This is a genomic window from Bradyrhizobium sp. SZCCHNRI3052 (genome assembly GCF_032484895.1).
GTDB lineage: Bacteria > Pseudomonadota > Alphaproteobacteria > Rhizobiales > Xanthobacteraceae > Bradyrhizobium.
The window spans coordinates 459359-516023 of the sequence record NZ_JAUETW010000003.1 but is presented as its reverse complement, the minus strand read 5'-3'; the positions used below and the strand labels follow the sequence as shown (position 1 = coordinate 516023).

Sequence of the window (56665 nt, the reverse complement as noted above, 5' to 3'; positions counted from 1 at the left end):
CGCCCGGTTCGACCTCGGCTACTATGCGGGCCGCATCTATGGCTTGCTGGCAGCGAGCTTCGTCCTCGGCGTCCTGCTCGCCGACAATGTCAGGCTGCAGACGAGGCTCATGCGGCTGCTGCAGCAGCAGCGCCGGCAGAGCGAAAGCGAGCGGGCCCGTTTCATCGCGCGGGAGCGGCTGTTCAGCGCTGTGGTGGAATCCTCCAACGACGCCATCATCACGCTGACGCTGCAGGGCAAGATCACGTCCTGGAATCGCGCCGCCGAACACCTGTTCGGATACGGCGCAGACGAGGCGCTTGGCAACGACATCGGCCTGATCGTGCCCGCCGAACGGCGCAGCGAAGTCGATCGCATCCTGAGCCGGATCGGCGACGGCGAGAAGATCGAGCATCACGAGACGATCCGCCGCCACAAGGACGGCCGCGAGATCGAAGTATCGCTCGGCGTGTCGCCGATCCTCGACGCGCATGGTGTGATCATCGGCGCCTCGAAGGTGGCGCACGACATCACCGAGAGCAAGCGCACCCGAACCGCCCTGACCCGTGAGACCGAGGAGCGCCGCCGCATCTTCGAGACCTCGCAGGACCTGATCCTGGTTGCCAACTCCTACGGACAATTGATGCAGGTCAGCCCGAGCGCGCTGGACGTGCTCGGCTACCGGCCGGAGGAGATGGTCGGCCGCAATGCCAGCGACTTCGTCTATCCGCCCGAGCTCGAGGCGGTCCGTAGCCAGATGCGCGCCTGCCGCCGCGGCCGCGACGTCCGTAATTTCGAAGCGCAGCTCATGCACAAGGAAGGCCGCGGCGTCGTCCTGAACTGGATGGCGAGCTGGTCGGAGCCGGTGCAGCGCCACTTCTTCGTCGGCCGCGACCTCACCGAGAAGCGCGCGGCCGAGGCGCAGTTCCGCCAGGCGCAGAAGATGGAGGCGGTCGGTCAGCTCACCGGCGGCGTCGCCCACGACTTCAACAACATCCTCACCGTCATCACCGGCAGCATCGGCATTCTTGCCGACGCCGTGTCCGACCGGCCGGAGCTCGCCTCCGTCGCCAAGCTGATCGACGACTCCGCCGACCGCGGCGCGCAGCTCACGCGGCAGTTGCTGGCCTTCGCCCGCAAGCAGCCGCTGCAGCCGACGGATCTCGACGTCAACGCCCTGTTGAACGAGACCGCAGCCTTGCTGCAGCCGACGCTCGGCGCGCAGATCGAGATCGAGCGTATCCTTGACGCCGATCCCTGCACTGCGCTCGCCGATCCGAACCAGCTCGCCACCGCGGTCATCAATCTCGCGCTCAATGCGCGTGATGCGATGCCGCAGGGCGGCAAGCTCACGCTGGAGACAGCGAACGTCACGCTCGACCGGGACTATGCCGACGTCCATAGCGAGGTCATCGTCGGTGACTACGTGATGATCGCCGTGAGCGACACCGGCTGTGGCATTCCGCCGGCCTATCTCGAGAAGGTGTTCGATCCGTTCTTCTCGACCAAGGGCTCCGGCAAGGGCACGGGGCTCGGCCTCAGCATGGTGTTCGGTTTCGTCAAGCAGTCCGGCGGCCACATCAAGATCTACAGCGAGGTCGGCCACGGCACCTCGATCAAGCTGTATCTGCCGCGCTCGGCGTCCGCTCCGGCGGCCAGCGCGGGCTTGCAGGCGCCAGACGCGCGCGGCGGCAATGAGACGATCCTGATCGTGGAGGACGATCCGCTGGTACGCCAGCACGTGATCGCCCAGGTCGGCAGCCTCGGCTACACCACCCTGGCTGCAGCCAATGCCGCCGAGGCGCTCGACGTGCTCGATCGCCATCCGGAGATCGACCTGCTGTTCACCGACGTCATCATGCCCGGCGCCATGAACGGCCGCCAGCTCGCCGACGCCGCGCGGGTGCGGCGGCCGGCGCTGCGGACGCTGTTCACCTCGGGCTACACCGAGAACGCGATCGTGCACCACGGCCGCCTCGACGCCGGCGTGCTGCTGCTGCCCAAGCCTTACCGGAAGCCAGAGCTGGCCCGCATGATCCGTATCGCGCTGGAGCGCTGAAGCACGCGCCCGGATCGGCGTAAGCGACATCCGGGCCCACCGGCGCGGCACTTGAGACCCGGATGTCGCCTGCCCCTTCGCGCCCGCTGGACGCAAGCGGGGCGCTCATACCAGCGCCGAGGCGCGTGCCCTCCTGCATTGAGGCCTCGCGCCGGCCGCGCTATCCATCCGGCATCATCATCTGCAGCGAGGGACGATCGTGCAGAACCTCCTCACCGACATCCCCGGCGTACGCGTAGGCCATGCCCATGACGCCGCGCTCGCTTCCGGCGTGACCGCGATCCTGTTCGATCAGCCGGCGGTCGCCGCGATCGACATCCGTGGCGGCGGACCCGGGGTGCGCGAGGATGCGCTGCTCGATCCTGCGAATACGGTGGAACGGGTCGACGGCATTGCCCTGTCGGGAGGCTCGGCGTTCGGGCTCGAGGCCGCGAGCGGCATTCAGGCCTGGCTGGCGGAACAGGGGCGCGGCTTTGCCGTGCGCGACGCGCTGATCCCGATCGTCCCCGGCGCGATCGTGTTCGACCTCTTGAACGGCGGCAACAAGGCCTGGGGCCGCTACGCGCCGTATCGCGAGCTCGGCTACGCGGCGGCGGCGGCGGCCAGCACGACCTTCGCGCTCGGCAGCGTCGGTGCCGGGCTCGGCGCCACCACGGCCAACCTGCAGGGCGGGCTCGGCTCGGCGTCGGCGACGACGACAGGCGGCATCAAGGTTGCGGCCATTGTTGTGGTGAATGCGGTCGGCAGCGTCACTGTCGGCGACGGTCCCTGGTTCTGGGCGGCACCGTACGAGATCGACGGCGAGTTCGGCGGCCGCGGCCTGCCGGCCGCCTTCACGCCGGACATGCTGGCGATGCGCATCAAGGGCGGCCCGGCAGCATCGGCCTCCGAGAACACGACGATCAGCCTCGTCGTGACCGATGCCATCCTGACTAAGGCGCAGGCCAAGCGGCTCGCGATGATGGCGCAGACCGGCATGGCGCGCGCGATCTATCCGGTGCATCTGCCGCTCGACGGCGACATCGTGTTCGCGGCCGCGGCCTGCACCAGGCCGATCGAGCCGCTGGTCGAGCTGAGTGAGCTCGGCATGGTCGCGGCCAACGTCCTGGCGCGCGCGATCGCCCGCGGCGTCTATCACGCGAGCCCGCTGCCGTTCGCCGGCGCGCTGCCGTCCTGGCAAGGCCGCTTCGGCAGTTGAGCTTACGCGCTGACCGCGGTCGTTGAAGACGTCGAGGCCGACAGCATGTTGGACTGCCGCTGGATCAGCTTCTCGATCATGTTGTAGGACGAGGTCGCAGCGTTGGACGCGGTTGTGGCTGCCGGCGTCGTCAGCGTCACCTTGGAGCCGTCGGCATAGGTGATGGTGGTCGTGGTCGAGCCGTCGCTGTTGGTGGACGAGGAGCTCGACGCGCCCGACAGCGCCTGCATCAGCGCATCTGCGCCCGCGCTGGATGAGGTGCCCGAGCCGCCGCTCCCGCCCGCCACCTGGTGATGATGGTGGCCACGTCGCCCCTTGGCGCCCTGCAGCGCCGAGGACAGCTCGTCGAGGCTGACATTGCCGTCGCCGTTCGTATCCAGCTTGCCGAACACCTTGTCGGCATTGGCGACGTTGGTGCCGCCGGCGCCGAGCGCGCTCTCGAACTCCGATTTGCTGATCTGACCATCGCCATCGCCGTCGATCTGCGAGAACAGGTCCTGCAGCGGATTGGTCGATGAGCTTGCGCTCGACGACGCGCCCGACTGGCTCTGCGCTGCGAGCAGCGCGCTCATGGTCTCCGGCGCGATCTGCCCCGAGCTGCTGCTGCCGCCCGCGCTCGACCACGGGCTGAAATTGCCGGAGCCGCTCGCCCCCTTGGTGTCGAGGCTGAACGGACCGCCGCCCGACTTGCCGGAGCCCGACTTGGTCGAGCCGAGCGACTGCAGGCTGTCCAGGACCGACGAGGCAGCCCCCAGTGCAAACCACATGGCGAAACTCCCGCAAGGCCGCCCACGCGGCGGCAGAACATCTTCCCACCGCCGTCGCAATCCCCATGCCAGCGCCAAACCGCTGATATGTCCGGATATTTCGCGATGTTACGGTGGCCTGAACCCGGCAGATCGTGCCGTGCCCGGCAGATTTTTCCCGCTCGCGTTGCCGCAGCCGGCCCTGCATGATACGGCGACATCCCCGATCGTCCTGGAACAGCCGCCCATGACCCAGTCCTTCACGCCGCGTCCGCTCGTCATCGCGCCATCGATCCTGGCGTCGGATTTCTCCAAGCTCGGCGAAGAGGTGCGCGCCGTCGATGCCGCCGGGGCCGACTGGATCCATCTCGACGTCATGGACGGGCATTTCGTCCCGAACATTTCCTATGGCCCGGATGTCATCAAGGCGCTGCGCCCACACACCACCAAGATCTTCGACGCGCATCTGATGATCACGCCGTGCGATCCCTATCTCGAGGCCTTCGCCAAGGCCGGCTGCGACCACATCACGGTCCACGCCGAGGCCGGCCCGCATCTGCATCGCTCGCTGCAGGCAATCCGCGCGCTCGGCAAGAAGGCCGGCGTCTCGCTCAACCCGTCGACCCCGCTCAACGTCATCGAATATGTGCTCGACCTCGTCGACCTCGTGCTGATCATGTCGGTCAATCCCGGCTTCGGCGGCCAGGCCTTCATCCCCTCGGCGATTGGCAAGATCCAGGATCTGCGCGCGATGACCGCGGGCCGGCCGATCGATATCGAGGTCGATGGCGGCGTCGGCCGCGACAATGCCGGCGCACTCGCCGCCGCTGGCGCCAACGCCTTCGTCGCAGGCTCCGCCGTCTTCAAGGGCGGCACGATGGAAGCCTATCGCAGCAACATCGCCGCGATCCGCAGCGCCGCCGCGTTGGCGCGCGGCGAAGCGATCTGAGGCACGCGAGACGGGATGCACACGCTCACGCCGCAGCCGCTGACGAAAGCGGCCTTCGCTGCTTTCGGCGACGTCGTCGAGACCGATGGCGCCCAGCCCATCGACATCAACCAGGGCTTCGCCCGCCGCTGCAACGGCCTCGCTGCTGTCGACGTGACATCGGGCGGCGCGGCCGTGAACATCAGCCTGTTCGAGGCCAAGCCGCGGCCGTTGCCGATCGAGATCAAGCTGATGGAGCGGCACCCGCTCGGCAGCCAGCTGTTCATGCCGTTGCAGGACCGGCCGTGGCTGGTGCTGGTCTGCGCCGATCCGCGCGATCCCGCGAGCTACCACGCCTTCACGGCAACCGGCCGCCAGGGCGTCAACTACGCGCGCAACGTCTGGCATCATCCGCTCTTGGTGTTCGACGAGGCCTCGCGCTTCATGGTGGTCGACCGCATCAGCCCCGACAATCTCGAGGAGCTGTGGCTCGACGAGCCGCTCTACCTTGCCATTCCCTGATGACCGATGGCGCGCCGGTTGATCATCCGCGCCGTGGAGAGACGATGATGGACAAGCCGAACTACTTCGTGCCGCATGGCGGCCACCCGCCGCAGACCGACCTGCTGACCGGCCGCGCCGTGTTCACCGAGGCGTATGCCGTCATCCCGAAGGGCGTGATGCGCGACATCGTCACCTCGGCGCTGCCGTTCTGGGACAAGACGCGAACCTGGGTGATCGCGCGTCCCCTCTCCGGCTTCTCGGAAACGTTCTCGCAATACATCGTCGAGGTCTCGCCCGGCGGCGGCAGCGCCCAGCCCGAGCCGGATCCGGAGGCCGAGGGCGTGCTGTTCGTGGTGTCAGGCGAGATCATGCTCACCATCGCCGGCAAAGAGCATCGCCTGGGCCATGGCGGCTACGCCTTCCTGCCGCCGTCCTGCAAGTGGACGATGCGCAACGACAGCCAGGCGCCCGCGACCTTCCACTGGATCCGCAAGGCCTATGAGGCCGTTCCCGGCATCGCCGTGCCCGAGGCCTTCGTCACCAACGAGGCGACGATCGCCCCTGCCGCGATGCCGGAGACGCAGGGCCGCTGGGCCACCACGCGCTTCGTCGATCCGCTCGACGTTCGCCACGACATGCACGTCAACATCGTCACCTTCGAGCCCGGCGCCGTGATCCCGTTCCTGGAGACGCATGTGATGGAGCACGGGCTCTATGTGCTCGAGGGAAAGGCGGTCTACAAGCTCAACCGCGACTGGGTCGAGGTCGAGGCCGGCGACTTCATGTGGCTGCGCGCCTTCTGCCCGCAGGCCTGCTACGCCGGTGGCCCCGGCCGCTTCCGCTACCTGCTCTACAAGGACGCCAACCGGCACATGAAGCTGCGGCCGTTCAGGTGAAGGCCAGCAGCATCCGCTGAATGAGTCCTGGATACACGGCTGATGTCGACCGTTCCCGAACGCCTGGAGAGCTTGATCGAAGGGGAATTGGCTGAGCTGTCCGACAAGCGTGTGCTCTCGCATATCCGCGGCATGCTCGTCGCACCTCACATGGTGCTGCGCGATTGGGACTATGGCCAACCGGGGGAGCAATATCCCTGCTGGTTCGTGCTTCGCGATGCACAATCCGGTGCCGAGATCGCCTATTGTGAGCACGGCTTCGGACCGGGCTGCCCCTGGGGCCTGGTGAGTTCTGCGCACGAACCGGAGTTCCGCCATATGGGCATGGACTCCGGCTGGTTCACCTCGTTTCTGGATGCATTTTTCGATTCTTTCGCCTGCGTGGCGCTTCTAATCTGGAAGGTGATCAACATCGATGCTGACGGGACCCGGACCTGTCTGACCGCCGAAGGCGCGTGGGAGAGCACATGGCAGCGGGTCTACGAATTGCGCAATCATGATCCGAGCGGCCGCTATGAATGCGGCCACGACATCGGCTATCGCAAGACTGCCACCTGATGCGCTCGTCGAATCTTCGGCCGCAACCGCCGACGAAGAGCTTCTCCTCATCGGCCTCGAACACCGGGTCGATCGCGCGATCGACCAATCCACGCCGTACTCGCTCCCTCATTCTCCCCCTAGTGATCCTCCCTCACGCCCCCTGATACTCCACCTCTTCCGCCGTGCCGCGGTCGAGCACGGCCTTCGCCTTGGCATGGTCGAGGTCGTCCTCCCAGGCGGCGACGACGACGGTGGCGACGCAGTTGCCGATCAGGTTGCCGACGGCGCGCGCGATGCCGACGAACCAGTCGACCGACAACACGAGCACAAGTCCGATCGCGGGGATCGCCGGCACGGCGCCGAGCGTTGCGGCCAGGATGACGATCGCCGAGCCCGGTACGCCATGCGCGCCCTTCGACGTGACCAGCGACACGCCGAGCACCAGCAGCAGGTCGCTGACCGACAGCGGCGTGTTGGTGGCCTGGGCGATGAAGACGACGGCGAGCGTCAGGTAGATCGAGAACGCATCGAGGTTGAAGGAATAGCCGGTCGGGATGACCAGGCCGACGACCTCCTGCTTGACGCCCATCGCCTCGAGCTTGCGCATGATCTGCGGCAGCACGGAGTCGGACGACGCCGTCGCCAGCACGATCAGCAGCTCCTCCTTCAAATAGCGCAGGAACTTGAACAGGCTGAGGCCGGCCATGCGCATCACGAGGCCAAGCGCGGTCACGACGAACAGCGCCACCGAGACGTAGAACAGCACGACCAGCGCCAAGAGCTGCTTGAGCGAGCCGACGCCATATTTGCCGACGGTGAAGCCGATGGCGCCGAGCACGCCGAGCGGCGCGACGCGCACGATCAGCCCCATCGCCTTGAACAGCACCTTGGCGACGGACTCGATCAGGTCGACCACGGGCTTGCCGGGCTCGCCGACCAGCGCCAGGCTGACGCCGAAGATCACCGCGAAGAACAGCACCTGCAGCACGTCGTTGCGGGCAAAGGCGTCGAACGCCGTCGGCGGAATGATGTTGAGGATGAAGCCGCCGAAGCCGCCGCCCTGCAGCTTGTGGGCGTTGTCGGCGAAGCTCGCGAGCTGCTTGGCGTCGAGCTTGGAGACGTCGATGTTCATGCCGTGGCCGGGGCTGAAGACCAGCGCCAGCACGAGGCCGAAGGCGAGCGCGATCGTGGTCATGCCCTCGAAATAGACCAGCGACTTGACGCCGACGCGGCCGACCTTCCTGAGATCGCCGGCGCTCGCAATGCCGTGCACGACGACGCAAAACACGATCGGCGCGACCACCATGGCGATCAGACGCAGGAAAGCGTCGCTGAAGAATTTGAGCCCCTGGGCGGTCTCGGGCGCGAAGACGCCGATCAGGATGCCGAGCACGAGCGCAGCCACGACCTGAAAGAAGAGCGAGCCGAACAGGCCTCGCTTCGGCGCGGCTGTCCCCGCCATGCTCACATCCGTTGCCGCCATTGATCGTCCCCCCTCAGAAAAAAACCGACACGTTCCGCACGCGCCGGATCACTTTGGAGGGGGAACTTTCGAAACGCAACCGCAGCCGCGCCTCACTTTTCAGCCTGTGCATGCCGTTCTGACTGTCGTGCTTGGAGGCGCCGTGGATCTTCATCGCATGTCCATCATTCCCCCGACACGACCCTTGCCGGCGCATCATCATCGTCGCCCTCGGCTTCCCGTGCCGCGAGCCGTGTCCGCACCACGGTCACCGTACACCCCGCCTCCGCGGCGACCTTCGCCGAGACGCTGCCGAGCAGCGAGCGCAGCACGGAATCGCGGCGGGCGCCGATGATGATGTGGTCGACCTGGTTGGCCTCGGCGAATTCGATGATGGAGGCCGCCGGATCGACCGCCTCCAGCACGTGCACCGTCAGCCGGCTCGTGTCGAGCTTGAGCGGCGTCGCCCAGTGCTTCAGCGCGACCATGCGGTCGATGTGCTTGTTGTTGCCCTCCTCGTCCAGGGTGCGGTCGATGGTGAGACGCCCGAGCTTCAGCACGTTGACGCAGGCGAGCCGAGCCGCGGGCAAAGTGGCGAGGATGCGCTGCGCGGTCAGCCGCAGCGCGCCGTTGAGCTCCTCGCCGCCTTCCACGGTGTCGATCGCGACCGCCACGATCGGGCTGGAGGCGATCTGCACCGCGACGTCGGATGTTTTCTGTTCCGGCTGCACCAGGCCGCGGTTGAAGCGGCGGCGCCACACGGCCGTGATCGGGTCGCGCTTGACCTTCTCCGCACGCGCCGTCAGCTTGACCTGGTCGGGATGGCCGAGATCGAAGGCGAGCTGCGCCGCGGTCGGGTAGCGCCACACCGGCTCGATCTCCAGGCAGCGCAGCACGATCTCCTGCAGCCACGGCGGATAGTCCGGCTTCAGCTGTCGCGGTGGATAGGGATCGCGCCACAGCCGCCGGCGCATGCCGCGCAAGGTCTCGGTCTCGCCGAACGGCCGCACGCCGGTGGTGAAGAAGTAGAGCAGCACGCCGAGCGAAAAGATGTCGCTGCGCGGATCGCTACGCGTGCCCATCATGCGCTCCGGCGCCATGTAGGGCGCGGTGCCGTAAGGCAGGCGGAACTCCTCCTGCAAGAGATCCGGCAAGTGCTTGTGGCAGGACAGGCCGTAGTCGATCAGCACCGCCTCCCCCGTCGGCCGGAACATGATGCTGGAGGGCTTGATGTCGTGATGGATGACGTGCTGCCGGTGAATATCGGCGAGCGCGGTCGCGATCTTCGCAACCAGCACCCGCGCCTCCTCGTAAGCCAGCGGCAGCTCGGGCAGCCGCTTGTACAGCGTATCGCCTGGAATCTGCTCGATCACCACATAGGCCTGGGTGGCGAAATCGCCGGTGCCGAAACAGGCCGGCACGTGCGGTCCCGACAGTTTTGGCAGGATCATCTGCTCCATCTCGAAGCTGACGATCGCCGCAGGATCCTCGCCCTCGGAGACGCGCGGCACCTTCATCAGGATGGGCCGGTCGATGTCCGGATGGGTGACGCTCCACAACGTCGCCATGCCGCCGGAATGCACGCATTCACCCACCGTGAAACCGTCGATCACGACGCCCGGCTTGAGCCTTGATTTCGTCATGCTCTAGCGCCCCATCGAGAGCCGCTGCGCCAGCCAGGGCGGCAGGCCGTTGTCGCGAATGCGCTGCGCCGCCGCCTCGACGTCATAGGGCACGCGGCAATAGGTCAGCTCGCGGGTCCTGGTGTCGAAGGTCACGAACGACGCGGCGGGATCACCGTCGCGCGGCTGGCCGACCGAGCCGACCACGGCCAGCCATTGCCGGCCGCGCAACAGCTGAATGGGCATGTTGGCGGTCGGGGTGAAGCTCGTCATCTTGGCGGTGGCGGACATCGAGTACAGCGCCGGACGGTGGATGTGGCCGCAGAACGTCACTTGCGCCTCGGTCGCGATCATGCTGCGCGCGGCATCGGCCGACGACTGCACATAGCGCCAGCGCGGTGGGCTGGACGCCTCCGCGTGCACGAACAGGCGATCATCATCCCCAATGCTCATCGGCAGCTCGGCGAGGAAGCGGCGCTGCTCGGCGCTGAGCCGCCCGCGCGTCCACTCCATCGCCGCCTGCGCCTCGGCATTCATGCTCTCGCTCGCCGTCGAAACGGCATTGTCGTGATTGCCGCGCACCGCCAGCCCGCCCTCGGCGACGATCTCCATGACGGTGTCGACCGACCATTCCGGATCGGCGCCATAGCCGACGATGTCGCCGAGACAGATGAGACGATCCGCGCCACGCGCACGCGCCGCCTCCAGGCAGGCCGCGAAGGCCTGCCGATTGGCATGGATATCGGTGAAAATCGCCAGCAGCAACCCGTGTCCTCCGGTTCTCAAGGCTAGCGGCCGTGGCCACACGAGACTTGAGGAACATCAAACAAGATAGGCGGAGAGATGCGGAATGTCAGCGTTGCAGGTCCCCTGCAATGCGCCGGTGCGGCTCTCTTCCCTGGGTAAAGCCGAAGCCCAGGAACTTGCGGTGGTTCGGTCTGGCGACCGCGCTCTTGACCTTGTTGACCTTGAGCTCGAGGCGCCGTGCCAGGAACGTCCCGATGCTCGCCATCACCCGCGCGCGAGCTTCGCGCGGGAGGATACGGCCGCAGCCGCCTACTGCTCGTCCTTCGGCGGCATGCGCGGCGGCAGCAGTGGCGTGAACGAGACGCCGTCGCCGGCGTTCTTGGCGGCCTTGAACTCGCCGGTGGAGGGATCACCGCCGGCGGTCTCGATGATCGTCTTCGGCAGAATGTATTCGCGCGCGGCATCGATGACCCCGCCATCACCGGTGCCGAAATCGGCGGCGCGGCCGCCCTGCGGATGGCCCGCCGCGATCTGGTCGGCGGCGTGCTGCGCCTTGTCGGCAAGTGTGTCGCTGTAGGGAATACGATAGGCGCGCGGCACGCCGCTCGGACGGTTGTCGTCGTCCAGCGCCTCGACCCACAGATAGACCGCGCCGGGATCGCCCTCGACGGAGTGCGGATCGACGATCCGCACCTGCAGCACCTTGAAGCTCCTCGGCAGCCGGTCGACGCTGGCCCAGCCGAGCAGGCCGCGGGCGCCGGCGAAGCTGCCGACATAGAACGCACTGGTGATGACCACGGCGACCGCCTTGGCCTGCCAAGGCAGCCTTGCATAGACCAGCACCAGCAAGAGCAGCGCGCCGATCAGCGCGTAGCACGCGGACAGCGTGACGATGACGGTCTGCAGACTGCTCATCATCGCCTGATCACCCTGACGCCGGTCTTGGGATCGAGATCGGCGCCGTTGCGCCAATTGCTGCGGAACGTCTCCAAAAGCGATTTCGGTCGGCGCTGCACATCGATCACCTTGCCCTCGGCATTGAGCTTGAAGCGCAGCGCCGTCTTCTCGTCGCCGGAATGGTCGAGCACGACCTTGTCGTCGAAGATCACCTGCGCGGTCGGGTTGAGCTTCTGCACCTTCACGGTGGCCTCGACCGGCGCGCCGCTGACGTTCTGGAAATGCGAGATGTTGACGGTGTATTCGCCGGCGACGATGCCTCTGATGGTCACGATCTCCTCGCGGATCGGCGACGGGATCTTCAGACCGTTGACCAGGATGAAATCGTTGGCGCCGCCGCGGTCGTCGCGATCGAGGGTGAGGAAGCCGGCCTCGCGATGCCGGTACCAGGCGATGTTGCCGACAGGGTCCTGCACGAACAGGTCGAGATCGTCGGGATGGTTATCCGGCCAGTCCATCGTGATCAGGAACTCGGCCTTCGAGTCGACCTTGCCGTCCTTGGCGTCCGGCGAGATCGCGAGCACCGCGATGAAGAAGAAGAACGCGACGATCTGCAGCGCCTTGAATAGCATGACGCTGAACGGGTCGAACTGCTCCTCGCGCGGATAGAGCCCGAAATCGTCCATCATGCGCCCTGCTCCGGCGCGCGATCCATCGCGCGCTCGAGCCGCGGCGTCACCCGCGTCTCGGTGAGCATGACAGCGTCCGAAAACACGCGCCCGGTCGCCGCGTCCAGCATGTAGTACTGGATGCGCACCAGGATCGAGCCGACGAGGCCGGCGAGCGTCGTGTACATCGCCACCGCCATGCCGTCGCTCATCAGCCCCATCGAGGATTTCATCGCCAGCTTGTCGTTGACGTCGAGGCCGGCAATCGGCGCCAGCATGATGATGAAGCCGATGATGGTGCCGAGCAGGCCGAGCTTCATCAGCGTGTCCGATGCGAAGCCGCCGAAGCCGTTGGAGCCGCGCAGGCGGTCGGCGAGCGTCCGCAGCAGCAGCGTCTGGTCGAGCCGCCCTGCCCCTTGCGTCCGCGCCTTGGTGACGAGGCTGCGGATGTGGTTGGTGACCAGCCCTTTGGGAAGCAACTGCGCATCAGGTTCGAGCGCGCGCGCCGCATCGGGCCCGATCAGCACGGCGCGGCAGCGCCGCGCCGCATCCGCCTCGCGCGCGATCGCTCTGGTGCGCCAGAAGCAATGGCAGCACGTGGCGACGTAGAGCACGGCGATGACGCTGGAGATGTAGGTGCGGTCGGAGGCGACCATCAGATGGAAATAGCCGTAGCGGGCGAGCACCACGCCGGCGAATATCGTGAGGCCGGTGAAGATCATCCAGAGCAGCAGCGGCCCGCGCTCGGCTGCGTCGCGCGCAGGTTCCACTCGTTCGGCACTGCTGACCACGCTCATGCATGAACTCCCGATGCGCGCCGTTTCGTTCGGCGCTTCGCAGACGAGTTAAGCAGAGCAGCGGAACAGCGTCCAAAGACATCTGCCTCGAGGCTCTCGGGAAAATTTCCCAACCTGCCGCTTGCTGCAGTGCATTTGCTTGGCGGAGCACCAGCCCATTGTTACGCTGCGGCAAAAGCCGTGGAGAGGATCGCATGCGTCTCGTGCTCCAGCTCATTGCGCGCCTTGCGCTGATCGTGCTGCTGTGTCTGGCCGCCGCGGCCGTATGGGTCACCGTCGACGCCTATCGCAGCGTCGACCGCGCCACCGCGGCATCGGCCGACCGGGTCTCGCAGGCGCTGGAGGCGCTGTACTGGCGCGAGCTGCTGCTGCGCGGCAACCGATCGCGCGAGCGGCTGCTGCCGCTGCCCGACTGGCGCACGACCGAGACCATGAAGCTGATCGCGCCCGGCATCTGCGTACAGTTCAAGCCGGAGGCGGCGTTCGAGAAGCCGCTGTGCGGCCAGAGCAAGGGCCTCGGCGCCGCGCCGCCGCGCTGGTTCTCAAGCGCCGTGGAAGCCATCCTCGGCGATCACGCGGCGGTCGCGCAGCCGATCAGCGCGCGCGCCACCACGGCGGGAACCGTCTCGGCGATCGCCGATCCCGATGCGGCGATCCAGCTCGCCTGGCTGCGCATCCAGGACAGCTTTGGCGTGGCGCTGGCGATGGCGGTCGCGATCGGCGTACTGGCCTCGCTGGCGATCGCCCATGCGCTGGCGCCGGCGCGCAGCATCGTCTCGGCGCTGCAGCGGATGGCCGAGGGCGACCACCGCCCCTCACTGCCGCGCTTCCGCTCGATGGAGCTCGCGATGATCGGCCGCGCCGTCGGCGAGCTCGGCGACCGGCTGGCGCAGGCCAACGAGCAGCGCGCCGCGCTGACCGAGCGCCTGCTCGACATCCGCGACGAGGAGCGGCGGGCGCTCGCCCGCGAGCTGCACGACGAGTTCGGGCAGAACCTCACTGCGATCCTCGCTTTTGCCTCGACGATCGAGAGCGCCGGCAACGGCCGCAACGATCAGATCGCCCAGGACGCACGCATGATCACGCGATCCGTCAGCCATCTGATGGCGTGCCTGCGCGGCACCTTGAGCCGACTGCGCCGTCCGCTCACCGAGGAGCTCGGCCTCGCCGCAGGCCTGATCGCGCTGACCGAGAACTATCAGCACGCCGCGCGACCGGCGATCCGGCTCGACCTCCACGGTGATCTCGCCGACATCCAGGGCCCGGTCGCGGTCACCGCCTACCGGATGGCGCAGGAGTGCCTGACCAACGCCCTGCGCCACACCAGTGCGAGCGAGGTGTCGTTGCGGGTCGAGCGGCGCTCCGGGCCCGACAGTGCGCTGCTGATTTCAGTCGAGGACGACGGCGGCGGCGATGCGACACTGCTGGCGCAATCGAGCGGCTTCGGCCTGACCGGAATCCGCGAGCGCATCGCCGCGGTCGGCGGCTCGCTGTCGATCGGACCGGCCGCGCGCGGGCTCAGCGTCTCCGCGACAATTCCACTGGCCGCCTGAGACAACCGGGATGCCCGAGCGCACAGGCATTTCGATCCTGCTGGTCGACGACCACCCGGTGGTCCGGCAAGGCTATCGCCGCGTGCTGGAGAGCCAGGACGGGTTTCGAGTCATCGCCGAGGCCGACAGCGCCGCGGCGGCCTATGCCGCGTTCAAGGCGCATGCGCCCGACGTGGTCGTGCTCGACATCTCGATGAAGGGCGCCAGCGGGCTGGAGGCGATCCGCAACATCCGCGCTCGCGACAATCGCGCCTGCATCCTCGTGTTCTCGATGCATGGCGAGGCGCCGTTGGTGAAGGCGGCGTTCGCCGCCGGCGCGAGCGGCTTCGTCACCAAGAGCAGCGAGCCGTCGGCGCTGGTCCGTGCCATCCGCATGGTGATCAGCGGGGAGCGCGCGCTCAGCGACGACGTCGCCCATGTGCTGGCCGCCGACAGTCTCGATCCGCAGCAGACCGTGCTCGACCGGCTCGGCGAGCGTGAGATCGAAATCCTGCGCCAGTTCGCGTCGGGCCTGACCACCGAGCAGATCGCCACGAACCTGCACCTCAGCGTCAAGACGGTGCAGAACTATCATTATCTGGTGAAGGCCAAGACGGGACTGCAGACGGATGCGCAGCTGGTGCGGCTGGCGGTGACCAGCGGGCTGACGGATTTGTAGCCCGGATGAACGCGCGCCTAGCGCGCCTGAAGTCCACGGAGCAGCAGGGTCAGCACGGCATCGACGCGGGCCGAGCAGGTGCATTCGCCCCATTCGTCAGCGTGGGCGGGATGATGGAAGCTTCGGGTCGCGTCGAAGATCGCCGCGGCCGCGGTCTTGGGATCAGCGACATCGAACGTCCCCTGCGCGACCCCCTCAGCGATCATGCCCTCGACCTGGGCGATCAGGTTCTGCTTGTGCGCCTTGACCACCGAGCACGCCTCGCGCGCCAGGGTGAGATAGGTCGCGAACATCTCCGGATCTTCACAGACCCGTTTCTGCTTGGCGCCGAACAGCTCGCGCAGCCAGCGCTCCAGCTTCGCCGGCGCCGGTCCCGGCTCGGCCGCGATCTGCGCCAGCGGCGCGCTGACCCGCTCGAGCCAGCGCTTGGCAACCGCCTCGCGCAGCGACGCCTTGCTCGGAAAGTGACGGTAGACGGAGCCGTGGCTGACATCGAGCGCTCTCGCGACGTCGACGACCGTCGCTTTGGCGAGCCCATAACGGCGCAACACGTCCTCGGTAACTTCGAGGATGCGCTCGGATGTCAGAACCACGGCCTCATTCATGCGTGCACCATATCGGCGTCGGACGTATTCGCCTTGATCTGGATCGTCTCAGCCTGGTCGGCGGACGATGGCGCGCGAAACCTGGTGGCCTGGGCCTCCAGGTGACGCGCGACCTGGAGATTCAGCCAGTCCTGAAATTGTGAGTGCAACAATCGCTTTTCAATCTTCATCGAAGCGGTCCTTCGCAGTTGAAACCGCTGAACCCAAGGTCAGACAGTGGAAGTTGGTCTTAAGCAAGATGGCAGGGTCGACATACACCATCGCGCTGACAGATTTCAATATCTGTCAGCGCGATTTTTTGAAAATGGTATTATGATCCGGAAACGGCATGCCGAGCGGCCGGAAAGACCGCCGTTTGTGTCGATCCGGCCACTCTGGTAAAGCGCGGCGTAAAATGCCGGCGCGGACGCTTGGTCCCGCCCACCTTCCCTCCCGCCTCGGAGCGCCGTCGATGATCCCCCGCTATTCCCGTCCCGAAATGGCCTCGATCTGGGAGCCGCAGACCCGGTTCAAGATCTGGTTCGAGATCGAGGCGCATGCGGCGGACGCGCTGGCGGAGCTCGGCGTGATCCCCAAGGAGGCCGCCAAGACGATCTGGGCCAAGGCCAAGGACGCCACCTTCGACGTCGCCCGCATCGATGAGATCGAGCGCGAGACCAAGCACGACGTCATCGCCTTCCTGACCCATCTCGCCGAGATCGTCGGTCCCGAGGCGCGCTTCGTGCACCAGGGCATGACGTCATCGGACGTGCTCGACACCTGCCTCAACGTCCAGCTCACCCGCTCCGCCGACCTGCTGCTCGCCGATCTCGACCGCGTGCTTGCGGCGCTGAAGACACGCGCCTTCGAGCACAAGATGACGCCGACCATCGGCCGCTCGCACGGCATCCACGCCGAGCCGGTGACGTTCGGCCTCAAGCTCGCTTATGCCTATGCCGAATTCTCCCGCGCGCGCGCGCGCCTGGTCGCCGCGCGGAAGGAAGTCGCGACCTGCGCGATTTCCGGCGCCGTCGGCACCTTCGCCCAGATCGATCCGCGCGTGGAAGAGCACGTCGCCAAGGCGATGGGCCTGTCGCCCGAGCCGATCTCGACCCAGGTGATTCCGCGCGACCGCCACGCGATGTTCTTTGCGACCCTCGGCGTGATCGCCTCCTCGGTCGAACGCTTTGCGACCGAAGTCCGCCACCTGCAGCGCACCGAGGTGCTGGAAGCCGAGGAGTTCTTCTCCGAGGGGCAGAAGGGCTCGTCGGCGATGCCGCACAAGCGCAACCCGGTGCTGTCGGAGAACCTCACCGGCCTCGCCCGCATGGTGCGTGCCTATGTGACGCCCGCGATGGAGAACGTCGTGCTCTGGCATGAGCGCGACATCTCGCACTCCTCGGTCGAGCGCATGATCGGCCCCGACGCCACCGTGACGCTCGACTTCGCGCTGGTTCGCCTCGCCGGCCTGGTCGAGAAGCTGCTGGTCTATCCCGCCAACATGGAAAAGAACCTCGACCGCCTCGGCGGCCTCGTGCACTCGCAGCGCGTGCTGATCGCGCTGACCCAGAAGGGGGCGAGCCGCGAGGACTCCTACAAGCTGGTCCAGCGCAACGCGATGCCGGTGTGGCGCGGCGAAGGCGACTTCCGCACTTTGCTCAAGGCCGACGCCGACGTGAAGAAGTACCTGAGCGACGCCGAGATCGACGAGCAGTTCGACCTCGGCTATCACCTCAAGCACGTCGACACGATCTTCCGGCGCGTGTTCGGGGAGAGCTGAGCGGGCGGACGCCTCAGTCCGCCTCCTCGCACTTGTCCTGCTTGACCTTGAACATCTTCCGGAACTGGGTCTCGAGCGCGCTCCGCATCGCCTCCATCTTCTTCTCGCCGGTGTTGCGGAGGTTGTAGTTGATAGCGCAATTGCTCCAGCCGAAATTGACCAGATAGATCCGCATGCGCTCCTGGCCGTCCGGCTTCTGCGCTTCGGCGGCGTAGCGAGCGACGCAGGCCTTCGGACTGGCGTTGTCGGCACAGCCCTTGTCGACGGTCTGGCGAAACATCTGCTGCAGGTCGGTCTTGCCCTCGATCGCGTCGACGAACTTTGCACAGGCGGCGGCAGGCTGGTAGTCGCGCAGCGCCGCGGGCGTCTTGAATCCGCGGGTCTGCGCCAGGTCGAAATCGCAACTGTCCTTCAGCTCCGCCACCCTGGCGCGGCGGTAGTCGTCGACACCGGGCAGCGCGATGAACTCCAGCCGCGCGGCAGCGTCGAGCGTGGCCTTGCAGGCGCGGTCGATCTTGTCGGCGTCGAGCGCCGCGACCGCCTTCGGGTCGAATGCCGGCAACGTGCCCGGCGAGTCGAAATCGGACGGGCCAAACAGCAGACGGACGGTGTTGCGCAGCCGCGTCTCGTCGTGCTTGGCGGGATCGTACCGGACCGTGAAACGGCAGCCGCTGTCCCAGGACATCGTCCGCTCGGCGGCATGGGCGCTGGCACCGGCGAGCGTGACGGCGGCGAGCGCCAAGCGTGCGGTCCATCCTGTCCAGCTTCGTCGGGTCATGGTACTCTTCGCAGTCGATCAATGCCTGTATCCTACCCAGCCCCGACGCCAACACCAGCCCGTGCCGCGCAGCATCTGAAGCGTGACGACGTCACGCTCGACAAGTGCCAGACCTGGCAGCGCTTGCAGCTACAGCTTCTTCAACGAGACGACCGCGTTGCCCTTGTTGTTGAAGTAGAATCGATACAACAGCAGCCAAGGAAGCATGATGGACGTGTCGTTGACGTAGACGAACACCTCCCCATCGCTGCGGGCCGTGAACCTGGCTGTCCAGCGGCTGCTGCCGGGCGTTTCCTGCTGGAAAGCCGGGAGATGCTCCTCCAGCCCGGTGCTGCCCACCCGCACGATCGGTGCGAACCAGTTCGACCAGATCAGCCGCTTGAAGGGTATCCCAGGCAATTGGGTCCAGGTGCCGTAACCGAAGCCGGCCGGAGTCGCAGGGATGCCGCCGTCGCTCCATGCCTCCCCGACGTCGAGCACGATCTGATAGGTCTCGCCCTGCGCCACGGTCAGCGCTGTCGGATAGCAATGGTGACGCGTCTCGAATACTGGCCGGATGCTTCCACCAGGGTATGCGCCGATCTCTGTCTCCTCGACCTCGATCGGCCTCAGCGTCTCCTTGCAGAACAGCCCGGCCGTATTGGCCGCGCCGAACCCCAGCCACCAGAACAGCCAGAACATGATGGCGAACGGGAAGATCCACGTTTTCAGCAGATAGAAACCGGCAACATACCAGCCCTGGCGTCGCAGCGAATAAACCGTCGCGCGCCAGCCGGTCACCGGCTTGTGCCGGGATGGATCGTTCCAGGCGATGCGTGCGGCGTCGCGGATCGTTCGCTGCAGTGAGGTGCCCCACGCCGTCAAGCCGAGCGCAGCGGCCACACCAACCACCAGCAAACCCGGCGAATCCCGAAACGCGACGAACCATGGGTCGAGAAATTTGGGCAAGAAGGCTGCCGCTCCGTTGACCAGCGGATTTACCAGCCCATGCAAGGGCTCATAAAGCACGCGCGGCCAATAGATGACGAAATATGGGATCGCCGCGACGAACAGCAGCGCGAACATGGTGGCGAAATAGACCACGCGGCGCAGCCAGACCCAATTCCAGACATCGTCCTGCACCCGCGTCCGCGCGTGCCCGTGATCGAGCGGATGCAGCGCATCGACCGGCGTATCGGTCTCATCCGTGACGCGGTAAGCGGCGGGTACGACCACCGGTGCATAGTGATTGGGACCCGACCCAATGCGTTCGAACACGGTGCGGTGGATCGTCGGCTTCACCGGCGGCAGAGGTGGCTGCGGCAGGCTCGGATGCAGATCGTCAGCAAGAAGCCCGGTCTGGGCCTTGAACGGCGAATGAAGCAGCCACTTGATGCGACTGACATCGTACCGGAGCGATAGCTTGTAGGGCGGCGCGTCATAGATCTCGCGCAGATTGCGCGGCTTGTAGCGGTAGTAGGCCGCAAGCCCCTTGCGCGAGTCGTTCAGCGTGTCGAGCGGATCGATCTCGGGATCGTAGAGCAGCCTGCGCCGCCCGTCGAGATAGACGAGACCATAGGCCTGGGCGCGGTCGAGCATCCAATCGAGCGTCACATAGGAAAGGCCATCCTGCGGATAGCCGCCGCCGATGTCGGAATGCACGCCGGTAAACCACACCTGGCTGATGCGCTCGCGGTCACGTGGCGGCAGATCGGTGCGCAGATGCGGCGGCGGCTCGGCCAGTTTCGCAGCCGCGCTGCGCGGATCGTGGTCGATGCCGAACAGCCAGTCCTTCTTGTCACTGCGGCCTGAAACAGCCTCGTCCCGTCCCCACACATAGCGCTCATCCCAGATCACCGGGCGGAAGGCGTCACGCTCCTCTTCGATCGCGAGGGCGTGGCAAGCGCGATGGATCTTGGAATTCATGAACTGGTCCGGCATCGACAGCGGCCAGATCCAATAGTCAATGGCGCGCGTCATCTCCTCGATCGGCCCGCCGTAGGCGTCAACGGTGTCCCAAATGCCGACGAAATGCACGCTCTCGACCTCGACTGCTGGCGGAGCCTGCAGCGCCACGCCCTGCACTCTGCGCAGCGTTCTGATTCCCCAGTGGCGCACTCCGCGCAGGTCCAGGCCGATCTTGCCGAGATATCTGAGAATTCCGCTATTGTAGCGACGCCGATAGCGGCGATAGGCGTCTGCGGCGAACCGGGCGAGATCGGCTTCATTGTCGTCGTAGGCGACGAGCCCCTGCCCCGCGATCATTGCCGCCACGATACGGATGGTGAAGGCACCGCGGCTGAACCCGAAGCAGTAGATGCGGTCGCCCGGCTTGTAGTTGCGACAGCAGAAGCTGTAGATCGCAATCACATTCCGCTTCAGGCCGAAGCCGAAGATGCCGCCGAGGGCTGCGAACAGCTTGAAGGAGGACGTTCCGACGCCATCGTCATAAAAGGCGACTTGCCGGCGCGGATCGCGCAGGTCCAGCAGCTGGAACAGGCGCCAGACATTGGTCTTGAACACGGCCTTGGCGCTGTTGCCGGTCCCGTCCGACAACAGCACGATGTTCTTTGCAACAGGATTGGACACGAGGCCCCCCGACCAGAATGCCGGCAGGGAGATTGGTCCGCAATTGCAGGAAAATCAAGGCACAATCCCTGCGCGAGCCCGCAGGACCACCCGCTCAGTTCTCAGCACCGCCCGTCATCCGCAAGGCAACATCGTCGCTTGATCCAATGCGGTCATCGAACGGGGGACGGCTTATCGAGGCGCGACTGACAGAGCGGCACGCATGGAATCACTCAAAAATGATCAGCAGATGCCTTTGTGCGGTTGTCCGACATCTCGTCGTCGACCTCTGATCCTTCGACAGAGGTCAGATCCGCGACTAAGCAGGTCGCCGGAATTCACCACTGACGAGCCCGACATGCCCGAGACGATCGCGAGCTACGATCCCCTGCTGCGATGGATTCATTGGGCGACCGCCCTGCTGTTCATCGCAGCGATGCTGATCGGGCTGTATTGCGGCCTTCAGCCGGCCGGGACGTCGCCGCGGCGGGAGCTGCTGGAGGTTCACAAATCGCTCGGCGTCACGCTGTTTATGCTGGCCATTCTCCGCGTGATCGTGCGGGCTCGCACCACGGCGCCGGCCGCTCCGGCCACGTTCGGACCGATGGTCCGCGCGCTGTCGCAGCTCAATCATTGGGCGCTCTATGCGCTGCTGCTGATCATGCCCGTCACCGGCTACATGTTCTCGTCGGCCGGCGGCTATTCGCTGCGTTATTTCGGGACCTTCAGCTGGCCGCGCCTGTTCGCCGGCGACAGGACGATCGCCCATGCCGGCGAGATCACGCATGATACGCTGGCCTATCTGGTCTATCTCGTGGTCGGCCTGCACATTGCGGCCACGCTCTGGCACGCGTTTGTCAAGAAGGACGAGGCGCTGGCCCGGATGTGGCCGCGGCGGTGAGCGTGGCCGCCGTAGGGTGGGCAAAGCAGCCGCCGTCAGCCGGCAGCGTGCCCATCGTCGTGCGGCGAGCTCATTGCCAAGACGATGGGCACGGCGCTACACAATCCCTGGAGACCGCACGGCCGCGCCTTTGCTCCCCGACTCGACAACTATATCGGCTTCGCTGCCACAACGAGATCGCCGGCGCGCTGGTCCTGCTTCAGCAGGGCGGCGAGCTCGCTCTCGTCGAGCGTCTCCTTGACCAGCAGGCGGCGCGCCGCGCGCTCCAGCACGTCGCGCTTGTCCTGGAGCAGCTTGCGGGTGCGCTCCAGCGCGTTCGTCACGATCGCACGCACCTCGGCGTCGATCGCATCCCCTGCGGCCTCGCCATACTCGGCGCTGCGTGAGACGCCCGGCGCAAGAAACGACTGGTTGTCGCGCTCATAGGCGACCGAGCCCAACTGCTCCGACATGCCGTAGCGGGTCACCATCGAGCGCGCGATGTCGGTGACGCGGCGCAGATCGTCGGCGGCGCCCGTCGACAGATGGCCGTAGACCACGAGCTCCGCGGCGCGGCCGCCGAGCAGCACCGCCATCTTGTTCTCGAGCTCCTCGCGCGTCATCAGGAAGCGATCTTCCGTCGGGCGCTGGATGGTGTAGCCGAGCGCGCCGACGCCGCGCGGGATGATCGACACCTTGTGCACGGGATCGGTGCCCGGCAGGCTCATCGCGACGATCGCATGCCCCATCTCGTGATAGGCGACGATCTCGCGCTCCTTCGGATTGAGCAGCCGGTTGCGCTTCTCCAATCCGGCGACGATGCGCTCGATCGCATTGTTGAAATCATCGAGCGTGACCTCGTCGCCGCCGCGCCGCGTCGCCAGCAAGGTCGCCTCGTTGACGAGGTTGGCGAGATCGGCGCCGGTGAAGCCGGGCGTCAGCGCCGCGACCTTCTCCGGATCGACGTCGGCGGCGAGCTTGGCCTTCTTCAGATGCACCTGCAGGATCTGGATGCGACCCGGCTTGTCGGGCCGGTCGACCAGCACCTGGCGGTCGAAGCGGCCGGCCCGCAGCAGCGCCGGATCGAGAATCTCCGGCCGGTTGGTCGCTGCCAGCAGCACGAGGCCGGTCGAGGAATCGAAGCCATCGAGCTCGACCAGCAACTGGTTCAGAGTCTGCTCCTTCTCGTCATGGCCGCCGGCGAACGGGCCCATGCCGCGGGCGCGGCCGAGCGCATCGAGCTCGTCGATGAAGATGATCGCGGGCGCCTTGGCGCGGGCCTGCTCGAACAGGTCGCGCACGCGCGCGGCACCGACGCCGACGAACATCTCGACGAATTCCGAGCCCGAGATCGAGAAGAATGGCACGCCGGCCTCGCCCGCGACCGCCTTGGCGAGCAGCGTCTTGCCGGTGCCGGGCGGGCCGACCAGCAGCACGCCCTTGGGCATGCGGCCGCCGAGACGGCCATAGGATTTCGGATCCTTCAGGAACGAGACGATCTCGCGCAGTTCGTCCTTGGCCTCGTCGACACCGGCAACGTCGTCGAAGCGAACGCCCGTGTTGGATTCGACGTAGACCTTGGCCTTGCTCTTGCCGATCTGCATCAGGCCGCCGCCGAGCCCGCCGGCGCCGCCCATCATCCGGCGCGACAGCCAGTACCAGACGCCGAAGAACAGCGCGATCGGCATCACCAGCGAGAGGATGTCGCCGAGGATGTTGCTCTCGACGCGGCCGGTGAAGGTGACGTTGGCCTTGCTGAGCTCCTTGGCGAACTCCTGGTCGACGCGCGTCGTCGCGAAGCGCGACTGGCCGCTGGGCAGCGGCTCCTTCAGCGTGCCTTCCAGGTAGTTCTCGGAGACGCCGACCTCCTTCACCTTGCCGGCTGCGAGCAGGTCCTGGAATTGACTGTAGGGAATGACGGCGACCTGGCGATAGCTCGTCCACGCATTGTGGATCATCATCGCGACGAAGATCGCGACGATTGCGTACCAGAGATTGAAGCGGGTCTGCTTGGTCATGGGTCTCTCAATCGGGTGATCAGTCGAAATCGAGTGTCCGCGAACGGCGGATCAAGCGGCCGCGCGTCAGGTGCGGTCCTGCGCTGCGACCTCGGGCACGAACACCGTGACCGCACGCGGCAGCACGGAGAAGCGCGCCGGCGTGAAGGTGACGAGCTCGCCATCGGCATTGATCCGGCGCGGACGGCGCGTGCGGATCTCGAACGATGTATCACGCGAGGCCCGCACCTCCTGCCACAGGCCGTGGCGGCCTTTGCGGAAGTCATAGGCCATCGCCAGCAGCTTCCAGATGCGGCCGATCTCCAGCGAATACAGATCGAGATGGGAATCGTCGATCTCGGCGCGGTGATCGACCGCCATGCCGCCGCCGTAGTAGCGGCCATTGCCGACCGCGATCTGCAGTGTCTTCACCCGCACCGCGCCGTCGGACGATACGATCATCGCGCGGAACGGCCGTGCATTGGTCAGCACCTTCAGCGCCGTGAGCGCATAGCCGAGCCGGCCGAACCTCCGCTTGGTTTCCTTGGTCAGCTGCCGCGCGAGCTCGGCGCTCAAGCCGAGGCTGGCGACGTTGAAGAACGGGTGCCCGTTGACCTCGCCGAGATCGATCCGGCGGCGATGGCCGGCCGCAATCACATCGACCGCGGCCTCCATATCCGGCGGCAGGCCAAGCGTGCGGGCAAGGTCATTGGCGGTGCCGGCCGGAATGATGCCCAGCGGCAGGCCGGTCTTGAGCAGTGCGGGCGCAGCCGCGTTCAGGCTGCCGTCCCCCCCGGCGACGACGACCGCCTCCGCATCGTCGGCATGTGCTTCGATCCACGGCGCCACCTCGCGCGGACTATGCGGCGCCGAGATCACGAGATCATAGCCGGCTGCGCTCAGCCGCGACACGGCAACGCCGGCCGCTTCGCCGCCGGAGCGGCTGCCGCGATTGATGATCATCAAGAGGCGGCGCGTTGCCACGGCCGGGCGCGACGGCGGCGCCTTCGCGATCGATACCTGGTCACCCCCCGTGGTCACGATTGTCTCCCGTACACAAAATGCCAGCGCGCTCCAGCACGCAGGTTCCATACAAAGTGGCGAGCAGGCGCTCCGGTTCCATCACGATCACCGCCGCCCCTCCAAGCGATGCCGGGAGGTTTGAGCGGGGTAACGATTGTTGGGATGGTGATGTGGGGGCGAGAGCCGCAAGGCCCGATAGCAACAAGCGACGCGTGGGGCCGCATCTCGTCAAACTCCTCAATAGCGCCCGAAGTGCGCAATACCGCCAGCGGCAGCGGTCATGAAAGAGAGTCCGACATCATAGTCTCACGGACTATCAGAGGGGCCCGGATCTCCGGCCCTCTGGAATTAGTTCACCGCCGCACGGCCGCAAGACGGCCGCCGGGCAGCAGACACTCTGTCGCACCTCGCCGTTCATCTTGCTGAACGCAGATGCGAACGGCGGGCTCTTGAAAACCGCAGGCTCTTGAAAACCAATCGGCAGCCACATACGTCCGTCGCCTACCCCTGGTCCGGGCCCCTCTGGTGAAGCTGCCGGTGCGCTCACGATGTCGGACCTGACATCAATCTCACCGGCTTGAAAGAGGGACCCGTCGTGGAATTCCTGCTCATCGCGTTTGCCGGCAAGCCCGTCTGGATGTGGCTCGCCTTCCTCGCAATCGTGCTCGCCCTCCTCGTCTTCGATCTCGGCATCCTCCATCGCAAGACGCGCGAGATCTCGGTACGCGAGAGCCTCGTCATGAGCGGCATCTACATCATGCTCGCCCTCGCCTTCGGCGCCTGGGTATGGTGGCAAATCGGCGCCGAGGCCGGCACCGCCTATCTCACCGCGTTCACGATCGAGAAGGCGCTGGCGATGGACAACGTCTTCGTCATCGCCATGATCTTCAGCTACTTCTCGATCCCGCGCGCCTATCAGCACCGCGTGCTGTTCTGGGGCATCGTCGGCGTCATCGTGCTGCGCGCGATCATGATCGGCCTCGGCGCAGCGATCGTCGCCCAGGCGAGCTGGGTGCTCTATCTGTTCGCGCTGTTCCTGGTCGCGACCGGCATCAAGATGCTGGTGTTCAAGGACACGCCGCACGACATCGGCGCCAACCCGGCGCTGGCCTGGGTGCGCCGCCGCTTCGACGTCACCGACCGCCTGCACGAAGAGCGCTTCTTCGTGCGCCAGCCTGATGCGCGCGGCAAGCCGACCTGGTTCATGACGCCGCTGTTCCTGGCGCTGATCCTGATCGAGTTCGCCGACGTCATCTTCGCCGTCGACTCGGTGCCGGCGATCTTCGCGATCTCGACCGACCCGTTCGTGGTCTACACCTCGAACATCTTCGCGATCCTCGGCCTGCGCGCGCTTTATTTTGCGTTGGCCGCGATGGTCGATCGCTTCCAGTATCTCAAGCTGACGCTGGCGGCGGTGCTGATCTTCATCGGCTCGAAGATCTTCCTGGCCGACCTGCTCGGGCTGGAGAAGTTTCCGCCCGCGATTTCGCTCGGCATCACCTTCAGTCTGCTCGGCGCAGGTATCGCGTACTCGCTATGGAAGACGCGGCCTGCGGTCGAGCAGATGAAGTGAGGCCGATCAGAGGACATGAGGTTGCTGCGTGACAATGAATGATGTCACATCCGACGACGAGGACTCCTCGGCGCCGCGCCGTCACAACGGGCCGATCAGCCGCCGGCTGCTCGCGATCGCCCGGACGGTGCGGTCCGAGGAGCCGTCGATCGGCGAGTTGTTCGACCGGCTGGAATCGGAAGGTCTTGGCCTGACCCTGCTGCTGCTGACCCTGCCGGCGCTGATCCCGTTGCCGGGCCCATTCGGCATGGTGTTCGGCACCTTTGTCGCGCTGGTCGCGCTGCAGATCCTGTTCGGCGCCGAGCGGCTATGGCTGCCCGAACAGTTGCGCCGCCGGCCGGTGCCGCAGCGGCTGCTGCGCAAGATCATCCGCGCCGGTCTCGACTGGGCGGGCTATGCCGAACGCGGCCTGCGCGAGGACCGGCTGGTCTGGCTGACCGGCCGGCCGGCGCGGATGCTGCTCGCGCTGCCGCTGCTTCTGATGGCGGTCACCATCATCCTGCCGATCCCGATGGGCAACGTGATGCCGGCGCTGGCGCTGATCGCCGCCTCGATCGGCTTCATGGCAGGCGACGGCCTCGCCGTGCTCGTGTCGATCCTGATTGCGATGGCTGCGGTGGTCTGGACTGCCGTTCTGCTCTACACCGGCGCCGCAGCAGCCGACTATGCCGCAACTCTCCTGGCCCGCTTAGCTGTGCATCTGCGGGCGATGTTGGAAAGCGTCGGTGTCGATCTCGGCTTTGCCGCAGGCGTGACGACCGTATTTGCAGTGGTAACCGGCATCGCTGCGCTTGCCTTCTGGGTGCAGGCGGTACGCCACCGGCGCAGCCGGCGCGCATCCTTCGATCCGGCGCAGGATCCGCGCGAGCGCTCCCGCGCGCTGGCGCGTCGCGGCCGCGGCCTCGTGGCCGCCGCGAGCATTGCGACCACCGCAGCCGCCGTCTTCATCGCCACGCGTTTCATGCTCACCGGCTCGATCTGAAGTTCCGCCTGTGGCGGCGCGGCCGCACGACAGTGCATTGCGGCTGCGACGGACATATCTTCGTGAGCACCTGCCGGCCGGAAGCGCGAGCACTTGTCATTGAAGCAGCAACAAAAAATGCGACCGGTAAGCTCTGGCGCGTCGCGCATCGTCGACGGCCTGCGAGAAATGCCACTGTCCCTTTGTGCCGGCTGCAGCTATACGAGAGATGACTGTCATTAAACGGTTACAGAATCGACACATGCCCGATTCGAACGCACCGGCGTCGATCCACGGCAGTGGCCATGCGGTCGGCGTGCGGGAGAGTGGTGAGTCGGCGAGCTGCGATCCCGGTGGCGCCGCCGATCGCTTGACTGCGCAGCACCTAGCCGATCACGCGGCCACGCAGGAGGATGCCGCAGCGCTTGGCGTGGAGGTCGCGGCGCCGTCCTTGCCGGATCCGGCGGCCGGCAGCGGCCACGAGATCGAGCTGAAACTCCTCGTCGCGCCCGATCAACTCGCCGGCTTCAACAACGCACCGGTCGTCACCGCGCATGCGCGCAACAAGGGCTCGCGCAAGCATCTGACATCGGTCTACTACGACACGCCGAAGCGCACGCTGTGGAAGAACGGCTTCACCTTGCGGGTGCGCCAGAGCGGCTCGCGCTTCGTGCAGACCGTGAAAGAGCAGCACAGCGACGACCCGCTCAAGCGCGGAGAGTGGGAGGCCAGCGTCAGCTCGCTGGCGCCAGATCCGGTGCTGGCGGCCGCGCTGCTGCCGGAGGAGCTTCGCTCCGCGCTGGCCGAGGCAACGCTCGAGGCGGTGTTCACGGCCGACGTGCATCGTCACGCGCGCATGCTCGACGTGCCCGGCGCGACGATCGAGATCGCGTTCGACAGCGGTGTCATCAAGGCCGGCGAGCACCGTGAGATCGTGAGCGAGATCGAGCTGGAGCTCAAGAGCGGCAACCCCGCCGCCATCTACGAGATCGCACAGCGCATCGCCGATCACGGACCGATCAGACCTTCGATCCGCAGCAAATCCGCGCGCGGTTTCGACCTCGCAGCCGGAGCAGCGCCGGGGGCCGAAAAGCCGCCCAAGCTGCGTCTCGATCCGGCGGTGTCTCTCGACGAGAGCTTCGCCCTCGTCCTGCGCGGCAGCCTGCATCATCTGCTGCAGGCCATGCCTGCGGCAGAGGACGGACGCGATACGGAAGGCGTGCATCAGTTGCGGGTGGCGCTGCGCCGCCTGCGCGCCGCGTTGCACCTGATGCGGCCGCTCGGGACCTCGGCGACGCTCGACGGTCTCGAGGCGGATGCGCGCTGGCTGGCACAGAGCCTCTCGGCGGCGCGCGACCTCGACGTGTTCCTGACCGATACGCTGCCCGAGATCGCCGAGGCCTGCCCCACTGTTGCAGGCTTCGACTCGCTCCGGGCGCTCGCCGAGCGGCGGCGCGATCTCGCCTATCGCACGCTGCGCATCGCGCTTGCCGAGCGCCGCTGCGCCGCTTTCGTGCTCGGCCTCGGCGAATGGATCGAGACCCGCGGCTGGCGCAACGACGTCTCCCCCGACGATCTCCGACGCCTCGCGGCGCCCGCGATCGATTTTGCCGGGCCTGTCCTGTCGGAGCGCCACCAGAAGGTGCTCAAGCGCGGCCGCCGCTTCAAGAAGCTGTCGGCCGAGCGGCGCCACCGGCTGCGTCTCGCGCTGAAGAAGCTGCGCTACAGCATCGACTTCCTGCTGCCGCTCTACGGCGCGAGCAAATCGGCGAAGAAATATGCCAGGACGCTCGCCGGCTTCCAGGAACAGCTTGGCCACTACAACGACATGGCGGTCACCGCCGGCGTGATCGAGACCCTCGGCACCACCTCCACCGAGGCGGCGATCGCGGCCGCCGCGATCACCGGCTGGCAGTCGCATGCCATGGCCGGCGTGGAGGAGCCGTTGCGCGAGGCGTGGCGCGCCTTCACCAAGGCGCCGACGCCATGGCAGGCCGAGGAGGCGTGACGACCGGACGCGGTGACGTCGGTTCATGGACCGCATTGATCTGGTTCAAGGCGTCTGGTCGAGCTGTTTGGGAGCGTGATCTCATGAAGATATCCAGCGTGACGTGTCCCCATTGCCGTGCCGCCTACGAGATCGCGGAATCGACCTCCGCCATTGGCGCTGCCGGGCGGTTCGACTGCGGCGTCTGCGGCACGCCATTGGCGGCGTGGGACGAGCCGAAGCTGCGGGCCTTCCGCCTGGAGGTACCACCCGAGCGCAAATATCCCCGCGTGCCGGCCCCCGCCCCGCTCACCTGACTCCCGTTCCGCAATCCGGAACGCCCGGCGTGGTCCGTCGAGGTGACCGCGCATCCGCGCATGGCGCCATGGCCGGCGGCAACTTGCCTGGCTTTTTTGACCGGGTCATAGTCGGTCACCGCGCGGTGCTGCCGGCTGGCTTGGCCGCATCCACTGCAGCGTCCCGATCCACTTCAGCGAGTCATCCGGTCCTCATGCCCATCCTCAACAGCATCGCCGCGCTCTCCGACGAAATGGCCGCCTGGCGCCACGACTTCCACGAACATCCCGAGCTGCTGTACGAGGTGCATCGCACCGCCGGCATCGTCGCCGACAAGCTGCGCGCATTTGGCTGCGACGAGGTGGTGACGGGCATCGGCCGCACCGGCGTCGTCGGCGTGATCCGCGGCCGCAAGTCCGCCTCCGGCAGGACCATCGGGCTGCGCGCCGACATGGATGCGCTCCCGATCGAGGAAACCTCAGGCGTGCCCTACGCCTCGAAGACACCCGGCCTGATGCATGCCTGCGGCCATGACGGCCACACCGCGATGCTGCTGGGCGCTGCGAAATATCTCGCCGAGACCCGCAATTTCGACGGCACCGCCATCGTCATCTTCCAGCCGGCCGAGGAAGGCGGCGCCGGCGGCAAGGCGATGGTCGATGACGGGCTGATGACGCGCTGGGGCATCCAGGAGGTCTACGGCATGCACAACATGCCGGGCGTGCCCGAAGGCCATTTCGAAATCTCGCCCGGCGCGATGCTGGCCTCGGCTGATGCGATCCACATCAAGGTCACCGGCAAGGGCGGCCATGGCGGCGCCGGCCCGCACCGGGCGGTCGACAGCATCCTGATCGCCTCGCAGATCGTCAACGCGCTGCAGTCGATCGTCGCCCGCAACGTCGATCCGTTGAAGTCGGCGGTGATCTCGGTGTGCTCGATCCATGGCGGCACCACCTTCAACGTGATCCCCGAGACGGTCGAGATGCTGGGCACCGTGCGCACGCTCGATCCGGAGATCCGCGATCTCGTCGAGAGGCGCATCGTCGAGGTCGCCGAGGCCACCGCGCGCGCCTATGGCGGCTCGGCCGAGGCGATCTACGAGCGCAAATATCCGGTGACGATGAATCACCCTGCGCAGGCGGCTTTCGCCGCCGACGTCGCCCGCGACGTCGCCGGCGCTGAGCGTGTCAACGACCGCGCCATTCCGCTGATGGGCGGCGAGGATTTCGCGTTCATGCTGGAGGCGCGTCCGGGCGCCTTCGTGTTCCTCGGCATGGGCCCCGGCAACGAGTGCCACCACCCGGCCTACCGCTTCAACGACAACATCCTCAGCGCCGGCGCATCGTACTGGGTGAAGCTGGTCGAGAAGAGCATGCCGGCGAACTGATCGGAGCGACCGCGCAAGCTCGCAACGAGCGTCATTGCGAGGAGCCGTAGGCGACGAAGCAATCCAGGATCTTCATCGGATCGCCAGTCTGGATTGCTTCGCTCCGCGCTCCGCTCGCAATGACGGGTGTGGCTGACATCGCCGGCCCCACAGGCTCCGTCATCGCGAGCGCCAGCGAAGCGATCCAGGGACGCTATGCACCGATCGGAATGGCTTCGGCTTCCTTCCACGAACAGTTCGCCCCGTATCGAAACATCACGCGCCGCCGCCCGGCTAGGAGAAGCCATTCTCCCGCCCGCGAGGCACCATGCAGAGCCGCTCCGATCTCACGACAGAATTCGCCCTCCTGCTCGTTCTGTCCACCTTGTGGGGCGCCTCATACACCTTCATCAAGATCGGCGTCGAAACCATTCCGCCGCTGACCCTGATCGCCGCGCGCACGCTGATTGCGGGGCTGCTGCTGGCCGCGATCATCCGCAGCCGCGGCCTCGCTTGGCCGCGTGACCGGACGATTTGGCGTCGCTTCGTGATCCAGGCCGGTCTCAACAGCGTCGTGCCATTCACGCTGATCGCCTGGGCCGAGCGCACCGTCGAGGCGGGTCTTGCGACGATCCTCAACGCGACCTCGCCGATCTTCACCTTCCTGCTGACCGCGCTGGTGACGCACCACGAGCCTGTCACCCTGCGCAAGCTGGTCGGCGTCGCCGCCGGACTCGCCGGCACCTGCCTCATCGTCGGCACCGAGGCGCTGGGCGGGCTTGGCCGCGAGCTGTGGGCGCAGATTGCGATCGTCGCCGCCACCATCTGCTATGCCGGTGCGGCGATCATGGGAAAGAGCTTCAAGGGACTCGATCCGATGTTGCCGGCCGCGGGATCGCTGCTGTCCGGCGCCGCGGTGCTGATCCCGCTTGCGCTGGTCGTCGACCATCCGTGGACGCTGGCACCGTCACTGCGCTCGGTGCTGGCGCTGGCCGCGCTCGCGACCGTCTCGACTGCGGCCGCGATGGTGATCTATTTCCGCCTGGTGCAGACGCTCGGCTCGATCGGCGCCACCGCGCAATCCTATCTGCGGGTGCCGATCGGCGTTGCGATCGCCGCGGCCGGGCTCGGCGAGCACCTCGCGCCGACCGCCTGGATCGGCCTCGCCTGTGTCCTCATTGGTGTGATCGCGATGACGCTGCCCGCGCGCAAGGGGGCGACAGGCGATCCGATCCAAGGTTGACCGCACGCACCAGCGCTGCTTTGAACCCAAAGCGGCAACGCTGGATCAATAAAATGCAATGCATCTTCGTTTTGCTTCTTGTCGCGCTGGCAACCACGATTGGTCCGGCCGCGGCCTCGGCCGACATCCCCTACGCGATATCGGAGCATCCTTCACAAGACGGCCGCTGCAAAGGAGACACCGGCAAGGCCGACCTCGACCGCGACGAGCAGGCCTGCCTCGCTCAGTTGAACGATGTCGTCAGGCGCAACGGCAAGTCGCTGGAAATCACATTCAAGGATGGTTCCACCAGAAGCTACGTGACCCGACTTCCGGATGACCTACCCGGACATGAGGACGACTCGGTCGAGTACAAGCTCGTCGGCTACTTTCCGGAGCACGAACTCCTGCTGATCGAGATCGGCTATTGGGAAGGCGTGCAATGGATGCTGCTCTGGCTCAATCGCGGCATCGAGACCAAGATCCATTCGCCGCCGCACGCCTCGCCAAGCCGCCGCTGGCTGTTTTCTGTCTGCTCCAGCGAAGGTCCCTCCGGCTGCGGCAACGGGATGGAGATCGTTGCCGCGCCGTTCGACCTCAAGCTGGGGGGCTGGTCCTATCTCACCCCTGACGACGACTACACCTTCTACGAGTTCGACGGCTGGGACGGCGACGACCGCGTCAAGCTCATCGCCACCTTCAAGGTCGGCACCGAGATGAAGCCATTCCCGGCCTCTGTCGAACGCAGCAACGGCCGCTGGCAATTGAAGCTGCCAAAACAGCACCGCAAACCGCCACGTCATTAGCAGCCCGTTTCTCTCGCCGTCATTCCGGGGCGGCGCGCAGCGACGAGCCCGGAATCCATAACCACGACTGTGCATGTGGCGAAGACGAGCATACCGGCCAGCTCGCGTCGCACAGCATCCTGTGGCTATGGATTCCGGGCTCGCGCCGCTGCGCGACGCGCCCCGGAATGACGGCGGAGAGAGTGAGGCTAAGAGTGCTGCCCTGCTTCGATGACGCAGTCGCCGACAGCAGCGTGGTCACTCATCCCCCGATCGCGATCGTCACCTTGCCGAGATGCGCGCCGCTCGCCATGTAGTGGAACGCCTCGCGCGCCTCGCTGAACGGAAACACGCGGTCGACCACCGGCTTCACCTGATGCAGCGTCAGCGCGTTCGCCAGCGCCTGGAGATCGTCGACCGAGCCGACCGTGACGCCCTGCAGCCGCTGCTGCTGCATCACCATCAGCGGCAGCCGCAGCTCCGAGGCCGGCGCACCGGCGAGCACGCCGATGAAGGCGATGGTGCCGCCGATCCGGGTGGCGCGGATCGACTCGTTCAAGGTGCCGACGCCGCCGACCTCGACCACGAGATCGACGCCCTGCCCGGTGATCTCGCGCGCCTTCTTGCCCCAATCCGGCACCTGCTTGTAGTTCAGCGTGACATCGGCGCCGAGCGCCGTCAGCCGCGCGATCTTGGCTTCACTCGACGACGTCGCGATCACCCGCGCGCCGGCCATCTTCGCGATCAGCAGCGCAAAGATCGAGACGCCGCCGCTGCCTTGCGTCAGCACGGTGTGGCCGGGCCTGATGCCGCCGAGCTTGATCACCGCGCTCCAGGCGGTGACGCCGGCGCACGGCAATGTCGCGGCCTCGACGTCGGTGAGATGCGCCGGCGTCCGCACCAGCGCGTGCATGGGAAACACCCGATACTCCGTCAACGTGCCGTCGACGGCGCCGCCCAGCGCCGCACGCATCTTCGCTTCGCTCGGCTCGCCGCCGGTCCAGCTCTCGAAGAAGCTGCCGATGACTCGGTCGCCGGTCGCGAATGCTGTGACGCCCTCACCGACCGCCTCGACCACGCCTGCGCCGTCGGACAGCGGCACCAGCGGAAATTTCTGCCGCGAGCCGTAGCCGCCCCTCACCGTGATCAGGTCACGATAGTTGATGCTCGCCGCCGTCAGCCGCACCAGCACCTCGCCCCTCCCCGGCTGCGGCACGGGCTTGTCGACCAGCGCCAGCGCATCGATTCCGCCGGGCCCCTGCAGCTCGTAACATTGCATCCGATGTCTCCCGCCCAAGCGGCGTCGCCGCTTCGTTGTTCTGCCGGGAATGGTGAAGCGTTTCGTGCCGGCGATCAAGCCGAGCCTCGTTCCGCGCGGCGGACAGACAACGCGAACGCAACGCAAATCCGATGGTCGCGGCGCCGCCGGCTCTCAGTCATCGATCAGCGGGATCACGACATGGTTCAGCACATATTCCGTGCCAACCCAGGTAATGGTGAGTGCCAGCAGCAGCAATCCAGCCAGCAGCAGCATGTCGCGCCGTTCCATCGAACACATACGCAGCAACGCCGCTGCGCGTTTCGCATCGCAGCCATGCCACGCGCCGCGAGACATGCGACGCCTGCGAGGAACCGGGCCTTCACATCGCCGCGTCGAACCTGATCCGGCAGACCAGACCTTCGTCGCGATAATCCTGCTCGATGCTGCCGCCGATCGCCGCAAGGCTCGCACGGATCATGCGCGTGCCGAAGCCCTCTTTCCCGGGCGGCTCGATCGGGTGCGGACCGAGCTCGCGCCAGGCCACGCTGCCGCGGCCGCCCTCCTGCGCGATCTGGACCTCGAGTCGTCCACCCTGGCCGCGCAGCGCGCCGTATTTGACGGCGTTGGTCGCAAGTTCGTGGAACACCAGCGCGAGATTACGCACCGCTTCCGGTCCCAACGGCATGTCCGGGCCGTCCACCGTCACGGCGCCGGAGGCGCGATACGGCTGCAGCTCGACGTCGAGCAGCATGCGCAAGGTCATCAGGCGGTGGTCCGACCAGGCGAGACTGTTGGCGCGCGCGACGGCGTCGAGCCGCAGCGCGATCGCTTCCCCTTTGGCGCGATCCTCGCCCGACAGGCTCGATCTGACGATCGCCTGAAACAACGCGAGCTGATTGTTCACGCGATGTCTCAGCTCGCCGAGCAGCAACTCGCGCGCATGCTCGCTGCGCTTCAGCTCCATCAGCGCGCCGCGACAGAGATGCCCGAGCCAGATGATCAGCGCCGCGGTGCTCAGGAATCCGACGAGGTTGATCGCCTCGGCATGATCGGGACGATCGGTGAAGCCGACGAGCACCACGGTGGCAGACAGCCAGGCGGCAAAAATGGCCGCGGGAATGCCGCCGAGCAGCGCGGCGAACACCACCGCAGGGTAGAACGTCGCGTAGGGCAGCGTCGCGCCGGCATAGTCCAGCCCGATCCGGCCCGCGGTCGAAATCGCGACGGCGAGCATGGTGAGCAGAAACGTGGTCGCCGACCACTGTCTGCCCCGAACGATCCAATCTGAGAAACTCCGACCCGCGCGCACGATTGACCCCGAGCGCAAGGTCTATCGCCGGACGCCTGCAGGAACAAGCTGAAGCAACTGCCGCATGGGCGCAAAAATTTTAGGAACTTTTGCCGCGCCGTTGCGTTCGACGGCCCTGTTGCGCCAGACGGAACGCATCATGCCGCGTGGTGGGAGAAAGCGACCGCTGCGCCGCCACCGGCAAGCGTGACTACATGGCCCCTGCGCCCCCAGCGCCTCTGCTCGACACCATCAGTGCTACTCCGCGTCGCGTCGGCGCAGCACGAATGCTGGACGTTGCATGATGAGCTCGTCGCCGGCTGCGCCGATGAACTGAAAGACAACGGTATCGGAACGCTGCACGCGAGAGAGCTTGTATCCGGCGCCTCTTGCTGCGCTAACCCTAGCGGCTTGCCGCTGAGCGCCGCAGCGTCGATCATGGCGGTCATGACGACGAAATCGCGCGAGAGACTCTACGGTGCCGGCATCCGCATCGCGCAGGAGCAGGCCGCGCGCGCGCGCAAGGAAGCGGATCGTCTGGCCTGCGACGCCTGGAACAAGCGGATGCTCGGCTACAAGGGACCGGCGCAGCCGTCGCCGCTGCTCGGCGACGCGCTCAACGCGGGCTATTACTATCTCGAAGTGCGCTGCCTCGGCTGCGACACAAATCAGACCGTTGCGCTCGACATCATCAGGCGCGCCAAGACGACGCCAATCCATGAACTCGAGCGCTACATGCGCTGCCAGGACTGCTCGCGGCTGCGCGGTCGTCCCTACAAGCGCAGCGCGCTGGTGGCATTGCGCGAGACCAAGATCTCGGCCGCGCATCCGGCCTCGACATGGTGGCCCGGTGAACGATAGACAGTCGAATGCCGAGCGTCGCGTCATCTCGCATCCCCATAGAGGTACTCCGATCAGGCGCTGACGGCGCCGCTCGAAAAAATGCATGGACACCCGGAACAATCATGACGATCCGTTGTTTCGAAAACTTGCCGGCGCGGCAGGGAAGCGGAACATGTCAGAGTTGATGACCCAGCCGGACAAGCTGCGGGCCGACGCAGCGGAATGCGCCCTCATTCGTGATCTCGCCACCGACCGCGACAAGCGCGAGCTGTTCGCGCGCCTGGCCGAGCATCTGAGCATGCTCGCCGCCGAGGTCGAGCACGCGGCGCGCGCACGCGATGGGCACGCAGAGAATGCGAGCCTGCGCTGAACCGCGACGCTCGCCGGACGAACTGCGCCGATTGCGCTCCGCTGCTGTTGCGGTGCTCGCCACACAATCGCGCACCTCCCATTCGCTATAGATCGGGATGATCCGCGATCGATTCGCGCAGCGAGCGATCACGCCCCTCTCAGCGCCACAGGTGCCGATCTTGCGACGTCTCCTCCCCCGTCTCGCCTGCCTCGTTCTGCCGCTTCTCCTCGCTTTCCCCGCCACAGCCGCTGAGCTCGTCGGCCGCGTCAGCATCGTCGATGGCGACACGCTGGACATTCACGGCGAACGGATTCGCCTGTGGGGCATCGACGCGCCCGAAAGCGCGCAGCTCTGCCGCGGCCGCGACCGCAAGCCATATCGCTGCGGCGCGCTGGCCGCCAACACGCTGGACGCGTTCACGCGCAGCAAGGTTCTGCGCTGCCTGCCGGTCGATGGCGATCGCTACGGCCGCATCGTCGCGCGTTGCGCCGCCGGCGCGACGGATCTCGGCCAGTTCATGGTGTCGCGCGGGCTTGCGGTCGAGGAGCCGCAATATTCGCGCGGCGTTTACACCGCCGATCAGCGCGCCGCCCGCCGCGCCGGCCGCGGCATCTGGTCGGGCCGCTTCATCGCGCCGCCGCTCTATCGGAGCTGCATGCATGCCGGCGGTACGACGTCGGTGTGCTCGGACGGCGGGATCGGCTGGCGGTGAGCGCCGCCGCATGACGACGTCGCCTTCCACCACACCCGACACAACACCTCAATTGCCACGCGTTGGCCTCTGGCTGTACGGTCGCGCATCGCAGAGATCAGGGCTGGATGAGGACGATGACGGAGACAAAGACGCGCGTGGCGATCCTGTTCGGCGGGCGCTCGGCGGAGCACGACGTCTCGCGGGCCTCGGCGGCCAACATCGTCCGCTCGCTCGATGCCGGTCGCTACGCCGTCACGCTGATCGGCATCACCACCGACGGACGCTGGGTGCTCGCCGACGCTGCGAATGACGGCACGGGCGCGGCGCTGACCGTACCCGCTGACGGCCCGCAGATCGTGCTGCTGCCGGCCGGCCAGGGCCGCGCGCTGGTCATCGGCGACGGCGCCCCGCGCGAGCTCGCCTTCGACGTCGTGTTTCCGGTGCTGCACGGTCCGAACGGCGAGGACGGCACCGTGCAGGGCGCGCTGGAGCTCGCCGATGTCGCCTATGTCGGCGGCCGCGTGATGGGATCGGCGGCGGCGATGGACAAGGACGTCGCCAAGCGCCTGCTGCGCGATGCCGGCCTGCCGATCGTGCCGTTCGTCACCATGACGGAAGCGTCGCCTGTGACCTATGCGGCGGCGGTCGACGCCGTCGGGTCATCCGAGCTGTTCGTCAAGCCGGCCAATCTCGGCTCCTCCGTCGGCATCTCCAAGGCGCGCAACGCCGAGGAGTTCGAAGCCGCCTGCCGCCTGGCGCTGCGCTTCGACCTGAAGATCCTGATCGAGCGCTGCATCAGCCCGGTGCGCGAGATCGAATGCGCGGTGCTGGAGCATGCCGACGGCGAGGTCGCCGCCTCCGAGCTCGGCGAGATCGTGCCCGCCGACAGCCACGGCTTCTATTCCTATGAGGCCAAATACACCGATGCCAAGGGCGCCTCGCTGCACGTCCCGGCGCAGGTCGAACCCGCTCTCGCCGCGCGCATCCGCAAAATGGCCACCGAGGTGTTCGGCGTGCTCTGCTGCGAGAGTCTCGCGCGCGTCGACTTCTTCGTCCGCGGCGAGGAGGTCTACGTCAACGAGGTGAACACCCTGCCGGGCTTCACCAACATCAGCATGTACCCGAAGATGTGGGAGGCCACCGGCCTGCCCCAGCCGGCGCTGATGGACAGCCTGATCGCACACGCGCTGGCGCGCCATGCCCGGCTCAGGCAACTGGCGTCGCAGCGCTGAGGAACGCGTCTGCGGCCGCCGCAGGTCAGCGCGGCGCCACCTTGACGCCGGCGGCGACCCGGTCACTGGGATAGATGATCACGACATCGCCGCTGGCGACGCCGTCGGCCACGGCGGCGAACCGGCCCGAGCGCCGGATGAGCCGGACGGTGCGCAACTCGGCGCGCCCATCCTTCAGCGCGAACACCGACCAGTCGTCACCGCGCTTGAACAGCGCGCCGGTCGGAACGATGGTCGCATCCTCCTGCGTGAAGACGACGATCTGCGCATCGAGCTGATAGGCATCGCCGAGCCGCTGCCATTGCTCGGCCGGCGAGACGATGTCGATCAGCACGTTGACCCGCTGCTCCTCGACGCCGAGCGTGGAGATCTTCGTGAAAGCCGCCGGCTCGACCCGGCGAACCCGGCCCGACAGGCGGCCTGCCCCGCCCCAGCGATCGATCGTGACCTCGGCGCCGGGACGGATCTCGACCGCGTCGGTGCTCAGCACGTCGATGACCACTTCGAGATCACGGGGATCGCCGAGCTCGAGCAGCGCCGCGCCTGGCTGCACCGTCGTCTCGCTTTCCTGGATCACTTTCAGCACCAGCCCGCCGACCGGCGCGGTCACGCTCCAGCTATCCGCCGGCGCGTCGGCATCGGTCTTGCTCCCGTAGCGCGCCAGCATCGCCCTGAGCTGGCTGAGCTCGTGCTCGGCGGCATGGTCGGCATATTCGGCGGCGCGCAGGTCACGTTCGGCAATCCGCATCGCGAGCTCGGCGCGCTCCCGCGCCTGCGCCGTCGCGGCTCCGCTGGCGGCCAGGGCCGTGGTACGCGCCAGATCGGCGCTCGCCTGCGCGCTCTGCGCCTGCGCTCGGGCCACTACCTCCTTGGCGCGCTCGACATTGGCCTCTGCCGCACCGAGCAGCTCCTCGACCTCGCGGCGGGCCCGCGGATCGAGCAGCGGCGCCGGCGCCGGCATGATTGTGGCGACCACGTCGTCGGCCTTGACCTGGTCGCCGGCCTTGAAGCGGATGCGGCCGAGACGGCCGGCGAGCGGCGCGGCCACGACGTAGCGCTGGCGCACCCGCGTCTTGCCGTCGTCCTCGACGGTGGCAACGAACCGCCCTTTCGTCACCGCGGCCGTCTCCACCGGGACGGGGCCCGGCATCATCATCCAGGCGATGACGGCGGCCGCCGCCAGAACGCTCGATACGATGACGACGCGGCGCAAAACGGGTGGCATGCTCATTCCCTGGTCTTGAGGGCCGCGACCAGATCGAGCTGATCCACCCTCCTGCGGACGATGATGGCGCTGATCGCGGCGCTGGCCAAGACCACCGCTGTCGCGATCAGGTAGGTCTGCGGCGCGATCACGCCCGGGATCTGGAAGCTCTCGCTGGAATGCAGGCGCGCGATCAGCCCGATGATGGCGTGCGACAGCCACAGGCCGAGCGGAATCCCGACCGCGATGTCCAGCGCGAACTCGCCGAACAGGATGCCCGCGACCTCGCCGCGAGTGAAGCCCAGCACCCGCAGGCTCGCGAGCTCCCAGGCGCGCTCCTGCAGGCTGATGCGGGCGCTGTTGTAGACCACGCCCGCGGTGATGATCGCGGCGAAGCCGGCGAGGATGCCGGCGGTGACGAACACGAGGCCCGCGATCTTCTCGATGAAGGATGCGAGGGTGTAGGCCTTCATCGTCACGGATTCGATTTTCGGCATGCTCTTGAACCTCGCGCCGAGCGCAGCCAGCGCCGCCGGCTCGACCTGGAGGCTCGCCGCCGAGATCACCGCGCCTTCGCCGGTGAAGCGGTTGAGCGTGTCGATGTCCATGTAGGACGCCATGCCGATCGCCTCGTCGACGATGGCGCTCACCGGCAGGTCGCGCCGCCGGCGGTGGCCTTCCATCGCCTCCACCGTCACGACCTGCCCTGCGCTCAGCGCCAGGCGCTCGGCAAGGCGTCGGGTCAGCGTGATGCCATCGGGCGCCGCGACGATCGGACGACGCGCGGAATCGTGCGGTCGCCGCAGCTCGTCGGTGGCCGCCAGTCCGATCACCGAGGTGAGGTAGCTCTGGTGCCCGGCCCGCAGGCGCACCGGAACGATGCGCTGGCCTTCGATCGCGAGCACGCCGGGCTGGCGCGCCAGGTCACGCAGGATCGCGCGGTCCATCGGATGGATGAAAGTGATCGTGGCGTTGCCGCGCTCGACCAGGTTGAACTGCAGCTCGATCATCTCGCCGATGGCGTCGCGCCAGAAGATCCCGAGCACCATCATCGGCACCGCGAAGGCGATGCCGACGATGGTGAACAGCGAACGGAACGGCCGCCCCGCGACGTTGCGCAGCATCATCATCCGCCGCGCGCCGAACGCCGTGCCGGGCAGGATGCGCTCGATCCAGGAGCGGCGGAACCCCAGCGGCATCGCGGGCCGCATCGCCTCCGCCGGCGCAAGGCCGACGACCTCCTGAAGCGCCGTGACGACGCCGAGCGCGCCCGCCGCGACGCTGATCGCGACACCGGCCACCGCCGCCCATGGCGCCAGCCGAAACGGCAGCTCCGGAAGACGGAAGAACCCCTGATAGCTCGCGATCATGGCATGGCCGAAGCCGACGCCGCCGGCGATGCCGAGCACCGATCCGATCAGCACGATGACCAGCATCAGCTTGAGATAGTGGAAGGTGAGCCGCAGCGTCGGAAAGCCGAGCGCCTTCAGCGCCGCGATCTGCTCGCGCTGCGCGGCGACCAGCCGCCCGAGCGCGCCGTTGAGCAGGAACGTGGCGACACCGAAGAAGATGATGGGGATGGTGATCGACATCACCTTCTGCTGGTTCAGCTCGTCCTCGAGAAAGCGGTTCGACGGCTGATCCCGCCGCGCGATCGCGCCGATCGAGCCATAGGGCTCGAGCAGCCGGTCGAGCTCCTCGATCACGGGCTTGGGATCGACACCCGGAGCGAGCGCGACCACGGCATCGTTGAACGCCCCTTTCATGTCGAAGGCGGCCTCGGCCGCGCTCCGGTCGACCCACAGGATGGCGTAGAGGCGATCGTCGGGGATCGGCAATCCCGGCTTCACCGCGTAGACATATTCCGGCGACAACGCGATGCCGGAAACCCGGAAGCCCTGCACGCGGCCATTGAGCAGCACGCGGATGTCGTCACCCGGACTGACGCCATTGGCCTCGGCAAACGCCTCGTTGACCGCGGCGCTGCGGGCGGCACCCGGCTCGGGCGCTGCGCCGCGGCGCAGATGCAACCGCGCCAGGGGCTCATCGCCGGCGTGGGTCAGCGACACCAGGCGGGCCGAGACCGGTTGCGAGACGGCCGGCCAATCGACGATGACCTCGCGCACGATGCGCGGCTCGACCGCGACCACGCCAGGAATGGAATTGAGCCGCGGCACCAGCGCGAGCGGCGCCCGCTTCAGCGTGACGAAGATCTGCGGAAACCGGCCGTCGGCATAGAACTGCTCGCAGCCGCCGCGCAGGGACAAATAGGTCGAGACCGAGCCGACGAACACGGCGACACCGGCCGCCACCAGCAGCGCGATCGTGACCACCTGTCCGCGCATCGCGCCGACGTCGCGCCACAGCTTGCGGTCCAGCAGGCTCACCAGCGCACCTCATCGGCCGAGAGGCGCCGCGCATTGCGCGTCTCGCCGACGATGCGCCCGCCGCCGAGCCGGAGCACGCGATCGGCCATGCCGGCGATCGCCGCATTGTGCGTGATGATGATGGTGGTCGTCCCGAGCTGCGCGTTGGCGCGCGCGATCGCGGCGAGCACGACCTTCCCCGTCTCATAGTCCAGCGCACCGGTCGGCTCGTCGCACAACAGCACGTCGGGCGCCTTGACCATGGCGCGGGCCACCGCGACGCGCTGCTGCTCGCCGCCGGACAGCTGCGAGGGAAAGTGGTCGATCCGCCGCTCGAGGCCGACGAGCTTGAGCACCTCGAGCGGATCGAGCGGCTTGTCGGCGATCTCGGTGACCAGCGCGACGTTCTCGAGCACCGTCAGACTCGGGATCAGGTTGTAGAACTGAAACACGAAGCCGACATGCTCGCGCCGGTAGCGCGTCAGCTCGGCATCGCCGGCGCCGACCAGTTGATGATCGCGCCATTGCGCTTCGCCCGACGTCGGGCTGTCCAGTCCGCCGAGGATGTTGAGCAGGGTCGACTTGCCCGATCCCGACGGCCCGAGCAGCACCACGAGCTCCCCCTCGTAGATGTCGAGGTCGACATCGCGCAGCGCATGCACCTCGACCTCGCCCATCCGATAGGTCTTCGAGAGCTTGCGCGCGCGGAACACCGGGGCGGCGCCGGGCCGATCAGAAGGCGCGGCGGGGCCCCCGTCGTTGGTGACGGCCGAACTCATCGGGCTGCGGTTCCTGCACCAAAGGCCCGCATCGAACGTGCGAGACGTCTCACGCCTGAATCCTCGACATCGGATGACATCCCCGACCATCGGTCGGCAGCGATCGTCATCCGTTGATGCATGTCAAGCGGGCCACATCATCACGCGGCCAGCGCGCTGATGCCCATCAGACCGCGGTCGCGATCACATACACCAGCACGGCTGCGCCGAGGCAGCGGCGCCAGGGGTTGACGCCGCGCAGGAGTTCGTCGAACGCCCAGACGAAGAGACTGGCTTTGACCAGACAATCCAGATTGGCGCCTGTCTGACCCGGCGGATGCCAGACCCAGCCGACGAGGCTGCCCGCCAGCACGATCCAAAGAGCGGGGTTCGGCATCTGGGCGATCGTGATCTCGCCGGTCGCGCGATTGCGGAAGAACCAGTTCAGGAATCGCGACATCGGACCACCCGCGTTGGTCGTGACATGGTCATGCGCCCTCCCGAGGACGACACCCGCCAGGATATTCGTGCCCGCTTAACGGGGGAGATGCATCATGGTTGCCGGTAGCAGCGACGCGCAGATGTGCAGATGTATTGCCCCCGCACGATGGAATGCAGCGCCACCGGCATATTCACGGGCGCCACCGTTTTGCTAGTCCGCGCGTGACTGCGCGAGGAAGAACCGCAGCATCTCCCGCGTCGCATCCGGTCCTTTCGGATCGGTGTAGGATCCGGCCGGACTGCCGCCGGACCAGGCGTGAGCGGCACCGTGGATGGTCCAGTGCTCCGACGTCACCTTCCCGCTCGGCTCGGTCAGAATCGTCCGCGTATAGGCATGGCCACCAGGCACCCGCCCGTGCACGACCGACGATGTCCCGCGCATGGCGCCGGTCGCCTGCGCAACGACCCGGTCGCCGTTGGCGGGATGCACGGTCGTGTCGCGATCGCCATGGAAGACGATCGTCGGCACAGCCGATCTCCGATCCGCCGTGTGGCCGGCGCCTTGGCGCATCGCCATCAACGCCGAGGGAAGATCGCGCGCGGCCCCGCAGGCGAGACCGGAATGGACGCCCGCCGCGGCGTAGAGATCGGGATAGGTCGCGGCCATGATGGCGGCCGTGGCGCCTCCGGCCGACAGGCCGGCGACATAGACGCGCCTGGGATCTACAGCATGGTCGCGCATCACCTGGCGGGTGATGCCCGCGATCAGCGACGGCTCGCCGCCCTCGCGCTGCTGGTCGCCGGTGCGAAACCAGTTCCAGCATTTCGACTGATTGGCACCGCTCGGCTGCTCCGGATAGACGACGAGGCAGCTCTGCTCCTCGCCCAGGAAGTTCATCCGTGTGCCGGCCGCGAAATCGTCCGCCGACTGTGTGCAGCCATGCAGCATGACGACGAGCGGAAGCTGACGGCCCTCGGCCCTGCTGGGGATCAACAGCTTGTAGCTCCGGCGTCCCGCCGCATTGCCGAAGCTGGCCTGGACGAATCTTGCACCTTCGGGGGTGGTGTCGCGCGCCGAAGGCGCGCGCAGATGCGGACCTCGCAGGCCGAAGCCCGGCAGCTCGCCGAGATCTTCGCGCCGGACGGGTCGCTGGCGCGCCTGAGCGGGCTTGGCTTGCCATGGTTTGGCTTGCGATGGCTTGTGCGATGGCTTGGCCTGCATGGCGCGCGCTTGCGCCGGGGCAACCTTCGCGGACGGCCGGTCGCGCTCACTGACGCGCGTCGCCTGTCCCTCGATGGTCGGGGGCGCGAGCCGCGCCGGCGCTGATCGCACTGGATCCGCCGCTGCCGCCGGTGCGCTGTCGCCGCGCAGCATACGTTGCAGCAACGCCGTGGCCTCGCCCAACTGGCCGGCCCGCGTCAGGCGCGTCGCTTCGCGCATGATCTCTGGGTTCAGCATCGCGCTACCTCATTCTGTCGGCGAGAGCGGCCTTGACCGCGGGGGTGGCATGGAGTGCGCCCAGCACGGAGACCGAGGCGACGGTGGCGCGGGCCAGCTCGGGCGTCACATCGGCGGCGATGGTGGCAAGCCCAAGCACGTTGATTTGCAGCATCTGCCCTGCCCGCTGCGCCGCTTCGAGATCGGCGCGGCTGTAATGCCGCAAGCCGAGGTCCAGGCTGTTGCGCACCGTCGACTGCCTGACCACGTCGGCGTGCCGGTCGAGCTGGTTGCGGATCGCCGTGCGGATGAAATCGGTGCGGTTGGAATAGAACCCTTCCCGCACCATCAGATCGACCTGACCGAGATCGACGTAGCCGAGATTGACGGTGATCTTCTCGGTGTCCGGGACTTTCCCGCGGAGTGGGTGGACGTTGTCGGGCACAGCGGCATCCAATTCCACCATCCACCGGGATGGTGCATGGATGGCATATGGATGCCCACCGTTGACATTCAAGGCGCAAGCGCAATGTTCCGCCAGGGAACCGGTGATGCCGCGAGCTTCCTGTCGATCCTATCGCCTGCCAGCGCGGCCCGGCTCGATGCAGCAACCGAGGAAAGGGCCGGTCCAACATCGGAGGGGCAAGATAGAGCGTGCAGTCGCCACTGCCCCACCGCCGCGCACGCCGTCGTTAGTGTAGTGCACAGTAACCCCGGGGCCGTAACCCTGGTCATCGTCGAAGGCGGACGATCCAGTACGCCGAGGTTTTTCGGTTCGGTATCTTCTGCAGCAGAATACTGGATGCTCCGCTTTTGGCGGAGCATGACAGCATTGGAGACGGCGAGAGCTCATCCCACGGCCAATTGCCGATTCTCAGGAAATGCTCGTCTCGTTCGCCCCAAGCACCAAGACTCACCGGGGCGGCATCTTCTCGAATTTCGGCAGCGCCGGATCGAGGTGATCCCAGGCGTATCCGGCTGATGTCCACGACACCAGTTGCGGCTTGTAGCGGCCGGGGTCGTCGAGGCTGGCCGGCGGGACGATGAACACCTCGGGCATCGCGGGAAATGTCAGGTGAACGTGCGAGCCGCAGGTCGGACAGAACGCGCGCCGCTTGACGGTGCCGCCGTCGCCTGTGGTCTGCCAATGCGACACCTCGCCTTCGACCCTCACCTCCGCCGCGACGAAGGTCAGGTGCGATTGATGCCCGGTGCCGCTGTCGCGCTGGCATTGCCGACATTGGCAGTCCAGCATCACGGCCGGCTCGCCCGTGATCTCGTAACGCACCGCGCCGCAGGCGCAGCCGCCGGCATAGGACTTCGTCATGTCGCTCTCCTGCTTGTTTCAATGCGGCCGCTGCGATGACGCCTGTTCGGCGGCGATCTGATCGAGCTTCTTGACGACCGTCTTCCAGCCCTCGCCCATCTTGCGATAGGCGGTGTCATTGGTCGGCAGCACGAAGCCGGAATGCACCAGGCGAAGGCGCGTGCCCGTGTCCGCCTTGGAAAGACTGAAGGTGACCACCGTCTCCAGCTTCGCGCCGTAGCCGACATTGCTGTCGTGGCCGCCCTTCCACGCGTAGGACAGCCGCTCGTTCGGCACGACCTCCAGCACCTCGCAGTGAATGGTGCCATCCCATTGGCCGGCCGGCGTCGTTTGAAAGGTGAACCGATTGCCGATGATCGGCTCAAAGCCCTTGGGCGCCATCAGCCAGCGGCCGATCAGCTCGCCGTTGGTCAAGGCTTTCCAGATGATCTCCGGCGCATGCGGAAAGATGTTCTCGACGACAATGGCCCGCGTATCCGCGTTCACGGCTTGGTTCATGGATCGATGTCCTTCAGCAGGTTTCTCAGATTGGCAAAGCGGTCGCGCCAGAACGCGCCGTAATGGCTCATCCAGTCGGCCAGCGGCTCCAGGCCGCGTGGCTCCGCGCGGTAATAGACCTTGCGGCCCTCGGGGCGCTCGCAGACCAGGCCGGCCTGTTTCAAGGATTTCAGATGCTGGGAGATCGCGCCCTGCGTGACGGTGCTGCCGCGGGTGAGTTCGACGACGGTGATCTCGTCGGCCTCGACGATGCGCTCGAACACCGCACGCCGCGTCGGATCGGCCAGCGCGCGCATGACGGCAGTGATGGGTTCAGGCTGGATCATGGAAAAACAATAGCAATCACTAATCAATTAGTCAATGCTAATATTATTGGAAAGACCGCCTGGCATTTCGCCATGGCAAGGGGAGCCAACCTCACGGCTAAATCGCCCACTCGAAAATCCGAATTTTTGTTCTTCCGTTTTTCAGAATTTGATGCTATGGTGTCGCGTCCCGCCTCGATTGAGGGGCGTTTCGCGATCGTCACGAACGTTGGGTGCGGGATGCGGTGGGCGTGTCGGGTTGCAGCATGAGCAATCATGCCGACGAACGATCCGATGCGCACGGCGAAATCGTGTGGTCCTGGCATCCCGGTGCTGATGCCAAGCCGGCGCTGCAAGTACGACGAGCGCGCTGGCGACGGGGGCAAGAAAGCCGATCCCCGGGGAGATCACGTATAAGCCGTTCAAACCATTGCGCGGGGAAGGCCGGGATGATCCGGCCCGTACCTGTGGTTCCTGCCGCCTGCATTTTTTTCGCAGGCGGGCCATGGGTGCGACCGGCACCCGGCCTTTCCCGCGCCCTCATTCTGAAGAGGGCGATCAGACGAGCAACACTCGGACGCGGAAGCGGGCGCGAGGATGAGAGCACATGTTTCAGCGTCATTCATGTTTCAGCGTCATTGCGAGGAGCGCAGCGACGAAGCAATCCAGAGTCGTCGCGAGACTCTGGATTGCTTCGCTCGGCATGACGCCTCCATCTCCACTGTCGTCCCGGGCAAGCTGCGGCAACGCGTCAGCGTTGGCGCGGCGCCGCCCCCGGGACCATACTCCGCAGCGGTCGTGTGACGCACGCTGGAGCGTCCAGCTCGCACGCCCAACCCCGCCGGTGGTTATGGATCCCGGCGTTCGCCGGATGACACTGAGATTTTGACAGCCACCGTGGCCCCAATGCGCAGCTTTGAACCTTCGCCCCCGCTGCCCGAACACACCCAAGCGCCTCATTCCCGCCAAATCCCGCAGAAAAACCGACTGAATCCGCCTCCCCGATCCGGTAGACTCGCCGCGTGACCCATCGCCCTACGATTCTCGTCTTCGACTCAGGCCTCGGCGGCCTGTCCGTGCTGCGCGAGGTGGTGCGGGCGCGGCCCGATGCCCACTACGTCTATGTCGCCGACGACGCGTTCTTTCCGTACGGCCATCACAGCGAGGCGGCGCTGATCGCCCGCGTGGTGCCGCTGATGGGCGAGTTGATCGCCGCGCACGAGCCGGACCTCGTCGTGATCGCCTGCAACACCGCCTCGGTGCAGACGCTGGCGCCGCTGCGCGCGGCCTACGCGACGCCGTTCGTCGGCACCGTGCCGGCGATCAAGCCGGCCTGCGCGCAATCCCTGACGAAGCGCGTCTCCGTGCTCGGCACCAAGGCGACGGTGCAGCGCGAATACACCCACGCCCTCATCCGCGACTTCGCGCGGGGCTGCGCCGTCACGCTGGTCGGCTCGCCGGAACTCGCGTCACTGGCGGAGGCCGCGCTCAGCGGAACCCAGGTCAGCGACGCGGCCATTGCCGCCGAGATCGCGCCTTGCTTCGTGGGCGACGCCGCCGATCCCGCGGGCCGGACCGACACCGTCGTGCTCGCCTGCACGCATTATCCGCTGCTGCTCGACCGGCTCGAACGCCTGGCGCCCTGGCCGGTGACCTGGATAGATCCCGCGCCCGCCATCGCGCGCCGTGTCGTCGACCTGCTGGGCCCCTCGGCCGGCGGCCCCGACAATGGCGGCGCCACCATGATCTTCACCTCGAACAAGCCACATCAGCTCGGCCGCGCGCTCACGCCCTATTTCGGCGGCCGCGTCCCGGCCTGACGGAGACCGCCGATGGCCGCAGCGCCCAAACCGCTCAACCGCCTCAAGCAGGCCTGGCGCGACAAGCGGCCGACCTTCGGCGCCATCGCCACCATCCCGAGCATCCAGACCGTGCGCATCATGGCGCAGTCGCTCGACTGGATCATCGTCGACCTCGAGCACGGGCCGATCGATCTCTCCACCGCGCACGCGATGATCACGGCCACCGCAGGCACGCCCTGCGTGCCGCTGGTGCGCATCGCCGCCAACGAGCCGCATCTCGCCAAGGCGCCGATGGACCTCGGCGCCCTCGGCATCAACTTCCCGATGATTTCCAGCCGCACTGATGCCGAGAAGGCGGTCCGCAGCGTGCGCTACCCGCCCCAGGGCGACCGCCTGTGGGGTCCGTTCCACGCCCCCTTCCGCTGGAACGTGTCGATGGCCGACTACATGGCCACCGCCGACGACGACATGATCTGCATGGTGACGATCGAGCATGTCGAGGCGGTCGAGCGGATCGACGAGATCATGGCCACGCCCGGCATCGACATCGCGGTGATCGGCCCGGGCGATCTCGCCACCTCGATCAACAAGCGCGGCCAGCTCGATGATCCCGAAGTGAAATCCCTGATCGCCCGCGCCGAGGCCGGCATCCTCAGATCAGGCGTGCCGATCGGCGGCGCCGCGCGCTCGGCCGATCAGGCCAATGCGATGATCGCGCGCGGTTACGTGGCGCTGGCGCTCGGCTTCGACTGGTCCTTGTTCCAGCGCGGCATCGCCGCGAGCTTCGAGGGGATCAAGCGCTGATTCGCGCCGTTTCGAGCCGCGCTTCATGTTTCAAACGAAAAACAACTTTGGGGGAGAAGACCATGAGGAAGAAGACGATTTTCGGTCTGTCGCCGGCCGTCCTCGGGGTCTAAGGCCAAGCCGCTCGCCTCGCCGGCGCCCTCGAACGGCGCTTCCGTAACCCGGCCTGCGGTGTTAACAGCAGCCGCCGCCGGGGAGCCGGATCAGGCCAAGCAGAACGAACGGGAGCGACAGGTCCAGGATGCGCGGAACCACCAGGCCGATTTCGCTGCACCGCCGTCTGATCATCGATCTGATGCTCGCCTCCCGTGGTGTGCCGTTCGTCTCGCTGGCCCGCACGATCCAGATCGGCCCGATGCTCGAGGCCCGCGCCGCGGCCGTCCGCCCGCCCGGTTTCGCCGCGATCTTCGTCAAGGCGTTCGCCCTGGTTGCCCGCGACGAACCGGTGCTGCGCACGCTCTACACCGGGTGGCCGCGGCGCTGCCTCTACGAGCTGCCGCGCAGCGTCGCCACCGTCACCATTGCCCGGGTCGAGAATGGCGAGGATTGCGTGCTGCCGCAGCGCGTCTCCGGGCCGGAGGCCATGTCGCTGGCCGAGATCGACGCGGTGATCCGGCAGGGCAAGGAGGCGCCGGTCGGGGACGTCGCCATGTTCCGCAAGATCATGCGGGCGACCCGGCTGCCGTTGCCACTGCGCCGGTTCGCCTGGTGGGTCGGGCTGAATTTCGGCCGCCAGCGCGCCAACTGGTTCGGCAATTTCTCCGTCACCAGCGTCGCGGCCTGCGGCGGCGGCCAGCTCCTCGCCCTGAGCCCGGGACCGTTCATCATCAATTACGACGTCGTCGGGCCGGACCAGACGATTCCCATCCTGATCCGCTGGGATCACCGGGTTACCGACGGTGCCATGATCGCCAGGACGGCGATCCGGCTCGAGCAGATGCTGAATGGGGAGATCGCGGCCGAGCTGCGGGGCCGCCCGGTTCCCGGGCGCGGGCCGGCGGACGCTGACCTGGGATGCGAGGCGGCGCGGCAGAAAATGACCATCCTGAGGGGGCCGAAAGGGTGATTTGTCGGCAAAAGCGGCGGTTGCGGTTTGACAAACCGGCGCTTTCTCGCCTAAGACCCCCCTGCTCGCGGGCCGCTTTCGGCCCGCGTTGCGTTTCGCGACCCGTGGCCTTCTCCCTTCATGCTTTGGGGATGGGCCTGTCGGTGGGCCGGATTTCCGGACACACAGGAGGGCGCGTTTCCTCAAACCCTAACTTGATCGAAGAGGACGCGATGACTAAGCGCAGTGAGGCGAAGTACAAGATCGATCGCCGCATGGGCCAGAACATCTGGGGCCGCCCGAAGAGCCCCGTCAACCGCCGCGAATACGGCCCCGGCCAGCACGGCCAGCGCCGCAAGGGCAAGCTCTCGGACTTCGGCGTGCAGCTGCGCGCCAAGCAGAAGCTGAAGGGCTACTACGCCAACATCTCCGAGCGCCAGTTCCACGGCATCTATGTCGAGGCCGGCCGTCTCAAGGGCGACACCGGCGAGAACCTGATCGGCATTCTCGAGCGCCGTCTCGACACCGTCGTGTTCCGCGCCAAGTTCGTCTCGACCATGTTCGCGGCGCGCCAGTTCATCAACCACGGCCACATCAAGGTGAACGGCCGCAAGGTCAACATCGCGAGCTACCAAGTCAAGCCGGGCGACGTGATCGAGGTCAAGGAAGCCTCCAAGCAGCTCGCCGTGGTGCTGGAAGCGACCCAGCTCGCCGAGCGTGACGTGCCCGACTACATCGAGGCCGATCACTCCAAGATGACCGCGAAGTTCATCCGCATCCCCGCGCTGTCGGACGTGCCGTTCGCGGTGCAGATGGAGCCGCATCTGATCGTCGAGTTCTACTCGCGCTGAGCTTGACCGGACCGCGGTCCGGTCCCATCTGATAATCCGAAGGCCCTGGCATGCGCCGGGGCCTTTGCTTTTTGGGCTTCTTTTCGGATGGGGCGAACCGATTCCCGAATGCCACACCTGCCACGAATTCGCCCCAACCTGGGCTGACAGCTACTCCGTCCCGTGATTCACTGTCTGCAGTTGTAAAGTAGCGGGGCGTTCGCCATGGAGTTCAACAGGCGCAATATCATCTTCGGTGCGTTGCCGACCGGTGCGGTCGGTGCCCCGCCTCTGCCGCCGTTGCGGGTGCCGCCGCTCAGCGCTCCGCCGTTACGCGCACGGACCTCCGGCGTCCGCTACCGCTTCAACGACGGCCTCTATCCCTCGACGGTCTTCGACCTCCTGGAACGCTCCTGCTGGCACGTCCAGTCCGATGCGACAGCCCATGTGATCCGCCATGTCGGGACCGGGCTCACCTTTGCCGACGCGCAGCTTCGCCACGATCCCTACGCGCTCGAGCTCCTCCACTGTTTCGACGATTCGCGCGAGCTCGCCGACGAATGGCACACCATGCTGGTCGGCTGGGCCGCGGTGAACATGGGCTGGAACATCAAGCGGCAACAGCCTGGCGCAGCGCTGCTTCTTTCACCGTCGCGACAGAGCCCGATGGACTCCTGGGTGTTCGACTGCACCGAGGCGCCGCCGCTGGTCGCCGAGCCGATCGAGAGCAAGCCGTTGCGGCGGCCGGACATCTGGCTCAACCCGCCGCGCGCGGCGTAATCGAGGAGGCGTTTTGCGGGGGCGATGCGAGTTGGGTAAGGTCCGGGTCGTGATAAGCCGAACGAGGACCGCCGATGTATTACACCCCGCCCGCGCGTGATCCCAAGGCGCCGCCCGTGCGCGTCAATCTGTTGTCGGACACGCAGACCCGCCCGACAGCCGCGATGCGCGAGGCCATCGCGCGGGCCGAGGTCGGCGACGAGCAGATCGGCGACGATCCGACCGTGCATGAATTGTGCGGCCGCGTCGCCGCGCTGCTCGGCAAGGAGGCCGCGGTGCTGATGCCGTCGGGCACGATGTGCAATGTCGCGGCAACGCTGGTGCATTGCCGCCCAGGCGACGAGATCCTGGCACACGAGACCGCGCACATCATCTCGCGCGAGGGCGGCGCGCATGCGGCGCTCGGCGGTTTCCAGGTGACGCAGCTGAAGGGGCCCGACGGGCAGTTCACGCCGGAGACGTTCCGCGCCGCGCTGCATCCGCGCTCGCGCTACCAGCCGCCGCAGACCGTCGTCAGTGTCGAGCAGACCGCCAATATCGGCGGCGGCACGATCTGGAAGAAGGCTGCGCTCGACGAGATCGCCGAGATCGCCAAGGCGAACGGCATGGCGACGCATATGGACGGCGCAAGGCTGCTCAACGCGACGGTTGCCACCGGCATTCCCGCTGCCGAGATGACCGCGGGCTGGGATTCGGCCTGGATCGATTTCTCCAAGGGGCTGGGCGCGCCGATCGGCGGCGTGCTCGCCGGCAGTGCCGCCTTCATCGACGAGGTGTGGCGCTGGAAGCAGCGGCTCGGCGGCGCGATGCGCCAGGCCGGCGTGGTCGCCGCGGCCTGCATCCATGCGCTCGATCATCACGTCGACCGGCTCGCCGAGGATCACGCCAATGCGCGGGCGCTGGCACGCGGGCTGTCGCAGATCCAGGGTGTCGAGATCCAGGAGCCGGAGACCAATCTGGTGTTCTTCAAGCCGGACGGCGCCGGCGTGTCCGGCGAGACGATGGTGAGTGAATTGCGCAAGCGCGGCGTGCTGCTGGCGATGATGGACGGCCGCATCCGCGCCTGCACCCATCTCGACGTGACAGCCGCCATGATCGAAGAGACGATCGGCCACGTCAGGGAGATCGTACGCAGGGCATGAGGATCATCGCACGCGCGCCCGGCAGACCTAATGCCGCACAGGGCACGCCGCTGTCAGCGCGGCGATCCCTTGCGAGCGCGGCTCTCGACGGCCCGGCTCAACGCCTCATCGTGCAACTCGGCACTCGCATCGGAAAAGCAGCAGAACACGATCTGCGACAGCGACGTCTCCGCGCTGATGGTCTCGATCGAAGTGGCGACCGCTATCGATGCCGCACGATCCGCAGGGAAGCGGAAGATGCCCGTCGAGATCGCGGGGAACGCGACCGAGTCCAAACGATGCTTGTGACACAGCTCGATCGAGCGCCGGTAGCACGAGGCCAGCAGCTCCGGCTCGCCGCGGTCGCCGCCCTGCCAGACCGGGCCAACGGTGTGGATCACGTGGCGGGCCGGCAGCCGGTAGCCTTTGGTGATCTTGGCCTCGCCGGTCCTGCAGCCATGGAGCATGCGGCACTCCATGACGAGGTCCGGTCCCGCCGCACGGTGGATCGCACCGTCGACGCCTCCACCACCGAGCAGAGACGAGTTCGCGGCGTTGACGATGGCGTCAACGCCGAGCTTGGTGATGTCGGCGACGATGACCTCGAATCGGGTCGCGCCGACCTTTCGGACCGGATAGCTCAGCCGGATAGCTCAGACAGAGGCCGCCGTCCCGACCGGGATGCCCTTGTCGGTGAACAGCTGCTGCAGCTCGCCGCTCTGGAACATCTCGCGCACGATATCGCAGCCGCCGACGAACTCGCCCTTCACATAGAGCTGCGGAATCGTCGGCCAGTTCGAGAACGTCTTGATGCCGTTGCGCAGCTCGGCGGATTCGAGAACGTTGAGGCCCTTATAGCCGACGCCGACATGGTCCAGGATCTGCACGACCTGGCCGGAAAATCCGCACTGCGGAAACTGCGGCGTCCCCTTCATGAACAGGACGACGTCGTTCGACTTCACTTCATTGTCAATGAATTGCTCAATGCTCATCTTCGCTTCCTCTAGGGCGCCTCAAGGAACGCCTGGGGCTCGGTGCGCGCTGATCGCCACCGGACGGATTTCGTCCGCAGCCGACCGTCACTTCTCTATATGTAGCGCAAACCGTTGTTCAACCAAAGTAAAATGCCGAGGATCGGCCGGCGACCCAGGCCCCGGCCGGACCATAGGCTGACGGCAGCAATATTATAGCCGGCACGAGGGTTTCATCCCGTAACCAAGCCCCTATTTAGGACGAACTGTCGAAAGGAACTTGTTCCGTCGAACATCGTTTTCTGCTGGCAAACGGAGACCCTCGTGACCAGTTCTGCCTCCGCTACGGCCCCGATCCCCGTTACTGATGCGCTTCAGAGCAGGTCCGGCTCCCTCGCCGGGCGCCTGACCGAGGCGTACCTCGCCGTCCGGGGCGAGACCGAGCGGCGCGCGGCGCCGCTGAGCCCGGAGGATCAGGTCATCCAGTCGATGCCGGACGCCAGTCCTGCCAAGTGGCATCGCGCCCATACGACCTGGTTTTTCGAGCAGTTCGTGCTGGGCGAGTACTGCCCGGGATATACCCCTTTTCACGCCGATTACGCGTTCCTGTTCAATTCCTATTACGTCAGTGCCGGCCCGCGCCACACGCGGGGCGAGCGCGGCCTGATCACCCGCCCGGGCGTGGCCGACGTCACGGCATATCGGCGGCATGTCGATGCGGCGATGGTGGACTTCCTGGGCAGCGCCGATACCGCCACATTGGCCGCGGTGGCGCCGCTCGTGGAGGTCGGCCTCAACCATGAGCAGCAGCATCAGGAGCTGATGCTGACCGATATCCTGCATGCGTTCGCGCAGAACCCGACGGCCCCGGCCTACGATCCATCCTGGACCTTCCCTGCCCCCACGGAAACGGGCGAGGATTGGATTCACCTCCCCGAGGGCATCCATACCGTCGGGCACGCCGGCGATGGTTACCATTTCGACAATGAGGAGCCAGCCCATCGCGCGCTCGTCGGGCCGGTAGACATCGCGCGCAATCTCGTCACCAATGCCGAGTGGCTCGCCTTCATGGATGACGGCGGCTACCGGACCGCCACGCTCTGGCTCATGGACGGATTCGCCACCGCCAGCCGCGAGGGCTGGCAGGCTCCCGGGCATTGGTACAAGGTCGAGGGCGAATGGCGCATCATGACGCTCGGCGGACTGCGGCCGGTCGATCCCGCTGCTCCGGTGTGCCACGTCAGCTACTACGAAGCTGACGCCTTCGCGCGCTGGCGCGGCAAGCATCTGCCGACCGAGATGGAATGGGAGGTCGCCGCGCGCGGCAACCAGCTCAACGATGCCTTCGGCATTGTCTGGCAGTGGACCCGCAGCGCCTACAGTCCCTATCCCGGCTATCGTGCCATCGAGGGTGCGCTCGGCGAGTACAACGGCAAGTTCATGGTCAATCAACTGGTGCTGCGCGGCTCATCGCTCGCGACGCCGGTGGGCCACAGCCGCGTCACCTATCGCAACTTCTTCTATCCGCATCATCGCTGGCAATTCACCGGGCTCCGGCTCGCCGACTACACCTGAGCTATCAGCATTCGTTGCCCGACAGTCGCGCGTGTGTGCGCGTCCAGGAGAGTATCATGAACGTGCACGTCAACGCGCTGCTCGACGCCCATCTCCCCGACGACAAGACGTCGGCCTTTGCGACGGACGCAGTCGCAGGCCTCGCCCAGCAGCCCAAGCAGCTATCGCCGAAATATTTCTACGATGCCGCCGGATCCGATCTGTTCGAGCAGATCACGCGCCTGCCGGAGTACTATCCGACGCGGACCGAGCTCGGCATCTTGAGGGATCGCGGCGCCGAGATCGCGGCAGTCATTCCCGACGATGCCGCCCTGGTCGAGTTCGGCGCCGGCGCCACCACCAAGGTGCGGCTGCTGCTGGAAAGCTGCCGCTTCGCGGCCTACGTGCCGGTCGATATTTCCGGCGAGTTCCTGACCGCACAGGCCGACAGCCTGCGCCGCGACTTCCCGCAGCTCGCCGTGCACCCGGTCGTCGCCGACTTCACGACGGCGTTCAAACTACCTGGCGCCATCGAAGGCAAGCCGAAGGTCGGCTTCTTTCCGGGATCGACGATCGGCAATTTCGAGCCGCATGAGGCGTGCCGCTTCCTGCGCTCGGCACGCGAGATCTTGGGGACCGGCGCGCGGATGATCGTCGGCGTCGACCTGGAGAAGGACGAACGTGTGCTGCACGCCGCCTACAACGACGCGGCCGGCG

57 protein-coding genes (2 of these 57 cut by a window edge) are annotated in these 56665 nt (G+C 66.7%); 29 read left to right on the top strand and 28 right to left on the bottom strand.

Annotated elements, in window-relative coordinates; genetic code table 11:
* Both QW887_RS12770 and QW887_RS12765 read left to right on the top strand, forming a co-directional pair.
* A protein-coding gene (locus QW887_RS12770; protein WP_315714778.1) for a PAS domain S-box protein crosses the window boundary here: on the top strand, positions 1-2038 show its 3' portion. Its footprint begins 737 nt before the window's first position; 2038 of the gene's 2775 nt are visible here — the last part of the coding sequence; its start codon lies off the left edge, out of view; the stop codon is at positions 2036-2038.
* Positions 2039-2237: 199 nt separating this feature from the next.
* Positions 2238-3236: a P1 family peptidase gene (locus QW887_RS12765; protein ID WP_315714779.1), complete on the top strand. Its 999-nt coding sequence runs from the start codon at positions 2238-2240 to the stop codon at positions 3234-3236.
* A gap of 2 nt (positions 3237-3238) precedes the next feature.
* Here QW887_RS12765 and QW887_RS12760 read toward each other — a convergent pair whose 3' ends face one another.
* Positions 3239-4003, bottom strand: coding sequence for an EF-hand domain-containing protein (locus QW887_RS12760; protein WP_315714780.1), 765 nt, complete (start codon positions 4001-4003; stop codon positions 3239-3241).
* Between the two features lie 226 nt (positions 4004-4229).
* Here QW887_RS12760 and rpe point away from each other — a divergent pair, with 226 nt between their 5' ends.
* Genes rpe through QW887_RS12740 form a run of 4 tightly spaced genes read left to right on the top strand, consistent with a single transcriptional unit; the run spans position 4230 to position 6868 of the window.
* On the top strand, positions 4230-4931 hold the full coding sequence (gene rpe / locus QW887_RS12755) for a ribulose-phosphate 3-epimerase (protein WP_315714981.1): 702 nt from the start codon (positions 4230-4232) through the stop codon (positions 4929-4931).
* A gap of 15 nt (positions 4932-4946) precedes the next feature.
* Positions 4947-5432, top strand: coding sequence for an ureidoglycolate lyase (locus QW887_RS12750; protein WP_315714781.1), 486 nt, complete (start codon positions 4947-4949; stop codon positions 5430-5432).
* 47 nt (positions 5433-5479) lie between these two features.
* Entirely contained in the window at positions 5480-6310 is an 831-nt protein-coding gene (locus tag QW887_RS12745) for a bifunctional allantoicase/(S)-ureidoglycine aminohydrolase (protein WP_315714982.1), read from the top strand.
* 42 nt (positions 6311-6352) lie between these two features.
* Positions 6353-6868 carry a hypothetical protein gene (locus QW887_RS12740; protein WP_315714782.1) on the top strand — a complete coding sequence of 172 codons (516 nt, stop codon included), beginning with the start codon at positions 6353-6355 and terminating at the stop codon, positions 6866-6868.
* A 133-nt stretch (positions 6869-7001) separates the two neighbouring features.
* Here the strand turns inward: QW887_RS12740 and QW887_RS12735 are convergent, their stop codons facing one another.
* The 7 genes from QW887_RS12735 to QW887_RS12705 all read right to left on the bottom strand — a co-directional run bounded on the left by QW887_RS12735 (position 7002) and on the right by QW887_RS12705 (position 13043).
* Positions 7002-8333 (bottom strand): dicarboxylate/amino acid:cation symporter, encoded by a 1332-nt coding sequence (locus QW887_RS12735; protein WP_315714783.1) that lies wholly within the window; start codon positions 8331-8333, stop codon positions 7002-7004.
* A gap of 164 nt (positions 8334-8497) precedes the next feature.
* Positions 8498-9955: a bifunctional serine/threonine-protein kinase/universal stress protein gene (locus QW887_RS12730; RefSeq protein WP_315714784.1), complete on the bottom strand. Its 1458-nt coding sequence runs from the start codon at positions 9953-9955 to the stop codon at positions 8498-8500.
* A gap of 3 nt (positions 9956-9958) precedes the next feature.
* Positions 9959-10699, bottom strand: a complete 741-nt coding sequence (locus QW887_RS12725) for a metallophosphoesterase family protein (RefSeq protein ID WP_315714785.1) — start codon at positions 10697-10699, stop codon at positions 9959-9961.
* 88 nt (positions 10700-10787) lie between these two features.
* A complete protein-coding gene (locus QW887_RS12720; protein WP_316194589.1) occupies positions 10788-10946 on the bottom strand; it encodes a hypothetical protein in 159 nt (52 codons plus the stop codon).
* Between the two features lie 44 nt (positions 10947-10990).
* Positions 10991-11599, bottom strand: a complete 609-nt coding sequence (locus QW887_RS12715) for a hypothetical protein (protein ID WP_315714787.1) — start codon at positions 11597-11599, stop codon at positions 10991-10993.
* On the bottom strand, positions 11596-12267 hold the full coding sequence (locus QW887_RS12710) for a hypothetical protein (RefSeq protein WP_315714788.1): 672 nt from the start codon (positions 12265-12267) through the stop codon (positions 11596-11598). Before QW887_RS12710 ends, QW887_RS12715 begins: the two co-directional genes overlap by 4 nt.
* Complete coding sequence (locus QW887_RS12705) at positions 12264-13043, bottom strand: MotA/TolQ/ExbB proton channel family protein (RefSeq protein ID WP_315749348.1); 780 nt, start codon at positions 13041-13043, stop codon at positions 12264-12266. The genes QW887_RS12710 and QW887_RS12705 overlap by 4 nt, the downstream gene beginning before the upstream one ends.
* 194 nt (positions 13044-13237) lie before the next feature.
* On the opposite strand from QW887_RS12705, the gene QW887_RS12700 reads away from it, so the two are divergent.
* Together QW887_RS12700 and QW887_RS12695 are read left to right on the top strand one after the other, a co-directional pair.
* Positions 13238-14596: a histidine kinase gene (locus QW887_RS12700; RefSeq protein ID WP_315714790.1), complete on the top strand. Its 1359-nt coding sequence runs from the start codon at positions 13238-13240 to the stop codon at positions 14594-14596.
* A 10-nt stretch (positions 14597-14606) separates the two neighbouring features.
* Complete coding sequence (locus QW887_RS12695) at positions 14607-15254, top strand: response regulator transcription factor (protein WP_315714791.1); 648 nt, start codon at positions 14607-14609, stop codon at positions 15252-15254.
* Positions 15255-15271: 17 nt separating this feature from the next.
* Here QW887_RS12695 and QW887_RS12690 read toward each other — a convergent pair whose 3' ends face one another.
* Both QW887_RS12690 and QW887_RS12685 read right to left on the bottom strand, forming a co-directional pair.
* Complete coding sequence (locus QW887_RS12690; RefSeq protein ID WP_315714792.1) at positions 15272-15859, bottom strand: TetR family transcriptional regulator; 588 nt, start codon at positions 15857-15859, stop codon at positions 15272-15274.
* The gene (locus tag QW887_RS12685; protein ID WP_315714793.1) at positions 15856-16029 is read right to left on the bottom strand and encodes a hypothetical protein; all 174 of its coding nucleotides are present in this window, start codon (positions 16027-16029) and stop codon (positions 15856-15858) included. The genes QW887_RS12690 and QW887_RS12685 overlap by 4 nt, the downstream gene beginning before the upstream one ends.
* A gap of 281 nt (positions 16030-16310) precedes the next feature.
* Here QW887_RS12685 and purB point away from each other — a divergent pair, with 281 nt between their 5' ends.
* The gene (gene purB / locus QW887_RS12680; RefSeq protein WP_315714794.1) at positions 16311-17618 is read left to right on the top strand and encodes an adenylosuccinate lyase; all 1308 of its coding nucleotides are present in this window, start codon (positions 16311-16313) and stop codon (positions 17616-17618) included.
* A gap of 13 nt (positions 17619-17631) precedes the next feature.
* On the opposite strand, the gene QW887_RS12675 is transcribed toward purB, so the two are convergent.
* The gene (locus QW887_RS12675) at positions 17632-18396 is read right to left on the bottom strand and encodes a hypothetical protein (protein WP_315714795.1); all 765 of its coding nucleotides are present in this window, start codon (positions 18394-18396) and stop codon (positions 17632-17634) included.
* A gap of 129 nt (positions 18397-18525) precedes the next feature.
* Positions 18526-20964: a DUF2235 domain-containing protein gene (locus QW887_RS12670; protein WP_316194588.1), complete on the bottom strand. Its 2439-nt coding sequence runs from the start codon at positions 20962-20964 to the stop codon at positions 18526-18528.
* 337 nt (positions 20965-21301) lie between these two features.
* Between QW887_RS12670 and QW887_RS12665 the strand changes: the two genes are divergently transcribed.
* Positions 21302-21844, top strand: coding sequence for a cytochrome b (locus tag QW887_RS12665; RefSeq protein ID WP_316194587.1), 543 nt, complete (start codon positions 21302-21304; stop codon positions 21842-21844).
* Positions 21845-21993: 149 nt separating this feature from the next.
* Here the strand turns inward: QW887_RS12665 and ftsH are convergent, their stop codons facing one another.
* Together ftsH and QW887_RS12655 are read right to left on the bottom strand one after the other, a co-directional pair.
* Positions 21994-23841 carry an ATP-dependent zinc metalloprotease FtsH gene (ftsH, locus tag QW887_RS12660; RefSeq protein WP_315714798.1) on the bottom strand — a complete coding sequence of 616 codons (1848 nt, stop codon included), beginning with the start codon at positions 23839-23841 and terminating at the stop codon, positions 21994-21996.
* A 66-nt stretch (positions 23842-23907) separates the two neighbouring features.
* Complete coding sequence (locus QW887_RS12655; protein WP_316175529.1) at positions 23908-24861, bottom strand: lipid kinase; 954 nt, start codon at positions 24859-24861, stop codon at positions 23908-23910.
* 577 nt (positions 24862-25438) lie between these two features.
* Here QW887_RS12655 and QW887_RS12650 point away from each other — a divergent pair.
* From QW887_RS12650 to QW887_RS12620, 7 genes are all read left to right on the top strand, one after another.
* Positions 25439-26416, top strand: coding sequence for a TerC family protein (locus QW887_RS12650; protein ID WP_316194586.1), 978 nt, complete (start codon positions 25439-25441; stop codon positions 26414-26416).
* 28 nt (positions 26417-26444) lie between these two features.
* Positions 26445-27398, top strand: coding sequence for an exopolysaccharide biosynthesis protein (locus QW887_RS12645; protein ID WP_410051845.1), 954 nt, complete (start codon positions 26445-26447; stop codon positions 27396-27398).
* Between the two features lie 241 nt (positions 27399-27639).
* Positions 27640-29385 carry a CHAD domain-containing protein gene (locus tag QW887_RS12640; protein ID WP_316194585.1) on the top strand — a complete coding sequence of 582 codons (1746 nt, stop codon included), beginning with the start codon at positions 27640-27642 and terminating at the stop codon, positions 29383-29385.
* Between the two features lie 83 nt (positions 29386-29468).
* A complete protein-coding gene (locus tag QW887_RS12635; RefSeq protein WP_315749332.1) occupies positions 29469-29681 on the top strand; it encodes an MJ0042-type zinc finger domain-containing protein in 213 nt (70 codons plus the stop codon).
* 194 nt (positions 29682-29875) lie between these two features.
* Complete coding sequence (locus tag QW887_RS12630; RefSeq protein ID WP_315714803.1) at positions 29876-31048, top strand: M20 aminoacylase family protein; 1173 nt, start codon at positions 29876-29878, stop codon at positions 31046-31048.
* Positions 31049-31355: 307 nt separating this feature from the next.
* Positions 31356-32270, top strand: a complete 915-nt coding sequence (locus tag QW887_RS12625; protein ID WP_316175522.1) for a DMT family transporter — start codon at positions 31356-31358, stop codon at positions 32268-32270.
* The gene (locus QW887_RS12620; RefSeq protein WP_316194584.1) at positions 32267-33055 is read left to right on the top strand and encodes a hypothetical protein; all 789 of its coding nucleotides are present in this window, start codon (positions 32267-32269) and stop codon (positions 33053-33055) included. The genes QW887_RS12625 and QW887_RS12620 overlap by 4 nt, the downstream gene beginning before the upstream one ends.
* Before the next feature lie 241 nt (positions 33056-33296).
* Here the strand turns inward: QW887_RS12620 and QW887_RS12615 are convergent, their stop codons facing one another.
* From QW887_RS12615 to QW887_RS12605, 3 genes are all read right to left on the bottom strand, one after another.
* Positions 33297-34313, bottom strand: a complete 1017-nt coding sequence (locus QW887_RS12615; RefSeq protein WP_315749326.1) for an NAD(P)-dependent alcohol dehydrogenase — start codon at positions 34311-34313, stop codon at positions 33297-33299.
* A gap of 153 nt (positions 34314-34466) precedes the next feature.
* On the bottom strand, positions 34467-34649 hold the full coding sequence (locus tag QW887_RS12610; protein WP_315749324.1) for a hypothetical protein: 183 nt from the start codon (positions 34647-34649) through the stop codon (positions 34467-34469).
* A gap of 25 nt (positions 34650-34674) precedes the next feature.
* Positions 34675-35529 (bottom strand): HWE histidine kinase domain-containing protein, encoded by an 855-nt coding sequence (locus tag QW887_RS12605; protein ID WP_315714808.1) that lies wholly within the window; start codon positions 35527-35529, stop codon positions 34675-34677.
* A 501-nt stretch (positions 35530-36030) separates the two neighbouring features.
* Here QW887_RS12605 and QW887_RS12600 point away from each other — a divergent pair.
* From QW887_RS12600 to QW887_RS12585, 4 genes are all read left to right on the top strand, one after another.
* Positions 36031-36444: a hypothetical protein gene (locus QW887_RS12600; protein ID WP_315714984.1), complete on the top strand. Its 414-nt coding sequence runs from the start codon at positions 36031-36033 to the stop codon at positions 36442-36444.
* Positions 36445-36610: 166 nt separating this feature from the next.
* Positions 36611-36796 carry a hypothetical protein gene (locus QW887_RS12595; protein WP_315714985.1) on the top strand — a complete coding sequence of 62 codons (186 nt, stop codon included), beginning with the start codon at positions 36611-36613 and terminating at the stop codon, positions 36794-36796.
* 157 nt (positions 36797-36953) lie between these two features.
* Positions 36954-37490, top strand: coding sequence for a thermonuclease family protein (locus tag QW887_RS12590; RefSeq protein ID WP_315714986.1), 537 nt, complete (start codon positions 36954-36956; stop codon positions 37488-37490).
* A gap of 116 nt (positions 37491-37606) precedes the next feature.
* On the top strand, positions 37607-38704 hold the full coding sequence (locus QW887_RS12585) for a D-alanine--D-alanine ligase family protein (RefSeq protein ID WP_315714810.1): 1098 nt from the start codon (positions 37607-37609) through the stop codon (positions 38702-38704).
* 25 nt (positions 38705-38729) lie between these two features.
* On the opposite strand, the gene QW887_RS12580 is transcribed toward QW887_RS12585, so the two are convergent.
* From QW887_RS12580 to QW887_RS12540, 9 genes are all read right to left on the bottom strand, one after another.
* Positions 38730-39929, bottom strand: a complete 1200-nt coding sequence (locus QW887_RS12580) for an efflux RND transporter periplasmic adaptor subunit (RefSeq protein WP_315714811.1) — start codon at positions 39927-39929, stop codon at positions 38730-38732.
* A 2-nt stretch (positions 39930-39931) separates the two neighbouring features.
* Positions 39932-42298, bottom strand: coding sequence for an ABC transporter permease (locus QW887_RS12575; RefSeq protein WP_316194620.1), 2367 nt, complete (start codon positions 42296-42298; stop codon positions 39932-39934).
* Entirely contained in the window at positions 42292-43053 is a 762-nt protein-coding gene (locus tag QW887_RS12570; protein ID WP_315714812.1) for an ABC transporter ATP-binding protein, read from the bottom strand. The genes QW887_RS12575 and QW887_RS12570 overlap by 7 nt, the downstream gene beginning before the upstream one ends.
* A 166-nt stretch (positions 43054-43219) precedes the next feature.
* Entirely contained in the window at positions 43220-43492 is a 273-nt protein-coding gene (locus tag QW887_RS12565; protein ID WP_315714813.1) for a hypothetical protein, read from the bottom strand.
* A 192-nt stretch (positions 43493-43684) separates the two neighbouring features.
* A complete protein-coding gene (locus QW887_RS12560; protein WP_315826296.1) occupies positions 43685-44932 on the bottom strand; it encodes a PHB depolymerase family esterase in 1248 nt (415 codons plus the stop codon).
* Between the two features lie 4 nt (positions 44933-44936).
* The gene (locus QW887_RS12555) at positions 44937-45377 is read right to left on the bottom strand and encodes a CopG family transcriptional regulator (RefSeq protein ID WP_315714988.1); all 441 of its coding nucleotides are present in this window, start codon (positions 45375-45377) and stop codon (positions 44937-44939) included.
* A gap of 447 nt (positions 45378-45824) precedes the next feature.
* Positions 45825-46238, bottom strand: a complete 414-nt coding sequence (locus tag QW887_RS12550) for a GFA family protein (RefSeq protein ID WP_315826297.1) — start codon at positions 46236-46238, stop codon at positions 45825-45827.
* 18 nt (positions 46239-46256) lie between these two features.
* Entirely contained in the window at positions 46257-46736 is a 480-nt protein-coding gene (locus QW887_RS12545; protein ID WP_315826298.1) for an SRPBCC domain-containing protein, read from the bottom strand.
* A complete protein-coding gene (locus QW887_RS12540; RefSeq protein ID WP_315714817.1) occupies positions 46733-47062 on the bottom strand; it encodes a metalloregulator ArsR/SmtB family transcription factor in 330 nt (109 codons plus the stop codon). Before QW887_RS12540 ends, QW887_RS12545 begins: the two co-directional genes overlap by 4 nt.
* A 1001-nt stretch (positions 47063-48063) precedes the next feature.
* On the opposite strand from QW887_RS12540, the gene murI reads away from it, so the two are divergent.
* The 6 genes from murI (at position 48064) to QW887_RS12510 (ending at position 53444) form a co-directional block, all read left to right on the top strand.
* Entirely contained in the window at positions 48064-48861 is a 798-nt protein-coding gene (gene murI / locus QW887_RS12535; RefSeq protein ID WP_315826299.1) for a glutamate racemase, read from the top strand.
* Positions 48862-48873: 12 nt separating this feature from the next.
* Positions 48874-49647, top strand: coding sequence for an HpcH/HpaI aldolase family protein (locus QW887_RS12530; RefSeq protein ID WP_315826300.1), 774 nt, complete (start codon positions 48874-48876; stop codon positions 49645-49647).
* A 241-nt stretch (positions 49648-49888) separates the two neighbouring features.
* Entirely contained in the window at positions 49889-50713 is an 825-nt protein-coding gene (locus tag QW887_RS12525) for an acyltransferase (RefSeq protein WP_315826301.1), read from the top strand.
* A gap of 212 nt (positions 50714-50925) precedes the next feature.
* A complete protein-coding gene (gene rpsD, locus QW887_RS12520; RefSeq protein ID WP_011925811.1) occupies positions 50926-51543 on the top strand; it encodes a 30S ribosomal protein S4 in 618 nt (205 codons plus the stop codon).
* Positions 51544-51747: 204 nt separating this feature from the next.
* A complete protein-coding gene (locus QW887_RS12515) occupies positions 51748-52302 on the top strand; it encodes a hypothetical protein (RefSeq protein ID WP_316194583.1) in 555 nt (184 codons plus the stop codon).
* 74 nt (positions 52303-52376) lie between these two features.
* Entirely contained in the window at positions 52377-53444 is a 1068-nt protein-coding gene (locus tag QW887_RS12510) for a threonine aldolase family protein (RefSeq protein ID WP_315714829.1), read from the top strand.
* Positions 53445-53497: 53 nt separating this feature from the next.
* Here the strand turns inward: QW887_RS12510 and QW887_RS12505 are convergent, their stop codons facing one another.
* The gene (locus tag QW887_RS12505; RefSeq protein ID WP_315714989.1) at positions 53498-54067 is read right to left on the bottom strand and encodes an O-acetyl-ADP-ribose deacetylase; all 570 of its coding nucleotides are present in this window, start codon (positions 54065-54067) and stop codon (positions 53498-53500) included.
* 9 nt (positions 54068-54076) lie between these two features.
* Positions 54077-54415: a Grx4 family monothiol glutaredoxin gene (grxD, locus tag QW887_RS12500; protein ID WP_315714830.1), complete on the bottom strand. Its 339-nt coding sequence runs from the start codon at positions 54413-54415 to the stop codon at positions 54077-54079.
* A 303-nt stretch (positions 54416-54718) separates the two neighbouring features.
* Here grxD and egtB point away from each other — a divergent pair, with 303 nt between their 5' ends.
* Together egtB and egtD are read left to right on the top strand one after the other, a co-directional pair.
* On the top strand, positions 54719-55969 hold the full coding sequence (egtB, locus tag QW887_RS12495; protein WP_316194582.1) for an ergothioneine biosynthesis protein EgtB: 1251 nt from the start codon (positions 54719-54721) through the stop codon (positions 55967-55969).
* Between the two features lie 56 nt (positions 55970-56025).
* On the top strand, positions 56026-56665 hold the 5' portion of the coding sequence (gene egtD, locus QW887_RS12490; protein WP_315826306.1) for an L-histidine N(alpha)-methyltransferase. Its footprint extends 332 nt past the window's final position; the window shows 640 of its 972 coding nt (coding positions 1-640); the start codon lies at positions 56026-56028; its stop codon lies off the right edge, out of view.

Excerpts from the sequence above, each read along its gene's own strand:
- purB (WP_315714794.1), top strand. The coding sequence starts at position 16,311 with ATGATCCCCCGCTATTCCCGTCCCGAAATGGCCTCGATCTGGGAGCCG.
- QW887_RS12600 (WP_315714984.1), top strand. The coding sequence starts at position 36,031 with ATGACGACGAAATCGCGCGAGAGACTCTACGGTGCCGGCATCCGCATC.
- QW887_RS12630 (WP_315714803.1), top strand. The coding sequence starts at position 29,876 with ATGCCCATCCTCAACAGCATCGCCGCGCTCTCCGACGAAATGGCCGCC.
- rpsD (WP_011925811.1), top strand. The coding sequence starts at position 50,926 with ATGACTAAGCGCAGTGAGGCGAAGTACAAGATCGATCGCCGCATGGGC.
- ftsH (WP_315714798.1), bottom strand. The coding sequence starts at position 23,841 with ATGACCAAGCAGACCCGCTTCAATCTCTGGTACGCAATCGTCGCGATC.
- QW887_RS12565 (WP_315714813.1), bottom strand. The coding sequence starts at position 43,492 with ATGTCGCGATTCCTGAACTGGTTCTTCCGCAATCGCGCGACCGGCGAG.
- QW887_RS12580 (WP_315714811.1), bottom strand. The coding sequence starts at position 39,929 with ATGCCACCCGTTTTGCGCCGCGTCGTCATCGTATCGAGCGTTCTGGCG.
- QW887_RS12700 (WP_315714790.1), top strand. The coding sequence starts at position 13,238 with ATGCGTCTCGTGCTCCAGCTCATTGCGCGCCTTGCGCTGATCGTGCTG.
- grxD (WP_315714830.1), bottom strand. The coding sequence starts at position 54,415 with ATGAGCATTGAGCAATTCATTGACAATGAAGTGAAGTCGAACGACGTC.
- QW887_RS12555 (WP_315714988.1), bottom strand. The coding sequence starts at position 45,377 with ATGGTGGAATTGGATGCCGCTGTGCCCGACAACGTCCACCCACTCCGC.
- QW887_RS12710 (WP_315714788.1), bottom strand. The coding sequence starts at position 12,267 with ATGATGGACGATTTCGGGCTCTATCCGCGCGAGGAGCAGTTCGACCCG.
- QW887_RS12685 (WP_315714793.1), bottom strand. The coding sequence starts at position 16,029 with ATGAAGATTGAAAAGCGATTGTTGCACTCACAATTTCAGGACTGGCTG.
- QW887_RS12510 (WP_315714829.1), top strand. The coding sequence starts at position 52,377 with ATGTATTACACCCCGCCCGCGCGTGATCCCAAGGCGCCGCCCGTGCGC.
- QW887_RS12735 (WP_315714783.1), bottom strand. The coding sequence starts at position 8,333 with ATGGCGGCAACGGATGTGAGCATGGCGGGGACAGCCGCGCCGAAGCGA.
- QW887_RS12745 (WP_315714982.1), top strand. The coding sequence starts at position 5,480 with ATGGACAAGCCGAACTACTTCGTGCCGCATGGCGGCCACCCGCCGCAG.
- QW887_RS12635 (WP_315749332.1), top strand. The coding sequence starts at position 29,469 with ATGAAGATATCCAGCGTGACGTGTCCCCATTGCCGTGCCGCCTACGAG.
- QW887_RS12705 (WP_315749348.1), bottom strand. The coding sequence starts at position 13,043 with ATGAGCGTGGTCAGCAGTGCCGAACGAGTGGAACCTGCGCGCGACGCA.
- QW887_RS12760 (WP_315714780.1), bottom strand. The coding sequence starts at position 4,003 with ATGTGGTTTGCACTGGGGGCTGCCTCGTCGGTCCTGGACAGCCTGCAG.
- QW887_RS12740 (WP_315714782.1), top strand. The coding sequence starts at position 6,353 with ATGTCGACCGTTCCCGAACGCCTGGAGAGCTTGATCGAAGGGGAATTG.
- QW887_RS12540 (WP_315714817.1), bottom strand. The coding sequence starts at position 47,062 with ATGATCCAGCCTGAACCCATCACTGCCGTCATGCGCGCGCTGGCCGAT.
- rpe (WP_315714981.1), top strand. The coding sequence starts at position 4,230 with ATGACCCAGTCCTTCACGCCGCGTCCGCTCGTCATCGCGCCATCGATC.
- QW887_RS12730 (WP_315714784.1), bottom strand. The coding sequence starts at position 9,955 with ATGACGAAATCAAGGCTCAAGCCGGGCGTCGTGATCGACGGTTTCACG.
- QW887_RS12690 (WP_315714792.1), bottom strand. The coding sequence starts at position 15,859 with ATGAATGAGGCCGTGGTTCTGACATCCGAGCGCATCCTCGAAGTTACC.
- QW887_RS12545 (WP_315826298.1), bottom strand. The coding sequence starts at position 46,736 with ATGAACCAAGCCGTGAACGCGGATACGCGGGCCATTGTCGTCGAGAAC.
- QW887_RS12530 (WP_315826300.1), top strand. The coding sequence starts at position 48,874 with ATGGCCGCAGCGCCCAAACCGCTCAACCGCCTCAAGCAGGCCTGGCGC.
- QW887_RS12715 (WP_315714787.1), bottom strand. The coding sequence starts at position 11,599 with ATGATGAGCAGTCTGCAGACCGTCATCGTCACGCTGTCCGCGTGCTAC.
- QW887_RS12615 (WP_315749326.1), bottom strand. The coding sequence starts at position 34,313 with ATGCAATGTTACGAGCTGCAGGGGCCCGGCGGAATCGATGCGCTGGCG.
- QW887_RS12525 (WP_315826301.1), top strand. The coding sequence starts at position 49,889 with ATGCGCGGAACCACCAGGCCGATTTCGCTGCACCGCCGTCTGATCATC.
- QW887_RS12595 (WP_315714985.1), top strand. The coding sequence starts at position 36,611 with ATGACCCAGCCGGACAAGCTGCGGGCCGACGCAGCGGAATGCGCCCTC.
- QW887_RS12610 (WP_315749324.1), bottom strand. The coding sequence starts at position 34,649 with ATGTCTCGCGGCGCGTGGCATGGCTGCGATGCGAAACGCGCAGCGGCG.
- QW887_RS12720 (WP_316194589.1), bottom strand. The coding sequence starts at position 10,946 with ATGGCGAGCATCGGGACGTTCCTGGCACGGCGCCTCGAGCTCAAGGTC.
- QW887_RS12695 (WP_315714791.1), top strand. The coding sequence starts at position 14,607 with ATGCCCGAGCGCACAGGCATTTCGATCCTGCTGGTCGACGACCACCCG.
- QW887_RS12675 (WP_315714795.1), bottom strand. The coding sequence starts at position 18,396 with ATGACCCGACGAAGCTGGACAGGATGGACCGCACGCTTGGCGCTCGCC.
- QW887_RS12585 (WP_315714810.1), top strand. The coding sequence starts at position 37,607 with ATGACGGAGACAAAGACGCGCGTGGCGATCCTGTTCGGCGGGCGCTCG.
- QW887_RS12570 (WP_315714812.1), bottom strand. The coding sequence starts at position 43,053 with ATGAGTTCGGCCGTCACCAACGACGGGGGCCCCGCCGCGCCTTCTGAT.
- QW887_RS12515 (WP_316194583.1), top strand. The coding sequence starts at position 51,748 with ATGGAGTTCAACAGGCGCAATATCATCTTCGGTGCGTTGCCGACCGGT.
- QW887_RS12665 (WP_316194587.1), top strand. The coding sequence starts at position 21,302 with ATGCCCGAGACGATCGCGAGCTACGATCCCCTGCTGCGATGGATTCAT.
- QW887_RS12625 (WP_316175522.1), top strand. The coding sequence starts at position 31,356 with ATGCAGAGCCGCTCCGATCTCACGACAGAATTCGCCCTCCTGCTCGTT.
- QW887_RS12640 (WP_316194585.1), top strand. The coding sequence starts at position 27,640 with ATGCCCGATTCGAACGCACCGGCGTCGATCCACGGCAGTGGCCATGCG.
- QW887_RS12750 (WP_315714781.1), top strand. The coding sequence starts at position 4,947 with ATGCACACGCTCACGCCGCAGCCGCTGACGAAAGCGGCCTTCGCTGCT.
- QW887_RS12550 (WP_315826297.1), bottom strand. The coding sequence starts at position 46,238 with ATGACGAAGTCCTATGCCGGCGGCTGCGCCTGCGGCGCGGTGCGTTAC.
- QW887_RS12560 (WP_315826296.1), bottom strand. The coding sequence starts at position 44,932 with ATGCTGAACCCAGAGATCATGCGCGAAGCGACGCGCCTGACGCGGGCC.
- QW887_RS12605 (WP_315714808.1), bottom strand. The coding sequence starts at position 35,529 with ATGCTCGCCGTCGCGATTTCGACCGCGGGCCGGATCGGGCTGGACTAT.